The organism is Roseococcus sp. (assembly GCF_965227005.1).
Taxonomy (GTDB): Bacteria; Pseudomonadota; Alphaproteobacteria; order Acetobacterales; family Acetobacteraceae; genus Roseococcus.
Window position 1 is genome coordinate 1 of the sequence record NZ_CBDDFJ010000024.1, and the last position, 55,439, is coordinate 55,439.

General features: G+C 69.6%; 53 protein-coding genes (1 of these 53 running past the window's edge). 27 read left to right on the top strand and 26 right to left on the bottom strand.

Annotation, left to right across the window (positions count from 1 at the left end; all coding sequences use genetic code 11):
- Window positions 1–585 precede the first annotated feature (585 nt).
- Together ACO057_RS13370 and ACO057_RS13375 are read right to left on the bottom strand one after the other, a co-directional pair.
- Entirely contained in the window at window positions 586–1,428 is an 843-nt protein-coding gene (locus tag ACO057_RS13370) for an amidase (RefSeq protein WP_421992489.1), read from the bottom strand.
- A complete protein-coding gene (locus ACO057_RS13375; RefSeq protein WP_421992491.1) occupies window positions 1,310–2,047 on the bottom strand; it encodes an amidase in 738 nt (245 codons plus the stop codon). The genes ACO057_RS13370 and ACO057_RS13375 overlap by 119 nt, the downstream gene beginning before the upstream one ends.
- A gap of 101 nt (window positions 2,048–2,148) precedes the next feature.
- On the opposite strand from ACO057_RS13375, the gene ACO057_RS13380 reads away from it, so the two are divergent.
- From ACO057_RS13380 to ACO057_RS13395, 4 genes are read left to right on the top strand one after another with little or no spacing between them, the layout of a single operon-like run.
- Window positions 2,149–3,144 carry an NAD(P)-dependent oxidoreductase gene (locus ACO057_RS13380; RefSeq protein WP_421992493.1) on the top strand — a complete coding sequence of 332 codons (996 nt, stop codon included), beginning with the start codon at window positions 2,149–2,151 and terminating at the stop codon, window positions 3,142–3,144.
- 42 nt (window positions 3,145–3,186) lie between these two features.
- Entirely contained in the window at window positions 3,187–3,651 is a 465-nt protein-coding gene (locus ACO057_RS13385) for a MarR family winged helix-turn-helix transcriptional regulator (RefSeq protein WP_421992495.1), read from the top strand.
- A gap of 16 nt (window positions 3,652–3,667) precedes the next feature.
- A complete protein-coding gene (locus ACO057_RS13390; RefSeq protein WP_421992497.1) occupies window positions 3,668–4,783 on the top strand; it encodes an HlyD family secretion protein in 1,116 nt (371 codons plus the stop codon).
- A complete protein-coding gene (locus tag ACO057_RS13395; protein WP_421992499.1) occupies window positions 4,776–6,299 on the top strand; it encodes a DHA2 family efflux MFS transporter permease subunit in 1,524 nt (507 codons plus the stop codon). Before ACO057_RS13390 ends, ACO057_RS13395 begins: the two co-directional genes overlap by 8 nt.
- Before the next feature lie 30 nt (window positions 6,300–6,329).
- On the opposite strand, the gene wrbA is transcribed toward ACO057_RS13395, so the two are convergent.
- Window positions 6,330–6,929, bottom strand: a complete 600-nt coding sequence (wrbA, locus tag ACO057_RS13400; protein WP_421992501.1) for an NAD(P)H:quinone oxidoreductase — start codon at window positions 6,927–6,929, stop codon at window positions 6,330–6,332.
- Window positions 6,930–7,097: 168 nt separating this feature from the next.
- Here wrbA and ACO057_RS13405 point away from each other — a divergent pair, with 168 nt between their 5' ends.
- Window positions 7,098–7,994 carry a LysR family transcriptional regulator gene (locus ACO057_RS13405; protein ID WP_421992503.1) on the top strand — a complete coding sequence of 299 codons (897 nt, stop codon included), beginning with the start codon at window positions 7,098–7,100 and terminating at the stop codon, window positions 7,992–7,994.
- Window positions 7,995–8,057: 63 nt separating this feature from the next.
- Window positions 8,058–8,453, top strand: coding sequence for a carboxymuconolactone decarboxylase family protein (locus ACO057_RS13410; protein WP_421992505.1), 396 nt, complete (start codon window positions 8,058–8,060; stop codon window positions 8,451–8,453).
- A gap of 9 nt (window positions 8,454–8,462) precedes the next feature.
- On the opposite strand, the gene ACO057_RS13415 is transcribed toward ACO057_RS13410, so the two are convergent.
- A complete protein-coding gene (locus tag ACO057_RS13415) occupies window positions 8,463–8,879 on the bottom strand; it encodes a hypothetical protein (RefSeq protein WP_421992507.1) in 417 nt (138 codons plus the stop codon).
- Between the two features lie 327 nt (window positions 8,880–9,206).
- On the opposite strand from ACO057_RS13415, the gene ACO057_RS13420 reads away from it, so the two are divergent.
- Window positions 9,207–9,806, top strand: a complete 600-nt coding sequence (locus tag ACO057_RS13420; RefSeq protein ID WP_421992509.1) for a nitroreductase family protein — start codon at window positions 9,207–9,209, stop codon at window positions 9,804–9,806.
- A 105-nt stretch (window positions 9,807–9,911) separates the two neighbouring features.
- A complete protein-coding gene (locus ACO057_RS13425) occupies window positions 9,912–10,460 on the top strand; it encodes a Yip1 family protein (RefSeq protein WP_421992511.1) in 549 nt (182 codons plus the stop codon).
- 3 nt (window positions 10,461–10,463) lie between these two features.
- On the opposite strand, the gene modA is transcribed toward ACO057_RS13425, so the two are convergent.
- The 4 genes from modA to ACO057_RS13445 all read right to left on the bottom strand — a co-directional run bounded on the left by modA (window position 10,464) and on the right by ACO057_RS13445 (window position 12,959).
- Window positions 10,464–11,240 (bottom strand): molybdate ABC transporter substrate-binding protein, encoded by a 777-nt coding sequence (gene modA, locus ACO057_RS13430; protein WP_421992513.1) that lies wholly within the window; start codon window positions 11,238–11,240, stop codon window positions 10,464–10,466.
- A 136-nt stretch (window positions 11,241–11,376) separates the two neighbouring features.
- Window positions 11,377–12,084 (bottom strand): class I SAM-dependent methyltransferase, encoded by a 708-nt coding sequence (locus ACO057_RS13435; RefSeq protein ID WP_421992514.1) that lies wholly within the window; start codon window positions 12,082–12,084, stop codon window positions 11,377–11,379.
- Complete coding sequence (locus tag ACO057_RS13440) at window positions 12,074–12,535, bottom strand: Rrf2 family transcriptional regulator (protein ID WP_421992516.1); 462 nt, start codon at window positions 12,533–12,535, stop codon at window positions 12,074–12,076. Before ACO057_RS13440 ends, ACO057_RS13435 begins: the two co-directional genes overlap by 11 nt.
- A 118-nt stretch (window positions 12,536–12,653) precedes the next feature.
- Window positions 12,654–12,959, bottom strand: coding sequence for a winged helix-turn-helix domain-containing protein (locus ACO057_RS13445; protein WP_421992518.1), 306 nt, complete (start codon window positions 12,957–12,959; stop codon window positions 12,654–12,656).
- Window positions 12,960–13,094: 135 nt separating this feature from the next.
- Here ACO057_RS13445 and ACO057_RS13450 point away from each other — a divergent pair, with 135 nt between their 5' ends.
- The 4 genes from ACO057_RS13450 (at window position 13,095) to ACO057_RS13465 (ending at window position 17,681) form a co-directional block, all read left to right on the top strand.
- Window positions 13,095–14,585 carry an aldehyde dehydrogenase family protein gene (locus tag ACO057_RS13450; protein WP_421992520.1) on the top strand — a complete coding sequence of 497 codons (1,491 nt, stop codon included), beginning with the start codon at window positions 13,095–13,097 and terminating at the stop codon, window positions 14,583–14,585.
- A gap of 38 nt (window positions 14,586–14,623) precedes the next feature.
- Window positions 14,624–16,738, top strand: coding sequence for a molybdopterin-containing oxidoreductase family protein (locus tag ACO057_RS13455; RefSeq protein WP_421992522.1), 2,115 nt, complete (start codon window positions 14,624–14,626; stop codon window positions 16,736–16,738).
- Window positions 16,739–16,825: 87 nt separating this feature from the next.
- Window positions 16,826–17,059 (top strand): YHS domain-containing protein, encoded by a 234-nt coding sequence (locus tag ACO057_RS13460; protein ID WP_421992524.1) that lies wholly within the window; start codon window positions 16,826–16,828, stop codon window positions 17,057–17,059.
- Between the two features lie 133 nt (window positions 17,060–17,192).
- Window positions 17,193–17,681, top strand: a complete 489-nt coding sequence (locus tag ACO057_RS13465; protein WP_421992526.1) for a CinA family protein — start codon at window positions 17,193–17,195, stop codon at window positions 17,679–17,681.
- A gap of 54 nt (window positions 17,682–17,735) precedes the next feature.
- On the opposite strand, the gene ACO057_RS13470 is transcribed toward ACO057_RS13465, so the two are convergent.
- The 3 genes from ACO057_RS13470 to ACO057_RS13480 form a co-directional block, all read right to left on the bottom strand.
- A complete protein-coding gene (locus ACO057_RS13470; RefSeq protein ID WP_421992528.1) occupies window positions 17,736–19,871 on the bottom strand; it encodes a heavy metal translocating P-type ATPase in 2,136 nt (711 codons plus the stop codon).
- Window positions 19,872–19,907: 36 nt separating this feature from the next.
- Window positions 19,908–21,281, bottom strand: coding sequence for an Nramp family divalent metal transporter (locus ACO057_RS13475; protein WP_421992530.1), 1,374 nt, complete (start codon window positions 21,279–21,281; stop codon window positions 19,908–19,910).
- A gap of 176 nt (window positions 21,282–21,457) precedes the next feature.
- Entirely contained in the window at window positions 21,458–22,720 is a 1,263-nt protein-coding gene (locus ACO057_RS13480; protein WP_421992532.1) for a Zn-dependent hydrolase, read from the bottom strand.
- 200 nt (window positions 22,721–22,920) lie between these two features.
- Here ACO057_RS13480 and ACO057_RS13485 point away from each other — a divergent pair, with 200 nt between their 5' ends.
- Window positions 22,921–24,501 (top strand): ABC transporter substrate-binding protein, encoded by a 1,581-nt coding sequence (locus ACO057_RS13485; RefSeq protein WP_421992534.1) that lies wholly within the window; start codon window positions 22,921–22,923, stop codon window positions 24,499–24,501.
- A complete protein-coding gene (locus tag ACO057_RS13490; protein WP_421992536.1) occupies window positions 24,498–25,475 on the top strand; it encodes a Bug family tripartite tricarboxylate transporter substrate binding protein in 978 nt (325 codons plus the stop codon). Before ACO057_RS13485 ends, ACO057_RS13490 begins: the two co-directional genes overlap by 4 nt.
- Before the next feature lie 51 nt (window positions 25,476–25,526).
- Here ACO057_RS13490 and ACO057_RS13495 read toward each other — a convergent pair whose 3' ends face one another.
- From ACO057_RS13495 to ACO057_RS13505, 3 genes are all read right to left on the bottom strand, one after another.
- Complete coding sequence (locus ACO057_RS13495; protein ID WP_421992538.1) at window positions 25,527–27,128, bottom strand: M20/M25/M40 family metallo-hydrolase; 1,602 nt, start codon at window positions 27,126–27,128, stop codon at window positions 25,527–25,529.
- Between the two features lie 32 nt (window positions 27,129–27,160).
- On the bottom strand, window positions 27,161–28,744 hold the full coding sequence (locus ACO057_RS13500) for an ABC transporter substrate-binding protein (RefSeq protein ID WP_421992540.1): 1,584 nt from the start codon (window positions 28,742–28,744) through the stop codon (window positions 27,161–27,163).
- 169 nt (window positions 28,745–28,913) lie between these two features.
- On the bottom strand, window positions 28,914–29,345 hold the full coding sequence (locus tag ACO057_RS13505; protein WP_421992542.1) for a VOC family protein: 432 nt from the start codon (window positions 29,343–29,345) through the stop codon (window positions 28,914–28,916).
- A 233-nt stretch (window positions 29,346–29,578) separates the two neighbouring features.
- Between ACO057_RS13505 and ACO057_RS13510 the strand changes: the two genes are divergently transcribed.
- Complete coding sequence (locus tag ACO057_RS13510) at window positions 29,579–29,851, top strand: hypothetical protein (RefSeq protein ID WP_421992544.1); 273 nt, start codon at window positions 29,579–29,581, stop codon at window positions 29,849–29,851.
- Between the two features lie 4 nt (window positions 29,852–29,855).
- Here ACO057_RS13510 and ACO057_RS13515 read toward each other — a convergent pair whose 3' ends face one another.
- The 4 genes from ACO057_RS13515 to ACO057_RS13530 all read right to left on the bottom strand — a co-directional run bounded on the left by ACO057_RS13515 (window position 29,856) and on the right by ACO057_RS13530 (window position 32,879).
- A complete protein-coding gene (locus ACO057_RS13515) occupies window positions 29,856–31,274 on the bottom strand; it encodes an amidase (RefSeq protein WP_421992546.1) in 1,419 nt (472 codons plus the stop codon).
- Window positions 31,275–31,335: 61 nt separating this feature from the next.
- A complete protein-coding gene (locus tag ACO057_RS13520; RefSeq protein ID WP_421992548.1) occupies window positions 31,336–32,088 on the bottom strand; it encodes an alpha/beta fold hydrolase in 753 nt (250 codons plus the stop codon).
- A 42-nt stretch (window positions 32,089–32,130) separates the two neighbouring features.
- Complete coding sequence (locus ACO057_RS13525) at window positions 32,131–32,610, bottom strand: cupin (RefSeq protein ID WP_421992550.1); 480 nt, start codon at window positions 32,608–32,610, stop codon at window positions 32,131–32,133.
- The gene (locus tag ACO057_RS13530; protein ID WP_421992552.1) at window positions 32,607–32,879 is read right to left on the bottom strand and encodes a hypothetical protein; all 273 of its coding nucleotides are present in this window, start codon (window positions 32,877–32,879) and stop codon (window positions 32,607–32,609) included. The genes ACO057_RS13525 and ACO057_RS13530 overlap by 4 nt, the downstream gene beginning before the upstream one ends.
- Window positions 32,880–32,981: 102 nt before the next feature.
- On the opposite strand from ACO057_RS13530, the gene ACO057_RS13535 reads away from it, so the two are divergent.
- Complete coding sequence (locus tag ACO057_RS13535; RefSeq protein ID WP_421992554.1) at window positions 32,982–33,512, top strand: DUF5943 domain-containing protein; 531 nt, start codon at window positions 32,982–32,984, stop codon at window positions 33,510–33,512.
- A gap of 154 nt (window positions 33,513–33,666) precedes the next feature.
- Here ACO057_RS13535 and htpG read toward each other — a convergent pair whose 3' ends face one another.
- From htpG to ACO057_RS13555, 4 genes are all read right to left on the bottom strand, one after another.
- A complete protein-coding gene (htpG, locus tag ACO057_RS13540; protein ID WP_421992556.1) occupies window positions 33,667–35,499 on the bottom strand; it encodes a molecular chaperone HtpG in 1,833 nt (610 codons plus the stop codon).
- Window positions 35,500–35,560: 61 nt separating this feature from the next.
- Window positions 35,561–36,718 carry an alpha-hydroxy acid oxidase gene (locus ACO057_RS13545; protein ID WP_421992558.1) on the bottom strand — a complete coding sequence of 386 codons (1,158 nt, stop codon included), beginning with the start codon at window positions 36,716–36,718 and terminating at the stop codon, window positions 35,561–35,563.
- Window positions 36,719–36,805: 87 nt separating this feature from the next.
- Window positions 36,806–38,164 carry a GTPase HflX gene (gene hflX / locus ACO057_RS13550; protein ID WP_421992560.1) on the bottom strand — a complete coding sequence of 453 codons (1,359 nt, stop codon included), beginning with the start codon at window positions 38,162–38,164 and terminating at the stop codon, window positions 36,806–36,808.
- A 48-nt stretch (window positions 38,165–38,212) separates the two neighbouring features.
- Entirely contained in the window at window positions 38,213–39,199 is a 987-nt protein-coding gene (locus ACO057_RS13555; protein WP_421992562.1) for a Bug family tripartite tricarboxylate transporter substrate binding protein, read from the bottom strand.
- Window positions 39,200–39,792: 593 nt separating this feature from the next.
- Between ACO057_RS13555 and ACO057_RS13560 the strand changes: the two genes are divergently transcribed.
- From ACO057_RS13560 to ACO057_RS13580, 5 genes are read left to right on the top strand one after another with little or no spacing between them, the layout of a single operon-like run.
- Window positions 39,793–40,005, top strand: coding sequence for a hypothetical protein (locus tag ACO057_RS13560; protein ID WP_421992564.1), 213 nt, complete (start codon window positions 39,793–39,795; stop codon window positions 40,003–40,005).
- On the top strand, window positions 40,002–41,177 hold the full coding sequence (locus ACO057_RS13565) for an acyl-CoA dehydrogenase family protein (RefSeq protein ID WP_421992566.1): 1,176 nt from the start codon (window positions 40,002–40,004) through the stop codon (window positions 41,175–41,177). The genes ACO057_RS13560 and ACO057_RS13565 overlap by 4 nt, the downstream gene beginning before the upstream one ends.
- Window positions 41,174–42,133 (top strand): Bug family tripartite tricarboxylate transporter substrate binding protein, encoded by a 960-nt coding sequence (locus ACO057_RS13570; protein WP_421992568.1) that lies wholly within the window; start codon window positions 41,174–41,176, stop codon window positions 42,131–42,133. The genes ACO057_RS13565 and ACO057_RS13570 overlap by 4 nt, the downstream gene beginning before the upstream one ends.
- An 11-nt stretch (window positions 42,134–42,144) precedes the next feature.
- Window positions 42,145–43,263: an LLM class flavin-dependent oxidoreductase gene (locus tag ACO057_RS13575; RefSeq protein ID WP_421992570.1), complete on the top strand. Its 1,119-nt coding sequence runs from the start codon at window positions 42,145–42,147 to the stop codon at window positions 43,261–43,263.
- On the top strand, window positions 43,256–44,080 hold the full coding sequence (locus ACO057_RS13580) for a CmcJ/NvfI family oxidoreductase (protein WP_421992572.1): 825 nt from the start codon (window positions 43,256–43,258) through the stop codon (window positions 44,078–44,080). Before ACO057_RS13575 ends, ACO057_RS13580 begins: the two co-directional genes overlap by 8 nt.
- 71 nt (window positions 44,081–44,151) lie before the next feature.
- Here the strand turns inward: ACO057_RS13580 and ACO057_RS13585 are convergent, their stop codons facing one another.
- Together ACO057_RS13585 and ACO057_RS13590 are read right to left on the bottom strand one after the other, a co-directional pair.
- Window positions 44,152–45,279 (bottom strand): dicarboxylate/amino acid:cation symporter, encoded by a 1,128-nt coding sequence (locus ACO057_RS13585; RefSeq protein WP_421992574.1) that lies wholly within the window; start codon window positions 45,277–45,279, stop codon window positions 44,152–44,154.
- A 97-nt stretch (window positions 45,280–45,376) separates the two neighbouring features.
- Complete coding sequence (locus tag ACO057_RS13590; RefSeq protein WP_421992576.1) at window positions 45,377–46,627, bottom strand: aminopeptidase; 1,251 nt, start codon at window positions 46,625–46,627, stop codon at window positions 45,377–45,379.
- Between the two features lie 185 nt (window positions 46,628–46,812).
- On the opposite strand from ACO057_RS13590, the gene ACO057_RS13595 reads away from it, so the two are divergent.
- The gene (locus ACO057_RS13595) at window positions 46,813–48,882 is read left to right on the top strand and encodes an ATP-binding protein (protein ID WP_421992578.1); all 2,070 of its coding nucleotides are present in this window, start codon (window positions 46,813–46,815) and stop codon (window positions 48,880–48,882) included.
- A 7-nt stretch (window positions 48,883–48,889) separates the two neighbouring features.
- Here the strand turns inward: ACO057_RS13595 and ACO057_RS13600 are convergent, their stop codons facing one another.
- Complete coding sequence (locus ACO057_RS13600) at window positions 48,890–49,987, bottom strand: mandelate racemase/muconate lactonizing enzyme family protein (protein ID WP_421992580.1); 1,098 nt, start codon at window positions 49,985–49,987, stop codon at window positions 48,890–48,892.
- A gap of 100 nt (window positions 49,988–50,087) precedes the next feature.
- Window positions 50,088–51,338 (bottom strand): replication protein RepA, encoded by a 1,251-nt coding sequence (locus ACO057_RS13605; protein WP_421992582.1) that lies wholly within the window; start codon window positions 51,336–51,338, stop codon window positions 50,088–50,090.
- A 281-nt stretch (window positions 51,339–51,619) separates the two neighbouring features.
- Here ACO057_RS13605 and ACO057_RS13610 point away from each other — a divergent pair, with 281 nt between their 5' ends.
- From ACO057_RS13610 to ACO057_RS13630, 5 genes are all read left to right on the top strand, one after another.
- Entirely contained in the window at window positions 51,620–52,294 is a 675-nt protein-coding gene (locus ACO057_RS13610; RefSeq protein WP_421992584.1) for an invasion associated locus B family protein, read from the top strand.
- Window positions 52,295–52,301: 7 nt separating this feature from the next.
- Complete coding sequence (locus ACO057_RS13615) at window positions 52,302–53,777, top strand: glycoside hydrolase family 5 protein (protein WP_421992586.1); 1,476 nt, start codon at window positions 52,302–52,304, stop codon at window positions 53,775–53,777.
- Between the two features lie 78 nt (window positions 53,778–53,855).
- Window positions 53,856–54,827 (top strand): Bug family tripartite tricarboxylate transporter substrate binding protein, encoded by a 972-nt coding sequence (locus ACO057_RS13620; protein ID WP_421992588.1) that lies wholly within the window; start codon window positions 53,856–53,858, stop codon window positions 54,825–54,827.
- A gap of 144 nt (window positions 54,828–54,971) precedes the next feature.
- Window positions 54,972–55,307, top strand: a complete 336-nt coding sequence (locus ACO057_RS13625; protein ID WP_421992590.1) for a hypothetical protein — start codon at window positions 54,972–54,974, stop codon at window positions 55,305–55,307.
- 51 nt (window positions 55,308–55,358) lie between these two features.
- A protein-coding gene (locus ACO057_RS13630; RefSeq protein ID WP_421992592.1) for a hypothetical protein crosses the window boundary here: on the top strand, window positions 55,359–55,439 show its 5' end (the start). It continues 297 nt past the right edge of the window; only the first 81 of its 378 coding nucleotides appear in the window; it begins with the start codon at window positions 55,359–55,361; its stop codon lies beyond the right edge, outside the window.

A 55,439-nucleotide genomic window follows, 5' to 3' on the forward strand; every position in this document is an offset into this window, starting at 1 on the left:
TTCGCGTATCGACCTGCTGGTGAACCACGGCGGTGCGCCGGCCCTCTCGCGCCGGCGGATCACCAGGGACGGCTACGAGATGCAGCTGGCCGCCAATCATCTGGGGCCCTTCGCTTTGACCCTGCGGCTGCTGCCGCGGCTGCTGGCCGCCCTCGCGGCGCGGGTGGTGACGGTGAGCAGCCTCGCCCATCGCTGTGCCCGCATCGCCTTCGACGACCTGCAGACGGAACGCCATTACGGCGCCTGGACCGCCCATGGGCAGTCCGGCCTGGCGGCGCTGCTCTTCGCGCTGGAGCTGGACCGCTGGGCCCGCGCGCAGGGCTGGGCGCTGAGGAGCCATGCCGTGCATCCCGGCTTCGCGCCGGCAGGCGGCGAGGGGAGGGGCGAGCCCAACCTGGCCCATACGCTGGAGGAAGGTGCGCGCCCCGTGATCTTCGCCGCGACCTCGCCCGAGGCGCAGGGCGGCATGGTCTATGGGCCGGGAGGGATCGAGCCCCATGCGCTCGATCGCACCACGGCCGCGCGGCTCTGGGCGGTGTCGGAAGGGTTGACCGGCGTTTCGGTGAAACCCTTCCGGCCCGCTGACTACGCCGTCTCGCCGGGCGGCACGGAGCCGGGACGCGGATCGACCGGCACCATCTTGTCCAACCCGCTCGCCTGCTCGAAGAGCGCCGCCGCCTGGAGCGCGACGTCGTCCCGCCGCGGCGGCGCGACGACCTGGAGACCCACCGGCCGGCCATACTGATCGAAGCCGCAGGGCACCGCCACGGCCGGGCAGCCGGCCAGGGTGATCGCGGCGTTGATCATGGAGCCGGCCATGTAGTTCTCCAGCTTCACCCCCGCGATCGTCTCGGGATTGCGCAGCATCACGTCGAAGGCGGGTGTGGCGGCGCCGGGCGTGACGAAGACATCATAGGTCGCGAACATCGCGGCCACGCGGCGGAAGAAGGCGGCGCGCTCGCGGTCGGCCCAGGCGAGCTGGCTCGGCGTGGCGGCCAGGCCGCGCTCGGTGTTCCAGATGATGTCGGGCTTGAGCAACTCGCGATGGCTCTGGAGCTGGAGCTCGCGGTCCACCACGAAGGCCTGGCTGCGCAGGATGAGGAAGGCCTCGCCGAGCTGGCCGAGATCCGGCGCGAATTCCTCGACGATGCAGCCCGCCGCCTCGAAGGCGCGCACGGCCTTGGCGCAGATCTCGCGCGTCTCGCGGTCGATGGGCAGCTGGCCGTTGAAGTCGGCGGTGAAGGCGATGCGCTTCGGGCGCTCGGTCGGCGCGGCCGCGACGGCATCGGCATAGGAGCGCGCGGGCGCGTCATAGGTCAGCGGGTCGAGCGGGCACCAGCCGGCCATGGCGTCGAGGAAGAGTGCCAGGTCGGGCACGTTGCGCGCCATCGGACCCTGGACGGAAAGGGTGGAGAAGATGTTGTTCACCGTCCCCGCGCGTCACGCGCCCGGGCGAGGGCCGCAGGCCCACCACGCTGCAATAGGTCCCCGGCCGGCGCAGGCTGCCGCCATGGTCGGTGCCCTGGGCCAGCCAGACCTCGCCGGTCGCGACCGAGACCGCGCCGCCGCCCGTGCTGCCGCCGCAGGTGAGCGAGGTGTTCCAGGGATTGCGGGTACGCCCGAAGACCTCGTTGAAGGTGGAGCCGCCCGCGCCGAATTCCGGCGTGTTGGACTTGCCGATCACGATGCCGCCATGCGCCTCGCTGCGCTTCACGACGGGATGCGAATCCTTGGACACGTTGTCCTTGAAGATGGGCGAGCCGAAGGTGGTGCGCACGCCCGCGACGTCGGTCAGGTCCTTGATGGAGACGGGCAGCCCGCCGAGCCAGCCGGCCTGGCCTTCCAGCTCGCGCCCCTCGCCGGCCATCAGCCGCCTGGCGTGATCGCGCGCGCGATCGAAGCACAGGGTGGGCAAGGCGTTCACCTCCGGCTCGACGGCGGCGATGCGCGCCTCGGCGGCGTCGATGAGCTCCAGCGGCGAGATCTCTCGGCGCTGGAGGCGGGCCACGGCCTCGGTGGCGGTCAGGCGGATCAGTTCGTCATGCATATACGGACTGTGGCACCGCTTCGCGCGGCGCGACAGACAGGGTCAGCTTGAAGATTCATCGCGCGCATGCTGCTCTGCACAAGAGCATTGCCGAGGTCCCGATGAAGCCGCCCATCCTCTTCGCCATGCCGATCTCGCCCCGGCTGCGCGACCGTCTCAGCGACCGCTACGAGCTTTTCGGTCCGCTGGATCGCGCGAAGCCGCTGCCGCTTCCACCCGGCGCGGAGAAGGCCCGCGCGCTGATCACGCTCGGCAGCCTGAAGACCGATGTGGCGATGATGGACGCGCTGCCCGATCTCGGCCTCATCTCTTGCTACGGCACGGGCTTCGAGGGCGTGGACCGCGCGGAGGCGGCCCGGCGAGGCATCCGGATGACGCATGCGGGCGAGGCCAATGCCACGGCGGTCGCGGAATTCGCCATGGGCCTCGTCATTGCGGCCGGGCGCAACCTGGTGCGGGGCGACCGCGTCGTGCGCGCGGGGAAATGGGCGAGCCTGTCGCTCGATCGCGTGCCGCTGACGCCGGGCCTCGCGGGCCAGAAGCTGGGCATCTGGGGCCTGGGCTCGATCGGCCTGAAGATCGCCAGGCGCGCCGCCGCCTTCGAGATGGAGATCGGCTACCACAATCGCCGCAGGCGTGACGACGTGGACTACACGCATCTCGGCAGCCTGAAGGCGCTGGCGGAATGGAGCGACGTGCTGGTCGTCGGCGTCCGCGCCAATGCGGAGAACCGCCACGCCATCAATGCCGAGATCCTGGATGCGCTGGGGCCGCAGGGCGTGCTGGTGAACATCTCGCGCGGGGTGGTGGTGGACGAGACCGCGCTCTGCGAGGCGCTGGAGCAGAACCGCATCCTCGGCGCGGGCATCGACGTCTATGAGAACGAGCCGCATGTGTCCGAGCGGCTGCGCCCAGCAGGAGAATGCGGTGCTGACGCCCCATATGGCCGCCTTCTCGCGCGGCGCGCAGACGGCGCAGCAGAAGGTGGTGATCGAGAATCTCGACGCCTTCTTCGCGGGCCGGTCGCTGCACTCGCTCATGCCGCCCGCCTGATCCCTTGCATCGCCGACCGGCGACACCTATCTGACAGATCATAAGCTTGCTTATAACAAGCTTACATATAATTCATGAAATTCCGGATGCCCAATCCCCAACCCACCCTCGGCTTCGTCCTGAACGACGTCGCGCGTCTTCTCCGCAAGCGCTTCGAGCAGCGCGCGCGCTGCCTGGGGCTGACGCGGGCGCAGTGGCAGGTGCTGGCCTATCTCTCGGCCAATGAGGGGATCCACCAGGGCGGCCTCGCCGATCTGCTGGACATCGAGCCCATCACTTTGGTCCGCATCCTCGACAAGCTGGAGGTGGCCGGCATGGTCGAGCGCCGGCGCCACGCGACGGACCGGCGGCTGTGGCTGCTGTACCTCACGCCCGCGGCGCATCCCATGCTCGCCCGCATGCGCCTCCTCGGCGACGCGACCCGGCAGGAGGCGCTGGAGGGGCTGTCGGACGAGGAGCGCGCCCAGCTGCTGCACATGCTCACCACGATGAAACGGAACCTGCTCGACGCCTGCGACCGGCCCGTCGAGACGGCGGATGCCCAGGCCTGAGACGAGGACAGCTGCGATGACTGAGATGAAGCCCCGGCCCGAGATCGACGCCGCCTCCGCTTTGACCTCGGCGGCCGCGCCGCCCGATCGCCGCCGGCGCCTGCGTCTCGGACTGTTCCTGCTCCTGCCGCTGGCCCTGATCGCGGCCGGCTTTGCCTATGTGACGGGCGGGCGGATCATGTCCACCGAGAACGCCTATGTGCGCGCCGACATGGTCGGCGTCTCGACCGACGTCTCGGGCATCGTGAAGGACATCGCGGTCCGGGAGAACCAGCGGGTGGCGCTGGGCGACGTGCTCTTCCGGCTGGACGACCAGCCCTTCCGCCTCGCCTTGGACCGGGCGCAGGCGCAGATCGGCATCGTCACCAACGACATCGATGCGCTGAAGGCGAGCTACGGAGACATGCAGGCGCAGATCCGCCAGGCCCAGGTGGACGTCGCCTATTACACCCGCGACCAGGAGCGCCAGCGGCAGCTCACCTTGCGGCAGGCGACCTCCGAGGTCACCTACGAGCAGGCGCAGCGCAACCTGCAGTCGTCGCAGCAGAAGGTGGCCTCGCTGACGCAGCAGCTGGCCGGGATCGCGGCCAATCTCGCCGGCGATCCGCAGATCGCGGTGGAGCGGCACCCGCGCTACCTGGAGGCCGTGGCGCAGCGCGACGAGGCGGCGCGGCAGCTCTCGCACACCGTGGTCCGCGCGCCGAAGGCCGGCATCGTGACCAACGTGCCCTCGCTGCAGCCAGGCCAGTACCTCGCCGCCGCGACGCCGGCCTTCGCGGTCGTCGCGACCGACCATCTCTGGGTGGATGCAAACCCCAAGGAGACGGAGCTGACGCACGTCCTGCCGAACCAGGCCGTGACCGTGACGGTGGACACCTATCCGGGCGTGGAATGGCACGGCGTGGTGGACAGCGTGGGCCCGGCCTCGTCCGGCAGCTTCTCCCTGCTGCCGGCGCAGAACACGAGCGGCAACTGGGTGAAGGTGGTGCAGCGCATTCCCATGCGCGTGCGCCTCGAGACGCCCGAAGGCCTGCCGCAGCTGCGCGCGGGGATGAGCGTGGTCATCTCGGTGGATACCGGCCATGCGCGCGGCTGGCCGCTCTTCCTGCGGGGCCTGTTCGGCGATGGCTAAGATCGCCAACCGGGGCGCCATCACGGCCTGCGTCATCCTGGCCGTGATCATGCAGGCACTGGACACGACCATCGCCAATGTCGCCTTGCCCTATATCCAGGGCTCCGTCTCGGCGAGCGCCGACCAGATCAACTGGGTGCTCACCTCCTACATCGTGGCGGCGGCGATCATGACGCCGCCGTCCGGCTGGCTCTCCGGGCGCTTCGGGCGCAAGCGCGTGCTGCTCGTCTCGGTGGCGGGCTTCGTGGCGGCATCGATCCTCTGCGGGCTGGCGCAGTCGCTGCCGCAGATCGTGGCCTTCCGGTTGCTGCAGGGCTTCTTCGGCGCGGCGCTGGTACCGCTCTCCCAGGCCATCCTCCTCGACATCTACACGCCCGAGGAGCGCGGATCGGCCATGGCGCTCTTCGGCGTCTCGGTGATGGTGGGGCCGGTGCTGGGGCCGGTGATCGGCGGCTGGCTGACCGACAACATCTCCTGGCGCTGGGTGTTCTACATCAACCTGCCGCTCGGCCTGCTGGCCTTCGCCGGCATCTCCGCCTTCGTGCAGGAGACGCCGATCACGCGGGCGAGCAAGCTGGACTGGATGGGCTTCGGCTCGCTGAGCATCGCGATCGGCGCGCTGCAGGTCGCGCTCGACCGTGGCGAGCAGCTGAACTGGCTGGGTTCGGGCGAGATCATCCTCGAGCTGACCATCGCCGCCTCCGCCTTCTACATCTTCCTCGTGCATACCTTCACGGCGAAGAATTCCTTCGTGAACCCGCGGCTCTTCCTCGACCGGAACTTCACCGTCGGCATCCTCTTCATCTTCGTGGTCGGCATCACCTACCTCGCCTCGCTGGCGCTGATGACGCCCTATCTGCAATCGCTGATGGGCTATCCGGTGGTGACGGCCGGCCTCGTCATGGGGCCGCGCGGCATGGGCACCATGCTCTGCATGTTCCTGGTGGGCCGGATGATCGGCAAGGTGGACATCCGGATCCTGCTGGCCACCGGCCTGCTGCTGACTGCCTGGGCCATGTACGACATGACGGGATGGACGCCCGACGTCTCGCAATGGACCATCATCGTCACGGGCTTCATCCAGGGCGCGGGGCTCGGCTTCCTCTTCGTGCCGCTGACGACGGTGACCTTCTCGACCCTGCCGGCGCATCAGCGCGCCGAGGGGACGGGGCTGTACAACCTCTCGCGGAATATCGGCTCGGCGGTGGGGATCTCGATCGTCTCGGCGCTGCTGGTGTCCAACACCCAGGTCAATCACGAGGAGATCGGCAGTTACCTCACGCCCTATAACCGCGTGCTGCAGAACCCCGTGATCCACCAGATGATGGACCCGACGACCCTGGCCGGACGCGCGGCGCTGGACGGGATCGTGACGCAGCAGGCCACCGTCATCGCCTATATCGACGACTTCAAGCTGCTGATGGTGCTGAGCCTGGTGGTGCTGCCGCTGCTTCTGTTGCTGCGGAAATCCGCCGCGCCGGCGGGCAAGCCGGACCACGCCGTCGTGATGGAATAGGGGGCGCCGAGGCGCCCCCTTCCTTCCGGCTCAGCCGAAGAGCTTCGCGGCCGTCTCGGCGACCAGCTTGCCCTGGTGGCGCGCGCCCTCGAGCTCGATGGCGCTCGGCTGGCGCGAACCGTCGCCGCCGGCGATGGTCGTGGCGCCATAGGGCGCGCCGCCGACGATCTCGGCCAGGGTCATCTGGCCCTGGTGGCTATAGGGCAGGCCCACGATGACCATGCCGAAATGCAGCAGGTTCGTGATGATGGAGAAGAGCGTCGTCTCCTGCCCGCCATGCTGGCTGGCCGTCGAAGTGAAGGCCGCGCCGACCTTGCCGTTCAGCGCGCCGCGCGCCCAGAGCCCACCGGCCTGGTCGAGGAAGGCGGCCATCTGCGAGGACATGCGGCCGAAGCGCGTGCCGGTGCCGATGACGATGGCGTCGTAATCGGCGAGCTCGGCGACGGTGGCGACCGGCGCGGCCTGATCCAGCTTGAAATGGGCGCCCTTGGCGATGTCCGGGGACACCGTCTCCGGCACGCGCTTGATGTCGACCTGGGCGCCCGCCGCGCGCGCACCTTCGGCGATAGCGCCGGCCATCGTCTCGATGTGGCCGTAGGACGAGTAATAAAGAACGAGAACCTTCGCCATGGCGAACTCCTGGGTTGGACCGGCGCACGAGCCGGCTTGCGACTGAAGGGGCCGGCTTTGGCGAAACCTTCGTCGCGCCAGGACATGCGGGCCGTGGCCAAGAACTAGGCCCATCGGCATATCTATGGAACGCGGATAATATGGATCGGTTTATTCGAGAACATAGATATGTCCGATCCCGGCATCCCCACTCTGGACCAGCTGCACGTCTTCCTCGCCGTGGTCGAGGCCGGCAGCTTCGCGGGCGCCGCGCGGCGGCTCGGCCGCGCCACCTCCGTCATCAGCTACGCGATCGGCAATCTGGAGGCGCAGCTCGGCGTCTCGCTCTTCGATCGCGAGGGAACGCGCCGCCCCGTCCTGACCGAGGCCGGACGCGCCGTCCTGGCCGAGGCGCGCTCGGTGGCGAGCGGCATCGACGGGCTGCGCGCCAAGGTGAAGGGCCTGCGCCGCGGGCTGGAATCCGAGCTTCACCTCGCGCTCGACGTCATGCTGCCGGCCTGCCGCATGGTCGATGCGCTGAAGGCCTTCCGCGCCGAATTCCCGACCGTGACGCTGCGCCTTCACGTCGAGGCGCTCGGCGCCGTTGCGCAAATGGTGCTGGACCGCCGCGCCAGCCTGGGCGTCACGGGGCCGGTCACCACTGGATTGGCGGGGCTGGAACATGTGGCGATTGGCCATGTGGAGCTGGTGCCGGTCGCCGCGCCGGACCATCCGCTCGCCCAGGGGCCCAACCCGGCGGGCGCGGGGCGCGAGCACATCCAGCTCGTGCTGACGGACCGCTCCTCGCTGACGGAGGGGCAGGATTTCGCGGTGATCGGCATGCGGAGCTGGCGCCTGGCGGACCTCGGCTCCAAGCACCTGCTGCTCAAGGGGGGCATCGGCTGGGGCAATATGCCGTTGCCCATGGTGCGCGAGGATCTGGAGGCCGGGCGGCTCGTGCGGCTCGACATGCCGGAGTTTCGCGGCGCGCCCTATCTCCTCCAGGCCATCTACCGCACCGAGATCCCGCCTGGGCCGGCCGCCTCCTGGCTGATCGCGCGCTTCGCGGGCCAGTCGCCGGAATAGCCGGCGGCTTGCGGGCGACCATCCAGGCCCTAACCTCGTTCGGAACAACCGGAGGGAAGCCAGATGAACGAGACGCAAGCCCATGAGGTCCTGCGCGCGAAGGGCCGCGCCGAGATGCGCGAGATCCTCGGCAGCGCCTATACCGAGGCGCGCGACACCACCACCAATCCCTTCAACTCGGCCGTGCGCGCTCTCTCCGAGGAGATGGCCTATGCCACGCTCTGGACGCGCCCGGGGCTGGACCGCAAGCAGCGCAGCCTGATCACGCTGGGGATGATCTGCGCGCTGAACCATCCGCACGAGCTGCGCATCCACCTGGTGGCCGCGCTGAACAATGGCTGCACGGCCGAGGAGATCAGCGAGGTCTTCACCCATGCGGTGGCCTATTGCGGCTTCCCCGCCGCGATCGACGCGCTGCGGCTCGCCGAGCAGGTGCTCAAGGAGCAGGGCGCGCTCTGACCTTATGGGTCAGTGCAGCACGGCCCCGACGGGCCGCCGCATCGCCGCCACGGGCATCGTCTGCGCGGGCAGGCGATGGCCCGCCGCCGACATCATCGTCGCGAAGCGCTGCACCCCGCGCAGCGCCGGTTCCACCGAGCCCTGCGGAACCCAGTCCGCGATCACGTCCAGCGCGCTGAGCGTGTCGCCCTCCTGCATGGCCTTCACCAGCCGCAGCATCGCCGCCTCGTCGGCGCCGAGCGACGGGCAACGGCAGCAACGCACCTCGATGAGGCGCTGCGCCGCGCTGCCCACCACCGACATCAGCATGTCGAAACCCACGGCGCCGGGCGCGGCGACGCCGGCCAGCCGAAACATCTCGCGCCAGTCGGGATGCGGCGCGCCGGGCCGCATTCTCGGCGCGACCCAGGCGCGGAGGGAGGCCACGACGAAAAGCTCCTCCGGGCCAAGGTCGAGCAAGGCGCGCTCGCCGGGGAGGGGGCGATGATCCGGGTTGCAAGGCGCCATCTCCGACACGACCTCAGTTCCGGCCGGCGGGATCGGGCGCGCCCGGGCTTCCCGATTTTTCCGACGGCGGGCGCGGAACCACCGGGGGCGCGGCGAGGAGGAAGGGCGAAAGAGGGGCAGAGCGCATCGAGGTTCTCCGGGCTGGCTTGCGAAAGATATTGCGATTGAGAGTTATTCGCAATTAAAATCTCCACCATCCCCGCGACAGGCCTTTCGCCGCACCCCTCCATGTCGGAAACTCGATCCATGCCGGACAACGTCACCCCCCTTCCTCCCCAGCTCCGCAGCCTGCTCGCCCGGACCTCCGTGCCCGCGAAGCTGCTGCGCGCCCCCGCGCCCGACCGCGCGGCGCTGGACCTCGCCGTCTCCGCCGCGCTTTGCGCGCCGGACCATGGCGGGCTGCGGCCCTGGCGCTTCGTCTTCATCGCAGGCGAGGCCCGCGAGGCGCTGGGCGAGCTGCTCGTCGCCTCCACGCTGGCGCGGATGCCGGACACGCCGCCCGAGCGCCTCGCGATCGAGCGCGCGAAGCCGCTGCGCGCGCCGCTGGTGGTCGCCGCCGGCGCCGCGATCAACCACGACCGCCCCGGCGTGCCGCCCTGGGAACAGGAGGCCGCCGCCGCGGCGGGGATCATGAATTTCCTCAACGCGCTCGACGCGCAGGGCTTCGGCGCCTCCTGGCTTTCCTCCCCGGCGCTGAAGGATCCGGCGGTGAAGTCGGCCCTCGGCTTCGCGGAAGGGGACTCGCTGCTGGGCTGGATCTATGTCGGCACGCCCGACGCCGACCGCCCGCATCCGCTCCGCCCCGCGCCCGACGCCTTCCGGCGGGACTGGACCCCGGCGCGCTGAAGCCACGGCCTCTCCGCCGGAATCCCTTGCTCCGGTGCGGGCCCGCTGCGCAGTATCGCGCGGCGCCGCTCGACGGCGCAGGGGACATCGGGGGAGAGACCGCGCATGGATATCGTCTCGCGGGCCAAGGGTCTGCTCATGCAGCCCCAGGTCGAATGGAACGTCGTCGCCGCCGAGCCGGCGGATGTGGGCAGCCTCTTCACGAAATACGTGGTGCCGCTTTCCGCGATCCCGGCCGTCGCCGGCTTCGTGGGCGCCTTCCTGATTCTGCGTGGCGTGGTGGCGACGGGTCCGCTGCTGACCGGCGCGATCATCAGCTACATCCTCGGCCTGGTCGGCATCTTCGTGCTGGGCAAGATCATCGCATTCCTCGGCCCGAAATTCGGCGCGCCGGAGGACGGCGTGGCCTCGATGAAGCTCGCGGCCTATGCGCCCACGGCCTCCTGGGTCGCGGGCATCTTCCTGCTGCTGCCGGTACTGGGCGTGATCCTGACGCTGATCGGCGCGCTCTACAGCATCTATCTCTTCTACGTCGGCGCGCCGATCGTGGCGAAGGTGCCGAAGGAGAAAGTGCTCCCCTTCACCATCGCCGTCTTCGTGGTCGCCCTGGTGGTGAACCTGCTGATCGGCGCCATCGTTCAGATTTTGTACTGAGGGCTATCGCGCCAGGGTGAAGCCGAAGCGCTGCCAGACCGGCGCCGCTTCGGGGCTCGTGAGGAAGGCGAGCAGCGCGCGCGCCTGGGCATTGCCCTCGGCGCGGCGCATCAGCGCGAAGGGATAGGTGACCGGCGTGTGGCTCTCCGCCGGGAAGGTGCCGACCACGCGCACGCCCGTGCTCGCCGCCGCATCCGTCGCATAGACGATCCCGTAGGGCGCCTCGCCGCGCTCGACGAGCAGCAGCGCGGAGCGGACGTTGTCGGCCCGGGCGAGGCGCGGGGAGATCGCGTCCCACTGGCCCATCCAGGTGAGCGCGGCCTGGGCGTAGCGGCCGACCGGCACATGGGCCGGATCGCCCGTCGCGAGACGGCCATTCGCGCCAAGCAGCCCGAGCAGGTTCGTCGTGCGCGCCAGCGTGACCGGCTGCGCGGCATTGGCCGGCGCCACCAGCACCAGCGCATTGCCGATCGGGCTGACGCGCGTGGCGTTCACGATCAGGTTGCGCTCCTGGAGGTAGTCCATCCAGGGCTCGTCCGCGCTCATGAAGAGGTCGGCCGGCGCGCCCTGCTCGATCTGGCGCGCCAGGGCCGAGGAGGCGGCGAAGGACAGGCGCAGGGCAGGGTGGCCGCGGGTCTGCCACTCCTGCGCGACGACGCGCATGGCGTCCGTCAGGCTCGCCGCGGCGAAGATGGTGAGCGGGGCTTCCTGGGCGCGCGGCGCGACGGGCGCGATCAGCAGGCCGAGCGTGGCGACGAGAGCGAGAAGGCGGCGTTGCATGGGGATCCTCCGAGGGCGGGGCGTCCGCTCCGTTATAGTTGGCCGATCATAGCGGGCAACTGTTACTCGGCGCGATACCCGGGGGCGATACCCGACGGGACGCGACGGCCCTTCGACCCCGGCCTGGCCGCGCGCCTCACGCATGAGCGATCCAGCCGCGCCAGGTGAAGGCCGAATAGAAGGGCTGGACGTCGGGAAAGCCGCCGCTTCGCAGGATGGCCTCGTCCTGCTCGGGGCTGAGCATGGTCGCGGCGGCTTCCACGGCCGTGCGAGCGCCCGTCGCTTGGTCGGGATCGGCGCCCGAGGCGATCGCGAAGCCGGCGTAGCGGTCCAGCCAGCGCCCCCGCTCGGCCGCTCCTTGCGGAAAGCTGCCATGCGCGGCGACGAAGGGGGCGCCGGGCCGCAGCCGGCGATGGATCTCGCGGACCGCTCTCTCCCGTTCCGGCGGGGGGAGGAAGTGGAGCGTCAGCAGGCACGTCGCCGCATCGAAGGGGCCGGGCGGAGCATCGTCGACATAGCCCTCGATCAGCTCGACCCTCTCCATAAGCGGCCCGAGCGTCCGCTCCGCGAGGCGCAGCATCTCCGCGGCGGGGTCGACGCCGACGAAGCGCCATCCCTGGTGAGCATCGGCCAGCGCCTTCAACTCGAGCCCTCCGCCGGCGCCCAGCACGAGCACCCTGGCATCGGGCGGTGTTCCTTCCGCCAGAAGCACCCCGGTCATCCGGTGCAGCCCGTCCAGCCCCGGCACGAAGCGTCTCGGCCCCTCGGCGTATCGCGCGACCCGCTCCGGATCGGAAAAGACCTGCAGGAAATGCGTCGCGCCGTCGGCGGCATCAGGGGGCATGATCGGTTCCGATCGAATGGGGGGAGCGGTGCTTCAGCCGCCGATGGAAGTCGGCGCTCAGCGCGGCCAGCGTCACGCTGTGGAACGAGGCGAGCAGGAGCGCTTCCGCGTCGCGGAGGGCATGGTCCAGCGCCGCATTGACCGCCTGTTCGACCAGGCATTCCGGCGCCTCGCTCCGGTTGCCGATCGCGAACAGCGCGGGACGGCCCAGTGCTTCGTAGATCTGGCCCAGCGTGACGGCCGCCAGGTCGCAGGACAGGGTCCAGCCGCCGCCATGCCCCTTCTCGGAGCGGACGAACCCTTGCTCCTTCAGGCCCGCCATGACCCGCCGGATCACCACCGGGTTGGTCTGCATCGCCCGTGCCAACGCCTCGGAGGTGGCCGGCCCCTCCTGCTCCGCCATGTGCAGCAACACGTGGAGTACTCCGGACAAGCGGCTGTCTCGTTTCATGCAACATCAAATGTTGCATGATGGGCGCTGCGTCAAGCGGCACGGGCTTGGCCGGCCATGCCTGATCGGGGGCGGATGTAGGAGAAACCGCCCATTGCCGATGGGTTTAGTCCGGGTTTTAGGCGGGCGGCGGCCCTGCCTCGCGCTGCGCGGCCGCCTCCACCTCGCGGTAGCGTGCGATCAGGGCGCGGCCGATGGCGGTGAGCGCGGCCCCGCCGCCCTTCTGGCCGCCCGGCGCCCGCGTCACGACCGGCGCGCCGATGGCCGCGTCGAGCGCCTCCACCAGCCCCCAGGCGCGGGGATAGGACATGCCGAGCTTTCGCGATGCGGCGGCGATGGAGCCGGTCTCGGCGATGGCTTCCAGCAGCGCGATCTTGCCCGGCCCGACCTTTCCGCCGGAGGCGAAGTCGAGACGGATGCTCACGCGGAGCGGCAGGGTGGAGGGATCTGACACGGCTGCATTGAAGCCCGCCTGGGCGCCGCTGTCAGCCTCGCCGTGGATGGACGGGCTGCCACTCGCTCGCTATAAATGGATAAATATAACGATGGAGGATCAAGCATGACCGTCGATGTCCGTGTCACCCGCCACCCGTTCCTGGACGGCAAGCTCAAGCGCATGCTGATCGACGGGAAGTGGCTGGAAGCCGCCTCCGGAAAAACCTTCGAGACCTTCAACCCCGCCACCGGCGAGCTCCTGGCCACCGTGGCCGAGGGCGATGCCGAGGATATCGACCGCGCCGTTGCGGCCGCGCGCCGCGCCTTCGAAGGCCCCTGGTCGCGCGTGAAGCCCTTCGAGCGCCAGAACCTGCTGCTCAAGCTCGCCGACCTCGTGGACAAGCATTTCGACGAGCTGGCCGATCTCGACACGCTCGACATGGGCGCGCCGATGAGCCGCACGCGCGGCAGCCGCCTGCGCGCCGTCGGCATGCTGCGCTACTATGCGGGACAGACCACCGCGATTCACGGCGAGACCATCGAGAACTCGCTGCCCGGCGACATCCACTCCTTCACGCTGAAGGAGCCGGTGGGCGTCGTCGGCGCCATCATCCCCTGGAACGGCCCGCTGACGGCGACGATCTGGAAGATCGGCCCCGCCATCGCCACCGGCTGCACCGTGGTGCTGAAGCCGGCCGAGGAAGCGCCACTCACCCCGCTGCGCCTGGCCGAGCTCTGCATGGAGGCGGGCATTCCGCCGGGCGTCGTGAACGTCGTCCCCGGCTACGGCGAGACGGCGGGCGCGGCGCTCTCCGCCCATCGGGACGTGGACAAGGTGGCCTTCACCGGTTCGCACGTCACGGGGCAGAAGATCATCCAGGCCTCGGCCGGGAACCTGAAGCGCGTCTCGCTGGAGCTCGGCGGCAAGTCGCCGGACGTGGTCTTCGCCGATGCGGACCTCGATGCGGCGGTCCCCGGCGCGGCCATGGCGGTCTTCGCCAATTCCGGCCAGATCTGCAGCGCGGGCACGCGGCTCTTCGTCGAACGCAAGATCTACGAGGAGTTCTCCCAGCGCGTGGCCGATTTCGGCAAGACGCTGAAGGTGGGCGATGGGCGCGATCCGGAGGTGCAGGTCGGCCCGCTGGTCTCCGTCGAGCAGCTGGAGCGTGTGACGGGGTATCTCTCCATCGGCCGGCAGGAGGGCGCGCGCCCGCTCTCGGGCGGCGAGCGGCTCACGGAGGGCGCCCTGTCCAAGGGCTTCTTCGTGCCGCCGACCGTCTTCGCCGACGTGAAGGACGACATGCGCATCGCCCAGGAGGAGATCTTCGGGCCGGTGATCTCGGCCATCCCCTTCGACGACATCGAGGAGGTCATCGGCCGCGCCAACCGCACGGGCTTCGGGCTGGGTTCGGGCCTCTGGACGCGCGATGTGACCAAGGCCCACAAGCTGGCCAAGGCGATCCGCGCGGGCTCGGTCTGGATCAACTGCTACCAGGCGATGGACCCGGCCGTGCCCTTCGGGGGCTACAAGATGAGCGGCTACGGGCGCGAAAGCGGCAAGCAGCACGTCGAGGAGTACCTGAACGTGAAGTCGGTCTGGATCAAGACGGGCTGAGGGTGCAGATATGACGGGCACATGAACCGGGTGCCCGCATGAGTCTCGAAGCCAAGGTACGGGGCGTCTTCCAGAGCTCCGTCTGCCCGCATGACTGCCCCTCGACCTGCGCGCTGGAGGTCGAGGTCATGCCCGGCGCGCAGCGCATTGGAACGGTGCGCGGGGCGGCAGCGAACAACTACACGGCGGGCGTCATCTGCGCGAAGGTCGCGCGCTATTCGGAGCGCGTGCATCATCCGGAGCGGCTGACGCAGGCGCTGCTGCGCACGGGCCCCAAGGGCTCCGGCCAGTTCCGCGAGATCGGCATGGACGAGGCGCTGGACCGCGTGGCCGAACGCTTCGCGGATGTCACGGCCAGGCACGGCGCCGAGGCCGTCTGGCCCTACTACTTCGCCGGCACCATGGGCCTCGTGCAGCGCGACGGCATCAACCGGCTGCGGCACGTCATGGGCTATTCGCGCCAGCGCAGCACCATTTGCTCCACCATCTGCGAATCCGGCTGGATGGCGGGCGTGGGAAAATTCACCGGTCCCGATCCGCGCGAGATGGCGAAGTCCGACCTGATCGTGATGTGGGGCGGCAATCCCGTCGCGACGCAGGTGAACGTCATGACGCACATCACCCGTGCGAGGAAGGAACGCGGCGCGCGGCTGATCGTCATCGACCCCTATCGCACCGGCACGGCCCAGGCGGCCGACCTGCATCTGCCGGTGCGTCCCGGCACCGATGGCGCGTTGGCCTGCGCGGTGATGCACGTCGCCTTCCGCGACGGCTTCGCCGATCGCGACTACATGGCCACGCATTCCGACGCCGATCCGGAGCTGGAAGCGCATCTCGCCGAGCGCGGGCCGCAATGGGCCTCGGCCATCACCGGCCTTTCCGTCGAGCTCATCGAGGCTTTCGCGCGCGAATATTGCGTCACCGAGCGCGCCTATATCCGCTGCGGCTATGGCTTCTCCCGCTCGCGCAACGGCGCGGCCTGCCTGCATGCCGTGACCTGCCTGCCCACCGTCACCGGCAAGTGGAAGCACGAGGGCGCCGGCGCGCTATGGAACAATCGCGGCATCTACCATTGGAACAAGACCCTCATCGAGGGCACGGACCGGCGCGACACCAGCATCCGCGAGATGGACATGTCGCGCATCGGCGCCGTGCTGACCGGCGACCGCAAGGAGCTCGGCGACGGGCCGCAGGTGCATGCGCTGCTCATCCAGAACGTGAACCCGGTGACCGTCGCGCCCGACAGCAACCGCGTGCGCCGCGGTTTTCTCCGCGAGGACCTCTTCGTCTGCGTGCACGAGCAGTTCATGACCGAGACGGCCCGCATGGCCGACATCGTGCTGCCTGCCACGATGTTCATGGAACACGACGACCTCTATCAGGCCGGCGGGCACAGCCACATCCAGATCGGCCCGAAGCTGATCGAGGCGCCGGGCGAGGCGCGCTCCAACCACGACGTCATCCTGGGCCTCGCCAAGCGCCTCGGCGCCGAGCATCCCGGCTTTGAGATGACGGCCATGGAGGTGGCGGATGCCACGCTGCGCGCCTCCGGCTGGCCCGGCGCGGCCGAGGTGATGGACCAGCGCTGGGTGGACGCCCAGCCCGATTTCGACGCGAGCCACTTTATTCATGGCTTCGGCCACAAGGACGGCCGCTTCCACTTCCGCCCCGACTGGGCCGCCATCGGCCCCGATCACGCGCGCATGCCCAAGTTGCCGGACCACATGGCGGCGACGGACGAGGCCAATGCGGCGCATCCCTTCCGCATGGTGACGGCGCCCGCGCGGCAATTCCTCAACACCACCTTCACCGAGACCATGACCTCGCGGAAGCGCGAGGGCCGCCCCACCGCCCTCATCCATCCGGAGGATGCCGGAAAGCTCGGCGTCGAGGATGGCGGCCGCGTGCTTCTGGGCAATGGCCGGGGCGAGGTGATCGTGCATGCGAAGCACTTCGACGGGCTTCAGCCGGGCGTCATCGTGGTCGAGAGCGTCTGGCCCAACGCGGATTTCGAGAATGGCATCGGCATCAACGCCCTGACCAGCGACGATCCCGCCCCGCCCGCCGGTGGCGCGGTGTTCCACGACACGGCGGTCTGGATGCGGGCCATCGCCGCGCGGCTGGAGCAAGCGCCTCCGCTCGCGGCGGAATAGCGCTCGCCCATGAGGGGAGCCGGGCTTGACCATCCCCTGATGACAAGTCCCATCTCCCACCTCTGACGAACAACGGGGAGCGGCGAGTTGACAGAATGCGCCTGCGGAAACGATCACGGGGCCGCGCCCAGGACCGCGATCGACCCAGTCTGCGGCACGGTCGTGGACACGGCGATGACCGCGCATCACGCCGGGCATGCCGGCCAGAGCTATCACTTCTGCCGCGCCGCCTGCCGCGAGAGGTTCGAGGCCGATCCCGGCCGCTACGCGAGGAAGGCCGGGCCGAGCGCCTTCTGCTGCGAGGCTGAGCCCGCTCCCTAGACGGCAACTGCCTCATCTGCGGTATGGCGCTGGAGCCCGAGATGCCCTCCGCCGAGGCCGGGGCAATGCGGATCGGCTGATTGCCCCGCCTTGCGCCCCGCCGCACAATCGCGCGAAAGAGGAGCGAAATCGCATGGATAAGCTGTTGATGAGGGCCGCGCCGCTTGGCGCGCGGCTGCGCGAGCGCAGGCAGACGGTGGCCGTCTCGGAATCCTCGGCGGGCGGGCTGATCTCGGCCGCGCTGCTCGCGCAATCCGGCGCCTCGGCCTATTTCCTGGGCGGCGCGGTCACCTATACCGGGCCCGCGCGCCTGGGCCTCGTCGGCATCACGGACGAGGACATGGCGGGCCTGCGCTCCTCCAGCGAGCCCTATGCGATGCTGCTGGCGCGCCGCATGCGCGAGCGGCTGGGCGCCACCTGGGGCCTGGCCGAGACCGGCGCGGCCGGCCCCACCGGTAACCGCTACGGCGATGCGGCAGGCCATAGCTGCGTGGCGATCTCGGGCCCGGTGGAGATGGTGCGTACGCTGGAGACCGGCGCGTCCGGCCGCTGGGAGAACATGCTCGACTTCGCCGCCGCCGCCATGGCCCTGCTGGACGAGGGCCTGGACGCCGCCGGCTAGTTTCGGCGGAATCGCCCTCTCAGCAAGAACTGAGGCGAGATCCAGCGCAGCGGATCACGCCTCAGGCTTCCAGCGCAGCAACCGCAGCGCATTCACCGTCACCAGCACGGTCGCGCCCGTATCGGCCAGGATGGCCGGCCACAACCCGGTGATGCCGAGGAGGGTGGTAACGAGGAACACCCCCTTCAGCCCGACCGCCACGGCCACGTTCTGCTTCACATTGGCCATGGTGGCGCGCGAGAGCGCGACCAGCTCGGCCACGCCCGTCACGCGGTCCTTGAGCACGGCGGCATCGGCCGTCTCCAGCGCCACATCGGTGCCGCCACCCATGGCGATGCCGACCGAGGCCGTGGCCAGGGCCGGCGCGTCGTTGATGCCGTCGCCGACCATGGCGACGGGGCCCAGCGCCTTGAGGGCCGCGATCTCGCGCAGCTTGTCCTCGGGCAGCAGCTCGGCCTTCACCTCCAGCCCGAGGCCGGCGGCGATGGCGGCGCCGGTGCGGGCGTTGTCGCCCGTCAGCATCACCGAGCGGATGCCGAGTGCGGTGAGGGCGGCGATACCCGGCGCCGCATCGGCGCGCGGTTCGTCGCGCAGGGCGATCAGGCCGAGCAGCGCGCCGTCGATGAGCGCGACGGAGACGGTCTTGCCCTCGCTCTCCAGCCGTTCCAGCACCGCGGCGAGCGGGCCGAGCGCGATGCCGGATTCCGCCGCATGGCGCGGGCTCCCCACCTCGACGCGGCGCCCGGCGACGTCGGCCTGCACGGATTTGCCGGGGGTGGCGGAGGGCTCGCGCGCCGGCGGCACGGTAAGGCCGCGCGCGCTGGCCTCGGCCAGGATCGCACGGGCCAGAGGATGCGCGCTGCCCTGCTCCACCGCGGCGGCGAGACCCAGCAGTTCGCCCTCGGAGCGGCCCTCGGCGGGGATCAGGTCCGTCACGCGCGGGCGGCCCTCGGTGAGCGTGCCGGTCTTGTCGAAGGCGATGCTGCGCGCCGCGCCGATCACCTCCAGCGCCGCGCCGCCCTTCACCAGCAGTCCGCGCCGCGCCCCGGCCGAGAGCCCCGAGGCCATGGCCGCCGGCACCGAGATCACCAGGGCGCAGGGGCAGGCGATCAGCAGCACGGCCAGGCCGCGATACAGGCTGGTGGACCAGTCCCAGCCGGCCACAAAAGGCGCCCCCAGGATCACCAGCAGCGAGACGATCATCGCGCCGGGGGTCCACCAGAGCGAGAAGCGCTCGATAAAGCGTTGCGTCGGCGCGCGCGAGGCCGTGGCCTCCTCCACCATGCGGATGATGCGCGCGATGGTGTTGTCGCTGGCCGCGTGGGTCACGCGCACGCGCAGCGCGCCGTCGGCATTGATGCTGCCGGCCCGCACCGTCTCGCCGGGGCCGCGCGCGACCGGTACGCTCTCGCCCGTGACGGGGCTTTCGTCGAGGGCGGAGCGGCCCTCCTCGATGGTGCCGTCGCAGGGCACGCGGTCGCCGGGGCGGACCAGCACGAGGTCATTCACCGCGAGGCGCGCGGCGGGGACTTCCTCCGTGCCGCCGGCGGTCACGCGCAGGGCCGTGCGGGGCATCAGCGCGCCGAGGGCGCGGATGCCGGCGCGCGCACGGCCGGCCGCGACATTCTCCAGCATCTCGCCGAGCGCGAAGAGCAGCACGACGACCGCGGCCTCCTCCGCCGCGCCGATGACGGCCGCGCCGATGGCGGCCGTGCACATCAGCGTCTCGATGGAGAAGGGGTTGCCGGAGCGGGCCAGAGCGATGGCGCGGCGGCCGAAGGGCACCAGCGCCACGGCCGTCGCCAGCAGGAAGAGCGGATAGGTCGCCGAGGGCGGCAGGACCAGCGAGAGCAGATAGGCCGCGCCGACCAGCCCGCCGAGCAGCCAGGTGAGCCTGGCCTTGCCGGTGGCCCACCAGGGCTTCTCGGCGTCGGCCGGGTCGTCATGCGAATGGCTGTGCGCTTCGGCGGGGGCGGCGGCGTGCAGCGCCGTCGCGGTGAAGCCCAGCGCGGCGACCTGGCGCTCGACCTCCTCGGGCCGGGCGGTGGAGAGCGAGGCGGTAAGACGTTCCGCCATCAGATTGACCTCGATCTCCGCGATGCCGGGGATTTTCTCCAGCGCGCGGGTGAGGCTGCCCACGCAGCTCGCGCAATCCATGCCTTCCACGCGCCAGACAAGCTTTTCCGACATCAACGATACTCCGGGAGACCAAAGGGCGTCCTCCACTTAGTGACCCGTCACCGCATCCGCCAGGAGCTTCAGGTTCAGCGCCACGATCAGCGCCGCGCAGCCCCAGCCCAGCGCGATCTGCCAGAGCGGCGCCACCAGCGTGCCGAGGCGGGCCTTGTCCTGGGCGAAGAGCATCAGCGGAATCACCGCGAAGGGCAGTTGGAGTGATAATATAACCTGCGACAGGATCAGCAGATCCGCCGTCCCGCTCGCGCCGTAATGCCAGGTGACGATCACCGCCGGCACGATGGCGACGAGCCGCGTGAGCAGCCGCCGCGCCACCGGCGGCAGGCGGAAGCGCAGGAAGCCCTCCATCACCACTTGGCCGGCCATGGTCGCGGTCACCGTCGCATTCAGCCCGCAGAAGAGCAGGGCGACCGCGAAGAGCGTCGCCGCCAGCGAGCTGCCCAGCAGCGGAGACATGAGGTGATAGGCGTCGCCGATCTCCGCGACCTCGGTATTGCCCGAGGTGTGGAAGACCGAGGCCGCCGTGATCAGGATGGCAGAGTTGATGAAGAGGGCCAAAGTCAGCGCGATGGTGCTGTCGATGGTGCCGAACCTGATCGCCTCGCGCTTGCTTTCGAGATCGGGCTTCCAGGCGCGCGACTGGATGACGGCGGTGTGCAGATAGAGGTTATGCGGCATCACCGTCGCGCCGATGATGCCCATGGCGATGTAGAGCTGCGTCTGGTTCGTCATGATCGAGACGGCGGGGATGTAGCCGTTCAGCACATCGGCCCAGACAGGGTTGGACAGCGCGATCTGCACGGCGAAGCAGCCGAAGATCAGCGCGATCAGGCCGAAGACCAGCGCTTCCAGCCAGCGCATGCCCTTGTTCTGCAACCAGAGCATCAGGAAGGCGTCGAGCGCGGTGAGCATCACGCCGTAGAGCAGGGGAATGCCGAAGAGCAGCTCCAGGGCGATCGCCGTGCCGATGAGCTCGGCCAGGTCCGTCGCGCAGATGGCGATCTCGGCCAGGAACCAGAGGGGGTAGGCGACGACCTTGGGAAAGCGTTCGCGGCAGAGCTGGGCGAGGTCCTGGCCCGTGGCCACGCCGATCCGCACGCAGAGCGCCTGGAGCAGGATCGCCATCAGCGAGGAGGCGAGGGCGACCGAGAGCAGCGTGTAGCCGAAGGCCGAGCCGCCCGCGAGCGAGGTCGCCCAATTGCCGGGATCCATATAGCCGACGGCGACCAGATAGCCCGGTCCCATGAAGGCGAAGAGCTTGCGCAGGAAGCCCCCCGCATTGGGGACGGCGACGGAGCGATGCACCTCCGGCAGGCTCCGGGGCGACGGACCCGCGGAATCGATGCCCGGGGGAGGGGGAGTCGTGCTCGGAAGGGGAAGGCTTTGGGCGATGGGGTCGGCCATGCCGGACTCCGAAATTTAGCCAAGGCTAATATCTGAAACCACGACTATCAATCCCGGTTATTCCATTTCCGCCGCTCGTCGAGATCGCGCGACGGGCTGGTCGCGACCATGCCCTATCGCGGGATCTTCCTGACCGAGGCGACGCTCGCGGCCTTCGGACGCTTCCTCGAAAAGCCCTAGCTGGAGGCCTTCATCGCCCAGTCGGCGATGACGGTGCTGGCTTCGGCGAAATCCTCGATCCGCATCTCTTCCAGAGGCGTGTGGCTACCGTTCTGGTTGCGCACGAAGACCATCATCGAGGGAATGCCCGCCTGGGCGAAGGCGGCGGCGTCGTGCCCGCCGCCAGAGGGCATCACCTTGTAGCCGATGCCCAGCGCCTCGGCCGAGGACGCCAGTGCCGCGCGGATGCCGGCATCCATCGGCGTGGGCTTGGATTCCTGGCCGGAACTCAGCTCGAACTTCACGCCGCGCGAAGCCTCGATCTCCGCGACGAGGCGGAAGATCTCGGCATAGATGCGGTCGAGCGTCGCGGGCTCGGGCGCGCGGACGTCAAGGCTGAAGTCGATCTCGCCCGGCACCTTGCCGAAGCCCGCCTGATCCGAGGTCGCGATGGTGCAGAAGGTGATGACGGAGGGCACGCCCTCGCCCTCCAGCTCGCCCCAGAAGAGGTCGAGCCGGTGCGCGAACTCGGCGAGCGCCAGGGCCGCGTCGTGACGATAGGCGCGGGGCGTGGCGCCGGAATGATTCCACTCGCCGATGACCTTGCCCTTACGGATGCGGCGGTTGCCGGGCAGGGCGGTGACGAGGCCGACGGGGATTTCCTCCGCATCCAGCACCGGGCCCTGCTCGATATGTAGCTCCAGATAGGCGTGGACGTTCTCCGGGCCGAGCAGCTTCCTGCCCGACCGCAGCGCTTCCGGGTCGAAGCCCAGCTCGCGCATGTGGTGTTCCAGCGACAGGCCGGTATCGGGGCGCAGGATGGCGAGGTTCTCGGGCGGGAAGCTGCCGAGCGCGCCGCGGCTGCCGGGGAAGCCGTTGAACCAGGCGCCGCCCTCCTCCGCGCGGATCGCCATGACGGTCACGTCGCGCTTCGGGGTGAAGCTGGCCTGCTTCATGCCGGCCACCACGGCCATGCCGCAGATCACGCCTGCCGCGCCGTCGTAATTGCCGCCCTGCGGCACGGAATCCAGATGGCTGCCCAGGATGATCTTCGGCAGCGTGCGGTCGCTGCCCGGCAGCGTCATGTACATGTTGCCGGCGTAGTCGACCTCGATCTCGAGGCCGAGCTTTCCGGCTTCGGCGCGGACCAGCGCATGGGCGATCTCCTCGCCGCGGCCATAGGCCTCGCGGGTGACGCCGACGCCATCGAAGGTCTTTTCCCTGAGGCTGTCGAAGAGTTGGGAGGCGAGGGCGATGTCGGGGCGGATGTTCGTGCTCATGCCGCAAGGCTAGTGCATCCTCGGGAGCGGGGAAATCACCGGACGGGGTTCGGAGGCGTGCCGGAACGGGAGGACGAGCCTTTTCCTTGGGCATATGCGAAGGGAACATGCGGCGCGTGCGCGGCTTGCCGACGCGCTGGCATCCTTATAAACATCCGGCAACGCCGGAACGCGGTCCAGTACAGTCAAGGACCGTCCATATGAATCGTCGTCAGATCCTGGGTAGCGCCGCCGCGCTGCTCGCTGCCCCCTCGCTCGCCCAGGCCCAGGCCTCACGAACCCTGCGCTTCGTGCCGCAGGCCGACCTCTCGGGCATGGACCCCATCATCACCACGCGCCAGGTCGTGCGGAATGGCGCCTTCCTGGTCTGGGACACGCTCTATGGCGTCGGCGCGGATTTCGAGCCCAGGCCGCAGATGTGCGAGGGCCATCTCGTCGAGGACGACGGCAAGAGCTGGACCTTCACCCTCCGGCAGGGCCTGAAGTTCCACGACAATGAGCCCGTGCGCGCGATCGACTGCGTGGCCAGCATCAACCGCTGGATGGGCGCGGATGTGATGGGCCGCCGCCTGGCCGCCGTGCTCGCCGCGATCGAGGTGCTGGACGACCGGCGCTTCCGGCTCCGGCTGAACCGGCCTTTCCCCAAGCTGCTGCTGGCCTTCGGCAAGGTGACGACGAACACGCTCTTCATCATGCCCGAGCGCATCGCCAGGACCGACCGCTCGCGCAACATCACGGAATACGTCGGCTCCGGCCCGATGGTCTTCCGGCGCGACGAGTGGGTGCCCGGCGCCAGCGCGGCCTTCGAGCGCTTCCAGGGCTATGTCCCGCGTGACGAGCCCGCGGACTGGATGGCCGGCGGCAAGCGCATGCTGCTGGACCGAGTCGAATGGGTGACGATGCCCGATGCCAGCACCGCCGCGGCCGCGCTGCGCCGTGGCGAGATCGACTGGTGGGAGCAGCCCATCCCCGACCTCGCGGCCTCGCTGCGCGCGGCGCGCGACGTGCTCATCGACATCGCCGATCCGCTCGGCAACGTCGCGGTGCTGCGCTTCAACCAGACCTTCGCGCCCTTCACCGATGTCCGCCTGCGCCGCGCCTTCCAGGCGGCGGTGAAGCAGGAGGACTATATGGGCGCCGTCGTCGGCGGCGATCCGGCGCTGTGGAAGCCGATGCCGAGCTTCTTCACGCCCGGCGCGCCGCTCTACACCGAGGCCGGGAGCGAGCCGCTGCTGCGGCCGCGCGACATGAACCTCGCCAAGCGCCTGATCGCCGAATCCGGCTATAACGGCGAGGCGCTGGTGCTGCCCTCGGCGAATGACATGCCGGTCGTGAAGGCCCAGGCCGAGATCACGGCCGATCTGATGCAGCAGATGGGCCTGAAGGTCGATCTGCTCGCCATGGACTGGGGCGCCCATTCGACGCGCACGGCCAGCAAGCAGCCGGCCCATAGCGGCGGCTGGCATGTCAGCCACACTTGGGTCGCGGGCGCCGAATGCGCGAGCCCGGCGGGTCACAAGTCGCTTGACGGATCGGGAGAGACCCTCACCAATGGATGGGCCCGATCGGCCGCGGTGCAGACCCAGATCGACGCCTGGTTCGACGCGACGACGGCGCCGGCCGAGCGCGTCGCGGTCGATGCGGCCAACCGCGCGGCCATGGAGAGCGTCATGTTCATTCCGGCGGGCTTCTTCCTCAACTACACGGCATGGAGGCGCAACGTGACCGGCATCGCGAAGTCGCCTTTCCCCTGCTTCTGGGGCGTGGGGAAGGCTAGGTGAGGGCAGCGTTCACACGTCGCCTTCTGACGCTGGGCGCGGCGGCGGTTCCCCTTGCCGCCCGGGCGCAACCCACCTGGCCCACGCGCCCGGTTCGGCTCGTCGCGGCCTTCGCGGCGGGAGGCGGGGTGGACCTGCTGGCCCGCATCGTCGGCGCGCAATTCGAGCGCAGCTTCGGCCAGCCCTTTCCGGTGGACAACCGGACGGGAGCGGGCGGGCAGATCGGCACGGACCTCGTCGCCAAAGCCGCGCCCGACGGCCAGACGCTGCTTCTCACCTCCTCGGCCGCGCATGGCGTGGCGCCGGCGCTCTATCCCAACCAGCCCTATGATCCGCTGCGGGACTTCACGCATATCGGGCTCGTCGCGAGCGGCCCGATCGCCTTCATGGTGAATGCGCAGTCGCCCTACCGCACGCTCGCGGAGTTCATCGCCGCGGCCAAGGCGAGGGGCGCGCCCATGACCTTCGGCTCCGGCGGGACCGGCAGCCTCGCCCATCTCACCGGCGAGGTGATCTATCGTCGCCTGGGCATCGAGATGACGCATGTGTCCTATCGCGGCAGCGCGCCGGCCCAGGCGGATCTCGTCGCGCGCAACATCGACGCGATGCTGGACAACCTCTCCACCCACGCCGCGCTGATCCGCGCGGGGACGCTGCGCCTGCTGGCCGTGGCCTCGCGGGAGCGCAGCCCGGGCATGCCCGACGTGCCGACCTTCGCGGAGCTCGGCTATCCCGATCTCGTGGCGGCGGGCTGGTTCGGGTTGTGTGGTCCGGCCGGAATGGCACCGCCGCTCGTGGCGCGGCTGAACGCGGCCTTGCGGGAGGCGACGGCCAGGCCGGAGGTCCAGGCGCAGATCGAGCAGCTCGGCCTGCGGCCCGAGGGCGGCATGTCGCCGGAGGAATACGGCGCCTTCGTCACCAGCGAGGTCACGCGGTGGCGCGAGGTGGTGCGGATCGCCGGGGTGAAGATCGAGTAGCGCCAGGGCGTCGAGCCCTGGCGCGGTTCGCGGGGGCGTCGCCCCCGCGTGTCAGAGCTCCTCGCCGGCGCCCGTGCCGCTGATCGGCGTGGGAATGCACCATTCCTCGCCGCGCGCCGTGGACACATATTCCGGCCACCACAGATCGACCGGCGGGACGAAGTCCTTCGGCAGGAGCGGACCGACCCACTTGCTGCCGCCGACGCCGCCGCCCGTGCGATCCTTGAACTCGGCCTGCGCCGCGCCCAGCGCCTCCGGCAGCGTCGCGAGGTCGACCAGGGTCAGCGCCATGGTCTTGCCGGCCACGAACATGCCCGGATCGATTGCGGCGGGCAGGCCGCCCAGCGCGTTATAGGCCCAGTTGGGATAGGCGAAGCCCTTGCTCGGCGGCCGCATGCGCGGGCGCGCGGCGAGCAGCCGAACCGTCGGCGCATGCCAGGAGTATTCGACGTAATCGTCCGCGCTGAGGTGCTTCTGCCAGGCGGGCAGGCCGCCGCGCAGCCGCGCCTCGTTCTCCTCGGGCGGCATCAGGCGCGTGACCGTGTCGATGAAGGGATCCTCCATCGGCTCGAGGCCCAGGTTCTTCTGGATCTCGCGGCCGAACTGAAGGGCCTCCTCCGAATAGGTCGGCGCGCCCACGGCCTGGAGGTTCTTCCAGGTGAGATCCGTCATCGCCTGGTTGGGCAGGCCCACGCGGGTCTTGGTCACCCAGCGCACATGGGCCTTGCAGCCCGTCATCGCGGCCACATGCCTGGCGTTGTTCGCCAGCACGCGCCAGATCTGCTCCTGGATTCCAAGCGCGGAGGAGCGCCAGGAATACTGGATCTGCGAGAAGCGCGGCGCGAGATTGTCCGAGGTCGCGCCCCCATCGCCGAGCACGAATTCGTTCAGCGTCCAGGAGCCGGCGTGGGGGAACATCGCCTCCTTGGTGTATTTCGTGGTCGTGTACATGAGGCACAGCGCGTCGAGCGCGCCGGGGCAGCGCGCCTGGGCATGCGCGCCCTCGATCGGCACCAGGGTCGGGTCGATCCAGGTCTCGGGCGAGCTCGCCTCGAAGGTGATGACCGCGCTCCAATAGGCACCGAAATGCGTCTCGCCCGTGACCGTGTTGTAGGGCCAGGGATGCCAGACGACGGCGGCGTCCATGTCGTCGAAATAGCCCTTCGCCGCGTGGATGGGCTTGGATCCGCAGACCTTCTCGGCCGGCTCGCCGAAGAGCTTCAGCGTGCCGGCCACGCCATGCTGCTGCATGGCCGCCTTGGCGCCGAGGATCGCCGTCAGCGCGGCCGTCCCCAGCATCGAATGCGGGTCGGTGTGGCCTGCGGCATAGGGGTGAACCCCCTCGCGCGGGGCCTGGTAGGGCACCACCTGCTGGGAGTTGCCCGGCACCGCGTCGTATTCGGAGAAGCTGGCGAGCACCGGCCCGCCACTGCCCTGCGTCCACTTCGCGGCGAAGGCGGTCGGCATGTCGCCGGAGCCTTCCTCCACCTCGAAGCCCTCGGCGCGCAGCAGGTCCACATAATCGCGGGCCGAGCGATATTCGCGCCAGGCCGGCTCCGCATAGGACCAGATCTTCTCATTGAAGGCGGAAAGCCGCGCTTCGTTCGCCGTGATGTAGTCGAGTGCGCTCTGGCGCACCGCGTCGTTGCTCATGTCTTGTTTCCCATGGACTGGCGCTTCTGGTCTCAGGCGCCGCGGCGGACGTTCCAGAACGTCGCGAAACCCTCGTTCACGTCGCGGATGTCCGACCGATAGGCGGTGGGCATCAGATACTGGCCGAGGGGGTAATAGGGCACCTCGCGCATCGCCTCGACCTGGATGTCGCGGCAGATGGCCTGCTGCGCGGCGAGGTCGGGCGCCTGGAACCAGGCGTCGCGCATCTCCTCGATCTTGGGCATGGTGGCCCAGCCGCCATAGCCCGCATCGCCATTGCCGCGCAGCGCGATATGGCCGGCCGGGTTCAGCCAGTCGGTGCCGACCCAGTTGGACACGAAGGCGCTCCAGCCGCCCTCGTCCACGGGGCCACGGCGGTTGCGCCGCTGCAGCATCGCGTTGAACTCGACGAGATAGACCTCCACGTTCATGCCCAGCTGCTTGAACATGTCCGCGACGACCGCGCCCATGAGCGAGGTCGGCTCGGAGGTGGAGGCGACCATCAGCAGAACCTTCTCGCCGTTATAGCCGGCGGCGGCGAGCTCGGCGCGCGCCTTGGCGAAGTCGCGCGGGCCGCGCAACGGATCGAGGCCGGCCTCGGACGCCATGGGCGTGCCGGGGCCGAAGAAGCCGCAGGGCGTGTGGTAGAGGCTGGTCTCGGCGGGGCCCACCAGCGCCTGCATGCAGCCGACCTGGTCGATCGCGCTCCACAGCGCCCGGCGGATGCCGGGATTGTTGAAGGGCGGCTGGATGTGGTTGACGCGCAGCATGCCCACGAAGCCCGACTTGTCGAGCACGCTCACCCGCACGCGGCGGTTGCGGCGCATCAGCGGCAGCAGGCTGTGATAGGCGTATTCCTGCCAATCGGACTCGCCGGCGAGCAGGGCGTTGGTGGCGGTGCCGCTATCGGGCATCACCGTCCATTCGACACGGTCGAAATGCACGGTCTTGGGGCCGGAGGTCCATTCGCGCTTGCCGTCCCGCCGCGGCACATAGCCTTCGAACTTCGTATAGACGAGGCGCGAGCCGGGCACGCGCTCATCCGCCTTGAAGCGGAAGGGACCGCTGCCGATCATCTCGGTCACCTGGCGGAAGGGGTCGGTATTGGCCAGGTGCTCGGGCATCATGGCGCAGACCGGCACCGAAGCCTTGCCGAGCGCGATGGGCAGCATCGGGAAGGGGCGCTTCAGGCGAAAGCGGATGGTCTTGTCGTCGGGCGCGGAGAGCTCGTCGGTCGCGGCCATCAGCGATTCGCCGAAGGGGTCGCGCCGGGCCCATCGCCTGATGCTGGCCACGCAGTCGCGCGCCGTCACCTTCTCGCCACTGTGCCACATGAGGCCGTCGCGCAGCGTGAGGTTCCACAGCTTGCCGTCGTTCTCGATGGTGTGGCCGTCGACCATCTGCGGCACGGCCTCGAAATTGCCGTCCATGCCGTAGAGCGTGTCGAAGACCATATAACCATGGTTGCGGCTGATATAGGCCGTGGTCGTGACGGGATCGAGCGTGATCAGGTCCTGCTGCGGCGTGAACTTCAGCGTGGTGGCGGATTGCGCGCGAAGGGTGGAGGGGGCCGCGATGGCCGCGCCTGTGGCCGCAAGCAGGTTGCGTCGTTGCATGGGGGAGATTCCTCGTCCGTAGCGTGATTCCTGCGGGAGAATGCGCGTATCCTCACGCCAGACAAGCCGATGGGGCGCGATCATTGGGCCGCGCGCGATCAATCTGCTCAATCGACTGGCCGGAGATGATCATCGCCTGGGCGGCGCTGCTCCGGCGAGGGCCGCGCGTTCAGCCCGCCTGCTGCGCCGAGGCCTCCTGGAAGGCGGCCATGTCCATCCACATGATCTCCCAGATATGGCCATCGGGATCCTCATAGCTGCGGCCGTACATGAAGCCATGATCCTGAGTCGGATTGGGATCGGCCCGGCCGGCGCCGGCGACGGCCGCCGTCACGGCGCGGTCCACGGCCTCCCGGCTCTCGGCGGAGAGGCAGAGCAGCACCTGGCTCACGCTCTTCGCGTCGGCAATGGGCCTGGGCGTGAACTGCCGGAACTTCTCGTGCGTCAGCAGCATGACGTGGATGGTCTCGGACAGGACCATGCAATTGGCGGTCGTGTCATCGCTGAACATCGCGTTCCTGGTGAAGCCGACCGCTTCGTAGAAGCGGGTTGCGCGTGCGAGGTCGGTGACGGGGAGATTGACGAAGATCATCTGAGCCATGGTCTGTTTCCTCTCGTGGGGACGTCATTGGGCGAGATCGGGCTTGGTTCCAAACTGCGATGAAAAGAATGAATGTCGCTCCCGGGTTTCATATAAACGATTGATCGGACATACGAAACTGTCGGCCTTCTTACGGTCCGTTACATTTTGCCCCAGGAAAAAGGCAGACCGGCCGCGACCTTGCCCCATCCAGGCGGTTTGTTGAGGCTATGGATCACCTGAAGGAGGAAATCATGCGTCACCTTCTCATCGCCGCCGCGCTCGGCGTCGGGCTTCTCTCGACCGGCGCGGCCACGCAACAGGCCTCGGCCGCGCCCTTCAATGCAAGCGGCATCGAAGGCCCGGGCGTCACCACCGTGCAATACTACGGCGGCCATTACCGCCGCCCGTATTACCCGCCGCCGCCGCCGCGCTACTACGCGCCGCGCCCGCGCCACTATGGCTATTACGCGCCCCCGCCGCCGCGCCATTACGGCCACCCGCGGCCCTATTACCGCCGCTGGTAGGCGATCAGGCGATCACCGGCTCGATGGTCCCGACCATCCACCGCGCGATCGCCGTCATGGCCGCGTCGGTGTGCGGCTGACCGACGAGCTGGATGCCCATGGGCATGCCGCCCACGGCCGTCATCGGTGATGTCACCACCGGCGCGCCGAGCGCCGAGCTCGGGGTGTTGTAGACGGCATCCCCGGTCGGGCGCGGGGCCAGCGGCTCGCCCGGCACGTCCGGCGACCAGGGCGGTGCCACGCCCGGCGAGGCCGGCGCGATCAGCGCCTCCACCACCGGCGCGAGCGCCGCGTGATGCGCGCGCAGCTCCTCGCGCCGCAGCAGGGCCGCGCGATAATCCTCGGGCGTCCACTTCTCCGCATTCGTCACGACACTCTGGCCGCGCCGGCTCACGCCATCGGGCCCGCCTGTCGCGATCAGGTTTCGGATGGCCCAGTGATTCTCCCAGGCCGTGATGGCGCCGGTCAGCGCCTGCACGCCCTGCAAGGCGCGCTCGAAGGTCTCGATCATCGGGTGGTCGCCGCGCCGCAGGACGGTGACGCCGGCCGCTCGGATACGCTCGATTAGCGTCTCGAAGGCGGCTTGGCTCGCCGCGTCCATCAGTGCCCAGCCCTCGGCCTCCATCACCGCCAGGGTCATCGGCTTGCGCGCCTGCGGCGTCGTGGAGGGACCGAACAATCCGAGGCGCCCCGGATCGCCGCCGGCGCGCCTGGCGATCTCGATCGCCACCTGCCACATGTCCTCGAGGCTGCCGGCATGCGGCCCGTGCGTGCTCATGCTGGTCGCCTGGCGCTCGCCGCGATTGATGGCGCCCTGCGTCGGCTTCAGCGCGAAATTCCCGCAATAGCTCGCCGGCCGGATGATCGAGCCGGCGACCTGCGTGCCGATCGTCGCCGGAACCATCCGCGCGCCCACCGCCGCCGCCGAGCCCGAGGAGGAGCCGCCGGGCGTGCGCGTGCTGTCAAAGGGATTGGTCGTCGGTCCCGGATGCACGCCGCCGAGCTCCGTCGTCACGGTCTTGCCCAGCACCACCGCGCCCGCGCCGCGCAGCGCCCAGATGGCGGCGTTGTCGCGCCTGGGGAAGTTCCCCTCATAGGCCTTGCAGCCCATCTGCGTCGGCATGTCCCTGGTCTCGAGCAGGTCCTTGACGCCGAGGGGCATGCCGTCGATCGGCGAGAGCGGCTGGCCGGCCTTCCAGCGCGCCGTGCTGGCATCGGCGGCCTCGCGCGCGCCGGCCTCGTTCCTCACGACCCAGGCCTGCACGACGGGCTCGCGCGCGGCGATGGTCTCCAGGCAGCGCTCCAGATAGGCGCGCGGGGAGTCCGTGCCCGTGGCGAAGGCTGGCGTGGCGTCATGCCAGGTCAGCGCGCGGAATTCCTTCGGCGAATAATTCGGCATGATGCGGGCGCCCTCCATCGACATCCTGATAAGGAGTGATCCTGTCCCGGCCTCGCCGTCCGAGGAAGGGCCCTTGTTGCGCGATTCAGCCGGTCGGCGTGTGCTTGCGCAGGAACTGCACGACGCCCCGCTCCTGCGCGGCGAGATGATCGGGGCCGCGCCAGTTGCCCAGCACCTCCACGCCGGGCAGGAGCCCGGCGAGCTCCGAGCTGGTCGCGGCGGGGTGGGGGATGTCGGTCCCGGGCAGCAGCAAGGTGGGCACCGGGCAGTTGCGCGCGAATTCCCGGTCCACGCAGAAGACGAAGTCGCGCGACCACATGTTGCGCCCGAAGCCGGCCAGTGCCTCCTCGGTGATTTCAGGCCGCGCGGCGCGCTGCTCGGCGCCCCATTCGGCATGGCTCTCGGGGAAATATTCCGGATGCTCCGGATTGAGCCCGATGGGGTTCTGCAGCACGGCGGAGACGACGCGCCCCGGCGCCGTCTCGATCGCCTTCAGGCAGAAGCTCCCGCCGATGCAGCCGCCCAGCACATGGAAGGCCTCGAAGCCGAGATGGTCCATCAGCGCGAGGTGGTCGGCGGCATAGTTGTGCCAGCCGTGATCGGCCTCGATCGCCGCCACGGACCGGCCGGCATTGCGCTGGTCCATGGCGATGGCGGTGAAGCCGGCGGCGGGCAAGGCGCGCGTCCAGTCGACCCAGGGGCGCGGCGGCCCTGCCGCGGCGGCGGACCACATCTCCATGCGCGAGCGCAGCCCGCCGGGGGCGAAGAGCAGCACGGGGAAGCCCGCGCCATGGACCTCATAGTGGATCGCGCCGTCCGGCCGCTTGAGTATGGGCATGCTGTCCTCCCTGTCGTCGATGTCGGGCAGAGTGCGGGGGGATCAGCCGGTGCGCCAGAGGCCCGGCGGCCCCAGCACGGGATCGCTGTCGGGAAAGGGCAGGGCGGCGATCCGCTCCAGCATCCGGGGCGTCGGCGCCTGTCGCTGGATGTCGCCCTCCTGGCCCGGCGGATAGGCGCCGACCACCAGGAAATCCGGGCTGGAGCGCAGGTTGCGATGGCCGGTGCCGGCGGGCAGCAGCACGACGTCTCCCGCGCGCACCTCCACCTTCACGCCATCCGGTCCGCCGAGCTGCAGCAGCGCCTCGCCAGCCGCGAAGCCGAGCACCTCATGCCCCTTGGCGTGATAGTGGTGGTAGTCGAAGACGCCGTCGCGCCATTGCGGCGGCCAGCCGTTGCGCGCGAAGAGCGCCTCCATCGCCGGGGCCGAGGCCTCCACCGCGGCGCGATAGATCAGCGCCGGCAAATGCGGGTTGTTCGGCACCCATCCGCTGGGCGCGAAATGCAGGGGCTGCGGCGTCATGCGAGGGCCGCCGCGATCTCCGCCCATTCGGCGTCGAGCGAGACCGAAGGCCGTTGCCGGCCGGCGCGGCGATACCAGTAATCCGCATTGGCCAGGTCGCCCTCCTTGCGGTGCAGATAGGCGTGCACCCAGGCGTTCTCCGTCGTGTCGAGGGATTGCGCCGCCTCATGCGCGCGCTCCCAGTCGCCGCGCGCATCCCACCACAGCGCGGCGAGCGGCGGGGCGAGCCCGTCGGGGCCTTCGAGATTCCTCAGGGATTGGGGTTCCATCCTCGGTCCTCCATCGGTCCATTCTAACCCGGATCGGCCCCTTGCGGGACCACGGGCGCCCGGCCCAGCATCGGCGCCGAACATCTTTGCCGGAGAGCGTGCATGGCCCAGCCTGAGGTTCCCATCGAGGTCGATCCCCAAAGCGGCATCTGGACCACCGATGGCCTGCCCATGCTCTATCTGCCGCGCCACTTCCTGGTGAACATGCAGAAGGGCATCGAGAACGCCATTGGCGCCGAAGCCTATCGCCAGATCCTCTATGGATCGAGCGATCTCTCCGCGCTGCAATGGTGCCGTGCCGAGGCGACGACACATGGCCTCTCCCCGGTCGAGACCTTCCGGCACTATCTCAAGCGCCTCTCGCAGCGCGGCTACGGCCAACTGGAGATCACCGCGCTGGACGAGGCGGCCGGGACCGGCGCGGTGACGGTGCGGCACTCGGCCTTCGCGCTGGGCTATGGGCCCAAGACGGGCCGGCCGGTCTGCTACGTCTTCGAGGGCAGCTTCGCGGGCGGGATGCGCTACGTGCTGGAGAAGGCCGGCAGGCCGGGCGAGCCGGTCTGCCGGGAGGTGGCCTGCGCGGCGGATGGACATCCGGAATGCCGCTTCGAACTGCGCTGCGAGGCCGTCTAGAGCCTTCTTCGTTCGCAAAGGCTCACTTCGAAGTCTCTAGCACTTTGTTTTTTCGATCATCTTCACCCGATCAGACGATTCCGTCTGATCGGGTGATGCTCTAGCCACGCTTTCGGAAGGGCGGAAACACGAGGTTCCCGCCCCGCCGCTTTCTTCAGGAATTGCCGGCCAGGGCCGCGGCCACCTGGCGCGCGAAGCCGGCCGGATCGCGCGGCACATCGCCGTCCTGCACCCGCGCCAGATCCAGCAGCAGCCCCGCCTTCTCGAAGAGCGCGGTGTCGCTGGACGCGCTCTCCGCGAGCTTGCGGATCAGCGGATGGCGCGGATTGATCTCCAGCACCGGCAGACCGCCTTCCGTGCCACGTCCGGCGCGGCGCAGCATGCGCTGCATCTGGAGGTCCGGCCCATGCTCGGGCGCGGTCAGCACGACGGCGCTGTCCACGAGACGATCCGTGGCGCGCACCTCGGAGACCTCCTCCTTCAGCGCATCCTTCAGCAGCGGCAGCAGCAGCGCGACATCCGCCGCCTCGGCCTGCGCCTCGCCGCCGGCCACCTTCGAGAGATCCACCGTGCCCTGGGTGATGCTGCGGATCGGCTTGTCCTCGAAGCTGCCGAGCCGCTCGGGCCAGAAGGAGTCGATACCGTCGGAGAGCAGCAGCACCTCCACGCCCTTGGCGCGGAAGCCCTCCAGCTGCGGAGACTTCGCCAGCGCGCCAGCCTCGTCGCCAAGCAGGATGTAGATCGCCTCCTGTCCTTCCTTCATGCGCGCCACATATTCGGACAGCGAGGTCCAGCCCTCGACGGCCGAGGAGCGGAAGCGCAGCAGGGCGGCGACGTCCTTGCGGTGCTCGGCATCCTCCCAGACGCCCTCCTTCAGCACGGCGCCGAAATTGTCCCAGAAGGCCTCATATTTCGCGGCGTCCTTGGCCTGGGCCTTCAGCTCGGACAGCACGCGGTTGGTCACGGCCTTGCGGATGCGTGCCAGCACGGGCGTGGATTGCAGCATCTCGCGCGAGACGTTCAGTGGCAGGTCCTCGGTGTCCACCACGCCCTGGACGAAGCGCAGCCAGGGCGGCAGCAGCCCGGCCTGGTCGGTGATGAACATGCGGCGGACATGCAGGCGCACGCGGCTCTCGCGGTCGCCCTCCACGGCCTGGAAGGGCTTCATCCCCGGCACGAAGAGCAGCGCGGAGAACTCCATCGAGCCCTCGGCGCGCCAGTGCAGCGTGGACCAGGGCGTGTCGAAGGCATGGGCGACGTGGCGGTAGAAGTCCGCGTACTGCTCCTCCGTCACCTCGGATTTCGGCTTGCGCCAGAGCGCCGTGCCCTCGTTCGCCGGCTCGTCATTGCCGTCGCGTGCCACCGTGATGGGGATGGCGATGTGGTCCGCCCATTTGCGGATGATGGTCTGCAGCCGGTAGGGCTCCAGGAACTCTTCCGCGTCGGACTTCATGTGCAGGACGATGTCCGTCCCGGCCTCCTCGCGCGTGGCGGGCGAGAGCGTGTAGTCGCCCTTGCCCTCGGAGGCCCAGCACCAGGCCTCGTCCGTGCCGGCGCGGCGCGAGGTGACCTCGACGCGGTCGGCGACCATGAAGGCGGAATAGAAGCCCACGCCGAACTGGCCGATGAGGCTGGGCTTGTCGCCGGCGGGGGTGTCGGCCAGGGACTTGGCGAAGGCGGCCGTGCCGGAGCGCGCGATGGTGCCCAGGTGCTGCGACAGCTCGGCCTTGGTCATGCCCGAGCCGGGATCGGTGATGGTGAGCGTGCGCGCCTCCTTGTCCGGCACGATGCGGAGCTTGGCCTCCTCGGGCAGGCTCAGCGCATGGTCGGTCAGGGATTCGAAGCGGCGGCGGTCCACGGCGTCCGCGGCATTGGCGACCAGCTCGCGCAGGAAGATCTCGCGCTCGGAGTAGAGCGCATGCACGACCAGATCCAGCAGGCGCCCGACTTCAGCGCCGAATTCATGCCGTTCCACGGTTTCGCTCATCAAATTCTCCCTTTGGGATAGATCACAACCGCGGGCGATATGCGGGGGTGAGGCGAATGTTTCAACCGCCCGCCGCCGGTCGGAGCCGGTGGGAGCCAAGCTCTGCCAGGGACGTGCAGCCGATCTGGGCCAGGGTCGCGTCGATCTCGCCGCGCATCAGGCGCAGCAGCTTCGCCGCACCCGCCTGGCCGGCGGCGGCAACGGCGTACATGGCGGGCCGGCCGAAGGTGCACATCCGCGCGCCCAGGCAGAGCGACACGACCACATCGCTGCCCCGGCGAATGCCGCCATCCACGATCAGCTCCATCCCGTCGCCGACGCTGGCCCTGATCTCGCCGAGGACATCGAGCGGCGCCGGCGCCGTGTCGAGCTGGCGGCCGCCATGGTTCGAGATGATGATGCCATCCGCCCCGGCGCGCGCGCAGATCAGCGCGTCCTCGGGGTGCAGCACGCCCTTCACCAGCAGCGGGCCCTTCCACAACCGGCGCACTAGATGCAGCACCTCCCAGGTCTGGCCGGGCGCGGGCGTCTGCGAGCCATAGAGGTCGGCGACGGAGTTCGCGTCCTTCCCCTCGCTATAGGGGAGCCAGTTCTGCATCGTCGGCACGCCGCCGCCACGGAGGTAGCCCAGCGTCCAGCGCGGCCGCATCAATCCCTGCAGGACGATGCCGGGCGTCAGCTTCATCGGCCGGGTGAAGCCGTTGCGGATATTGCGCTCGCGCCCGGCGATAACCGGCGTGTCGATGGTCAGTGCCAGGACCTTCACCTTCAGCGCAGTGGCGCGCCGCACGAGGTCCTCCACGATGGCGGGATCCTTGGTGCCGTAGATCTGGAACCAGGTCGTGTCCGGCGCCACGGCCATGGCGCTCTCGATGGAATCGCAGCTGGCGCTGGACATGATATAGGGCGTCCCGGCCTCGGCCGCCGCCTTGGCGAGCATCAGGTCGGCGCCGGGCCGGAAGAAGCCGGCGATGCCCATGGGCGAGATCCCGATGGGGCTGGCATAGCGCTGGCCGAAGATCTCCAGGGTCTGGTCCCGCCGGCTCACATCCACGAGATAGCGCGGCACCAGCCGGTGGCGCCGGAAGGCGGCGCGGTTCTCGGCCAGGCCTTCCTCATCCGCCACGCCGCCATCGATGAAGTCGAAGGCGATCCGGGGCAAAGCGGCCCTGGCGAGGACGCGCATGTCCTCCGCGTTCACGGCGGTGTTCAGATTCATGGTGTCCTCCGGGCGGCCCGCAAGTTCTAGGGCGCGGTGCCCGGACATGAAACGTCATCGGTCCACCGGCGGCAATCCAGGCCCGGATCAGCCGGCCGCGAGGCTGCGCTGCAAGCGCGCGATCGCGCCGGGCAGGCCGCGCACCTTCAGCACGCGGCCGGTCTCGTCGTAATCCTCCGACAGCACCCGCGCGCTCTCATAGACCTCGCCGATCAGGCCCTGCTTGGCATAGGGCAGCACCAGCGTGTCCTCGACCATGGCTTCCTCGAAGAAGGCGATGAGGATGTCGCGCAGCGCGCTCACATCGGCGGGCGCATGGGCCGAGAGCAGGATCGCGTCCGGGTGCTTTTCCAGCAGCGCGGCGCGCCCCGCCGCATCCACGCGGTCGAGCTTGTTCAGCACGAGGCGCGAGGGCACCGCATCCGCGCCGATCTCGCGCAGGGCGGTGCGGCTGACCTCCAGCTGCGCCTCATAGGTCGGGTCCGAGGCATCGACCACGAAGAGCAGCAGCGAGGCCTCCAGCGCCTCCGCGAGGGTGGAGCGGAAGGAGGCCACCAGGTCGTGCGGCAATTGCTTGATGAAGCCGACCGTGTCGGAGATGAGCACGCGCGGCCGCGTCTCCGGCTGCAGGATGCGCACCGTGGTGTCGAGCGTGGCGAAGAGCTTGTCCTCCACCAGCACCTGGCTGCCGGTCAGTGCGCGCATCAGCGAGGACTTGCCGGCATTGGTGTAGCCGACCAGCGCCACGCGCAGCTGGTCGCGCCGGGCGGAACGGCGATTGTCGCCGTCGCGCTGCACCGCCTCCAGCTGCTCCTTGAGCTCGGAGATCCGGTCGCGGACCTTGCGGCGGTCGAGCGCGAGGCTGCTCTCGCCCGCGCCCGGGCCCTGCTGGCGCCCGCCGCCGGTCGTGGATTCGCGCATGCGCGGGGCCACGTATTTCAGCCGCGCCATCTCCACCTGGAGCTTGGCTTCGCGCGTATTGGCGTGGCGGTGGAAGATCTCGACGATGACGCCGGTGCGGTCCAGCACCTCGGCGCCCGTCGAGCGCTCCAGATTGCGGAGCTGGCTGGGCGAGAGCTCGTGGTCGACGATCACGAAATCCGGCTTGCGGGCCGCGTCGGGCTCGGGCTCGTCCGCTTCGGGCTTCTCGACCGCCGCCTCGGCCTCAAAGCGCTGGCGGGCCTTGGACTTGGCGGTGGGCGCCATGGAGGTGACGACGCCTGTGCCGCCGGTGAGCGCCGCGAGCTCGGCCAGCTTGCCGCTGCCCAGCAGCGAGGCCGCGCCGATGCCCTCGCGCTTCTGCGACACGGTGCCGACCACCTCGTAGCCCAGGGTCTTCACCAGCCGCCCCAGTTCCTCGAGGCTGGCTTCATGGGCGACATCGGAGACGTCGGGCGTCTGGATGCCGACGAGGACGGCGCGTGGGATCGGCGATTTGGTATCCATGGCCATCATCTAGCATGGACGCCGCCAGGCTTCGAATGCGCGCCCGTCTCACCCCTCCACCGGCCCGATCTCCCGCGCGAAGGCGCGCCGCGATTCCAGCTCGCGCTCCAGCCGCGCCGTGACTTCCGCGCCGGTCTGCAGCACCGCGCGATTGCCGTTGCCATCCGTGATGGCCCGGAAGGCCTCGCTGCGCGCCGCCAGAGCAAGCCCGGCCGTCAGGCGCTCCACGATCGGTGCGGGCGTGCCAACCGGGGCGAAGAAGCCGTTCCAGACGGTGAAGTCCGGCTCCGTCAGGCCGAGCTCGGCCGTAGACGGCACGTCCGGCAGCTCGGGCAGGCGGGCGCGGCCGATGACCAGCAGCGGGCGCAGCTTGCCGTCGCGATAATGCACGCCGGCGGTGGGATAGTCGGCGCTGCCGATCTGTACATGGCCGGCAATGAGGTCCGTCACCTGCGGCGCCGTGCCGCGATAGGGCACCTTCACCAGATCGAGCCTGTAATGCCGCGCGAGCTGCTCCACCGACTGCTCGGAGACCGAGCCGCTGCCGGTGGTGCCGAAGGCCAGGCGCGGCTTGGACGAATTCCGCGCGCGGGCAAGCAGCGCCTCGAAGCTGCTCACGCCCAGGCCCGGATGCGCCCAGAGGATGCTCGAGGATTCCACGAAGATGCCGATGGGCGTGAAGTCGCGCAGCGGATCGAACTGCACCGCGTCGCCCAGCGCCACCACGCTGCCGATGAAGGCGGTGAGGTTGGGCACCAGCAGCGTGTAGCCGTCGGGCGCGCTGCGGGCGACGTGCTGGATGCCGATCGTGCCCGTGGCGCCGGTGCGGTTGTCCACCACGAAGGGCTGGCCGAACTGCGCGGAGAGCTCGCGCGCCAGGGCACGGCCATAGGTGTCGGTCGGGCCGCCGGCAGGCCACGGCACGACGAGCTTCACTGGCCGGTCGGGCCAGCTCCCGCCCTGGGCCGCGGCTGCGATGGGGAGGAAAGGCAGAAGTGCGGTGAGGCGAAGGGCGTCGCGACGCGAGGTGGTCATGGCGAAAGGCTCCGGAAAGGCGAGGGACGGGGCTTTTGGGCGAGGCGCGGTTCAGTGGCGGCTTCGACAGCATCCGGCGCGCGGGGGGAGGAGGATTGGCACGGGACCTCGGTTCAAGGGCGCCCGGCGGGTGGGCATGGCGCGAACCTATAAAACCTAATAATTTAGTTCAATAGGAAATTCACAATAACTATTGAATGATTGGATGTTCAGGCTGCAGTTCCGTGGTTTCCGTCCGGATGGGCGGCCGCTCGCTTCCGGGATTGCCTCATAAGACACTACTTAATCGACTGTTATAAAACACAAAATAAGCAATACGACGTGGATTAAGGATTTTCGCAAAATATGCCGTTGAAATGCACGGGATCGAACGTATAATCTGCAAACTACGATTTTACGAGAAGGAATCGGCCGTCGCCCTCCCTGCGGCGCGCCAGGACCAGATCACCGAGGACCCTCGAATGGCTCGCATCCCACGGCCGTCCATCACCCTCCGTCCCCGCTCCGGGGCGCCCTCGTGCTGTCGAATGCCCTGTCGCGGCTGAGAGCCGCGCCACCTGCCGACATCCCAAGCCCGAGCCCGGAGAATTCCCATGCGCCTGTCCAATCCCATCATCGAGGATGGAGCCCTCATCGCCGTCGCCGCCCAGGGCGATGCCGGCTGGTTCCTGATCGCCATCGACATGCGGCTCGAAGAGCTCGAACGCGCCAATTTCGAGAGCTCGTCCGAGGTGGAACGCGCCGCGCGCGGCTATCTCCGCCGCAACCACCCGCCCGCCAGCAGCTGGGGCGGAGCGTGGAAATGAGCCGCGCTTTTGCTCTCCTGCCGCCGTTGCCGCAGCGCTTCCCTGATGATCCCGCGCTGATCGAGGCCCTCGCCGAGCACGGCGCGCGCGACGATCTCGCCGCCAGCTTCCCCTTCGAAAGCCTGGAACTGCTGCGCCAGGCTGGCGTGCTCGCCCTTACCGTGCCGGCTGCGCTCGGCGGGGGCGGGGCAGGGATCACCCTTGCCGCCGAGGCGGTGCGCCAGGTCGGCAAGGCCTGCCCGGCCACGGCGCTCATCCTCGCCATGCAATTCGCCAAGCAGGCGGCGCTCGCCCGCAGCACCATCTGGCCAGCGGCCTTGCGCGAAAGGGTCGGCCGCCTCGCCGTGACCGAGGGCGCGCTGCTCAACGCCGCGCGCGTCGAGCCGGAGCTCGGCTCGCCCACGCGCGGCGGCCTGCCCGCCACGGTCGCGCGCCGCACCGACACCGGTTGGGCCATCACCGGCCACAAGCGCTATGTCACGGGCCTGGCGGGGCTGCGCTTCATCGAGGTTCTGGCCCGTACCGACGAGGCCGAGCCGCGCATCGGCAGCTTCCTCGTCACCGCCGGCACGCCGGGGCTGGAGACGCGCGAGACCTGGAACCATCTCGGCCTGCGCGCCTCGGGCAGCCACGACCTGCTGCTGACGGATGTCGCCGTGCCGGAATCCCACGCGATCGGCCTTGTTCCGGCCGGCAGCTGGGTGGGCAATGACGCGACCTATGCCACCTGGAACGCGCTGCTGATCGGCGCCGTCTATGCCGGCGTCGCCCAGGCCGCGCGGGACTGGGTGGTGAACTTCCTGCGCCACCGCCGCCCCTCGGGCATGGCCCAGCCGCTCGCCTCGCTGGCGACGGTGCAGCAGGCGGTGGGCGCGATCGAGGCGCAGCTCATCGCCGCCCGGCGCATCTCCGCCTCGCTCGCCGCCGATGTGGAGGCGGGACGCATCCCCCCGGCGTCGGAGACCGGCGCGGTGAAGGCGCTGCTCGCCGGCCACGCCATCAAGGCGGTCGAGCTCTCGGTCGCGCTGGCCGGCAACCATGCGCTCGATCGCGCCAATCCGCTGGAGCGCCATTGGCGCGACGTCCAATGCGCCCGCGTCCACGTCCCCACCGAGGAATCCGCCCATCTGTCCGCGGGGCGCGCCGCGCTGACCGCCGGAGACGTCCCATGAACCGCCGGCTCATTCTCTCGGGGATGCTCGCCGCCCCGGCCATCATCGCCCATGGGGCCCGCGCCGAGACGGCCTTCAGCCGGCCCATCCGCTACATCTCGCCCTTCCCGCCAGGTGCGACGAACGACAATGTCTCGCGCGTCATGTCGCGCGCGCTCGGCCAGCGACTGGGCGTGAGCGTGGTGGTGGAGAACCGCGCGGGTGCGGGCGGCGCCGTGGGCGCGCGGCTCGTGGCCGAGAGCCGGCCGGACGGGCTGACGCTGCTCAACGCCTCCGCCGGCAACCTGACCATCGCGCCGCACCTCAACAATGTCGGCTACGACCCGCTGCGCGACTTCGCCCCGATCGGCATGGCCGGCGAGGCCTTCAGCGTCATCGCGGTGAACCCGGCCCTGCCGGTCCGCAATTTAGCCGAGCTGATCGACTACGGGCGGCGCAACCGTGGCGTGCTGAACTACGGCTCGGCGGGCATCGGGTCGGCGGGGCATCTGCGCGGCGCGCTGCTCGCCGATGCGGGCGGCTTCGAGGCGGTGCATGTGCCCTTCCCGGGCTCCGCGCCGGCGGCCAATGCGCTCGCGGCCGGGGATGTGCATATCATGATCGATCCCATCGTCGCGCCGCATGTGCAGGCCGGGCGCGCCCGCGCGGTCGCGTCCCTGGGCAATGGCCGCTGGGATGCCTTCCCGGAGGTACCGAACATCACCGAGCTCGGCCTCGGGCGGGACTGGCCCTCGGGCGGCTGGTTCGGCCTCTTCGCCCCGGCACGCACGCCGGTGGAGATCGTCGCCCGGCTCAACCAGGAGTTCAACGCCGGCCTCGACGAGCCCGAGGTGCAGGCCGCGCTCCGCCGCTTCGGCCTCATCCCCGAGAAGCTCTCGCCCGAGGAATTCGGCGCGCGACTGCATCGGGACCACGCCTCCACCGGCCAGGCGCTGCGCCGCCTCAACATCGCGTGAAGGAGACCGCCATGACCCATCCCCTCCAGTTCATCGGCATGATCTCGCACCGGGCCTCCTCGGAGATCCATCCGCCGAGCGGGCCGATCCTCGATCCCGGCTATGTCGCGCGCTTCGCCCAGGCGCATGAGCAGGCCGGCTTCGACCGCATCCTCGTGGCCTGGCATTCCACCAGCCCGGACGCGCTGCTCGTGGCCGGTCATGCGGCGGCGAACACGACGCGCATCGGCTTCATGGTGGCGCACCGGCCGGGCTTCATCGCGCCCACGCTGGCCGCGCGGCAATTCGCGACCTTCGATCATCTGAGCCAGGGCCGCGCCGCCATCCACATCATCACCGGCGGCAATCCCGCCGAGCAGAAGCAGGACGGCGACTTCCTCGACCACGCGCAGCGCTATGCGCGCTCGGACGAGTATGTCGGCCTGCTGCGCCGTGTCTGGACCAGCGAGCAGCCCTTCGACCATGAGGGCGTCTATTACCGCTTCGAGCGCGCCTTCTCGGAGATCAAGCCGCTGCAGAAGCCGCATATCCCGGTCTTCTTCGGCGGTTCCTCGGACGTCGCGATCGAGACCGCCGGCCGCCACGCCGACACCTATGCCTTCTGGGGCGAGACGCTGGACCAGGCGCGCGACACCATCTTCCGCGTCCGCGCCAGCGCGGCGAAGGCCGGGCGCGATCCGGCCTCGATCCGCTTCAGCCTCTCGGTGCGGCCGGTCCTCGCCGGGACGGAGGACGCCGCCTGGGCCCGCGCGGGACGAATCCTCGAGCGCATCCGCGAGCTGCGCGGCAACAGGTTCGGCAAGGGCAGCCCCAAGCCGGAGAGCATCGGCAGCGCGCGCCTGCTGGAGGCCGCTGCCGCCGGCCCCGTGCGCGACAAGCGCCTCTGGACCGAGGTGGCCGCCGCTGTCGGCGCGGGCGCCAACACCACCGCCCTCGTCGGCACGCCCGAGCAGGTGGCGGAATCGCTGGCCGACTACGCCGCGCTCGGCGTCTCGACCTTCCTCATCCGCGGCTTCGATCCGCTGGAGGACGCCTTGGATTACGGCCGCACCCTGCTGCCCGCCACACGCCGCGCGGTCGCGGCCCTCGATCGCGTGGCCGATCGCACGAAGGAGCCCGAACATGCCTGACGGTTACATCAGCCCGGCTTTGCTGCAGACGGCGCCGCTCAATTATCTGCGCGCGGGTATCGACCATCCCACGCGCTACATCACCGCCCCGCCCGAGGGCGTGCCGGCCAATACCATCGAGGTGGAGGCGCATGACGTCCTGGTCGAGAACGGACGCCTGCGCCAGCACGAGTTCACGCTCGACCGGCACGGCTTCGCGCTGATCGACGCGCCGAGCCGGGTCGCGGATCTCTATGACGAGGCGGCGCTGCGGCGCGACTACTTCCCCGAGGTGGAGGCGATCCTGCGCGCGCATCTGGGCGCGTCGCGCGTGGTGGTCTTCGACCACAACATCCGCAACGCCGCCCGCGCCGCCGGCGATGCCAGCCTGCGGGAGCCCGCCAAGCGCGTGCACAACGACTACAGCTACGCCGCCGCGCCGCAGCGCGTGCGCGACGTGCTGCCCGAAGAGGCAGATCGGCTGCTCGCCGGACGCTTCGCGATCGTGAACCTCTGGCGGCCCATCAAGCCCGTGCAGGAGAGCCCGCTGGCCCTGGCCGAATGGCCCAGCATCGCCGAGGAGGACCTGGTGCCGACCTCGCTCGTCTATGCGGATCGCATCGGCGAGACCTTCAGCGTGCGCCACAATCCGCGCCACGCCTGGGTCTATTTCCCGCATCAGCTTCCGCATGAGGCGCTGCTGATCAAGGGTTATGATTCCGCGACCGACGGGCGCGCGCGGCTGTCCTTCCACGCGGCCTTCGACGATCCGTCCTCGCCGCCCGATGCGCCGCCGCGCGAGAGCATCGAGGTGCGGACGCTGGTCTTCTGGGACTGAGAGAAGCCGCCTTCAGTCGGGCGCGCCGAGCATCCGGAAGATCTCGGTGAGCTGCGGGCTCATCGGGATGTTCAACCGCTCGCCCGTCGGCAGGCGGCGGTTGAACCAGCGGTCGTAGATGTCGCCGAGATCACCACCAGCGAGGCGCGCGGCACGCCGGCCATCCCCTTGCTGGTCAGCATCAGCAGCAGAAGCATGGTGATCTGCGTGCCGAACGAGAGGTCGATGTTATAGGCCTGGGCGATGAAGACGGTCGCGAAGGTGCAGTACATCATCGAGCCGTCGAGGTTGAAGGAGTAGCCCAGCGGCAGCACGAAGGAGATGACCTTGGGGCTGACGCCGAAGCGCGCGAGCTGCTCCATGAGGCGCGGATAGGCGGCCTCGCTGCTGGCCGTGCTGAAGGCCAGGAGGAAGGGCTGGCGCACCAGCGACACCAGCTCGAAGACGCGCTTGCCGAAGAAGAGAAAGCCCACGGCGGTGAGCATGCACCACAGCAGCACCAGGCCGAGGTAGAACTGGGCCACGAACTTGCCGTAGGTGACGAGGATGCCCAGGCCCTGGGTCGTGATGATCGCGGCCATCGAGGCGAAGACCGCGAGCGGCGCCAGCCCCATGATATAGCCGGTGATCTTGAGGATGACGTGCGAGAGCTCCTCGATCCCCCGCACCAGCGTATGCGCCCTCTCGCCGAGCGAGGCGACGCCGACGCCAAAGAGCAGCGAGAAGACCACGATCTGCAGGATCTCGTTCCGCGCCATCGCGTCGAAGATCGAGCTGGGCACGAGATGCGTGACGAAGTCCTTCAGGGAGAGCGAGGAAGCGCGGATATTCGTGGCCGTCCCGATCTCGGGGATCGGCAGGTTCAGGTTCGCGCCGGGCTGCAGCAGGTTCACCAGGACCAGGCCGAGAACCAGCGACACGAGCGAGGCGCTGACGAACCAGAGCATGGCCTTGCCGCCGATCCGCCCCACTGCCTTCACATCGCCCATATGCGCCACGCCCACCACCAGGGTCGAGAAGACCAGCGGCGCGATGATCATCTTGATCAGCCGAAGGAAGATGTCGGTGAAGAGAGAGATGTAATCGGCGATGGAGCGCGCGATCTGCGGGTCGGGCCACAATTCGTGGCACATATGGCCGACCGCGATTCCCAGCACCATGGCGATGATGATGTAGGTGGTCAGGGACCGATGGCGCATCGATGGCCTCTGTATGACAGGAATACATATCCTGTCATACAGATCGCTGCGAAAGCGATATAATTCTACAACCCGAGCGATCGCCCGCCGGGCAGGTTTACTCGGCCCATTCGCCCTTGCGCATGACCGGTTCGGCCGCCCCCCCCGCGTCGATCCCGTCCACGTCGATCTCGGCCGAGCCGATCATCCAGTCCACGTGGATCAGGCTGCTGTTGCCGCCGCGCGTGGTGAAGTCGGCGGGCGTGATGGTGTCGCCGTCCACGAAGCACTTCGAATAGGCCTGGCCGAGAGCGATATGGCTCGCGGCGTTCTCGTCGAAGAGCGTGTTGAGGAAGAGCAGCCCGCTCTGCGAGATCGGCGAGGAGGCCGGCACCAGCGCCACCTCGCCCAGCCGCCGCGCGCCCTCGTCGCTGCCGATCATGCGCTCCAGAACCTCCTGCCCGGTGCTGGCCGAGGCCTCGACGATCACGCCATCCTCGAAGCGCACGCGGATGTCGCGGATGAGCGTGCCCTGATAGGCCAGCGGCTTGGTCGCCACGACATGGCCCTGGGTGCGCAGGGCGTGCGGCGTGGTGAAGACCTCCTCGGTGGGGATGTTCGGATTGCCCGTCACGCCGTTCAGCGCGGTGGATTGCCCGCCCATCCAGGCATGACCGTCCGCCAGGCCCACCGTGAGGTCCGTCTCCGGGCCGCGGAAGCGCAGGGCCGCGTAGTTGCGCGCGGTGAGCCGGTTACGGCGCTTCATGAGCACGGCGTTGTGCTCGGCCCAGGCGGCGACGGGATCGGGCCGGTCCACGCGCGTGGCGGCGAAGATCGCGGCCCAGAGCTTCGCCACGGCCTCGGCCTCGGGCAGCTCGGGGAACATCGCGCGCGCCCAGGCCGGGGAGGCATAGGGCACCAGGCTCCAATTGATGGCGGAGGTGGTGATGAGCTCCAGCGCGGGGCGATAGGCCTGGGCGCGGGCGCGGTTGGCGCGGGCCACCAGCGCGGGATCCTGGCCGGCGAGCAGGCTGGGATCGTCGCCCACGATGGCGAGGCGCGCGGCGCCGCGGCGGAAGGCCTCGGCCATGCCGTCGAACATCCAGCCCGGGGCGGTGTCGAAGCTCTCGGGCGCGGCATGGCGGAAGCGCGACAGGGCCTGCTGGTCGTCGGAGAAGAAGGTGGTGACGAGGCTGGCGCCGGCCTTATAGGCCGCATCGGTGATGAGGCGCACGAGCGGCAGCGCCTCGATGGAGGCGGTCATCAGCACCTCCTGGCCGGCCTTCAGATTGAGCCCCACCCGGATGGCGACATCGGCCAGGCGGGCAAGGGAATCCTGCGTGTGCGAGGTGGGGGCGATCTGGTTCATGGGCGGCGTTCTCCGCGATGCAGCTGTCGCCGGAGGTTAGACCCTCGCCCTTCCGGCAGCCAGCCGCCGCGGCGCCGTTCGGGGCCGCGCAAGAAGGTTTCACCGCATGGCGCTTTCGGGCAAAGATCGAGGTGGCAACATCGTTGCCCCTATCGCGCTTCGCCCTCCACGAAGAGTTTTGGCATGTGATCCACGAACGCCCGGTATCCAGCCCCGATGCCCTGGCCCGCAGCGAGGCGCGCTACCATGCCTTGTTCGAAGCGATCGATGACGGCTTCTGCGTGATCGAATTCGTGGACGGTCCGTACGGCCCCCTGGGCGACTACATCCATGTGGAGGCCAATACGGGCTACGAGCGCCACACCGGCATCGCGGGCATCGTCGGCAAGTCCGTCTACGACATCGCGCCGGCCACGGCGCGGGACTGGGTCGAGCTCTATGGCGCGGTTCTGCACACCGGCGAGGCGATCCGCTTCGAGCGCGAATTCGTCGAAACGGGGCGCCACATCGAGGTCTCCGCCTCCCGGGTCGAGCCGCCAGGATTGCGCCAGGTGTCGGTGCTGTTCCGCGACATCACGGCCCGCAAGGCGGCGGAGGCCGCGTTGCGCGCCAGCGAGGCCGTCGCGCGCGAGAACATCCAGCGCGTCCAGCTCGCGCTCGCGGCCGGCGCCATCATCGGCACCTGGTTCTGGGACTTGCCCAGTGACCGCTTGACGGTCGACGAGGCCTTCGCCCGCGCCTTCGGCCTGGACCCCGCCCTGGGCCGCGAGGGCCTGAGCCTGGCGCAGGTGGTCGAGACGGTTCACCCCGAGGATCGCGCGGGGCTTTCGGCCGCGATCCAGGAGGCCATCGCCCGGGGTGGAGACTACGCGCACCAATACCGGACAAGGCGCGCGGACGGGAAGTTCCACTGGCTCGAAGCCAATGGCCAGGTGAACCACGCGCCCGACGGCACACCGCTCAGCTTCCCCGGCGTGCTGATCGACATCGAGGAGCGCCGCGCGCTGGAGGCGGAACGCGCGCACGTCACCGAGATGCTGCGCCGGCTCAACGAGACGCTGGAGCAGCGCGTGGCGGACAAGACGGCGGAGCTCATGGCCGCCGAGGAATCCCTGCGCCAGTCGCAGAAGATGGAGGCGGTCGGCCAGCTGACCGGCGGCCTGGCCCATGACTTCAACAACCTCCTGGCGGGCATCTCCGGATCGCTCGACATGATGGAGCAGCGCATCAGGGAAGGGCGCTTTGGCGAGGTCGATCGCTACATGACCGGTGCGCGGGCCGCGGCCCGCCGCGCGGCGGCGCTGACGCACCGCCTGCTGGCCTTCTCCCGCCGCCAGACGCTCGACCCCAGGCCCACGGACGTGAACCGTCTCGTGGCCGGCATGGAGGATCTGGTCCAGCGGACCGTGGGGGCGCAGGTCACTGTCGAGGCGGTGACGATGGATGCGCCCTGGCCGACGCTGGTCGATCCGAACCAGCTCGAGAACGCGCTGCTGAACCTGTGCCTGAATGCGCGCGACGCCATGCCCGAAGGCGGGCGGATCACGATCGCGACGGGCAACCGCGTCTTCGACGACCGCGGCGCGCGGGAGCGCGACCTGCCGCCCGGGGAATATGTCTCGTTGTGCGTCTCGGACAGCGGCACGGGCATGACGCGCGAGGTGATGGCCAAGGCCTTCGATCCCTTCTTCACGACCAAGCCCGTCGGCGTGGGCACGGGCCTCGGCCTGTCGATGATCTATGGCTTCGCGCGCCAGTCCGGCGGGCAGGTGCGGATCCATTCGGAGGTCGGGAAGGGCTCGACCGTCTGCATCTACCTGCCGCGGCACTTAGCGGAGGCGCAAGGCGAGCCCACCGACGTTCCGGAGCCGGCTCGGCCGAGGGCGGCGAAGAAAACCGTCCTCGTCGTCGATGACGAGCCGCTCGTGCGCATGCTGATGGTCGAGGTGGTCGGGGATCTGGGCTTCACGGCCATCGAGGCGGGCGATGGGCCGCAGGCGATGAAGGCGCTCCGGACGGAGACGCCGATCGACCTGCTCATGACCGATGTGGGGCTGCCCAAGGGCATGAGCGGGCGCCAGCTCGCGGATGCGGCACGCGAGCTGCGGCCCGGCCTGAAGATCCTCTTCGTGACGGGCTATGCCGAGAAGGCCTTTCTCAGCCAGGGCCCTCTCGAAGCGGGCATGCAGGTCGTCACCAAGCCCTTCGACATGAACCTCCTGGCCAACCGCATCCGGGGCATGGTCGCGGACTGAGCCGCGGCTACCGCAACACGAAGTCCTTCAGCACCTCGGGCCTGAAGGCCAGCCCGTGGCCCGGCGTCTCGGGGGCGGTGATGAAGCCATCCGCGATCTGCGGGCGGGTGACCCACACATCGTCGAGCAGGCCCATCTGCTCGGCCCAGATCCCGTTGGGGATGCTCGCGAGCAGATGGACGTTGAGCTCCGGGAAGAGATGCGGGGCCATCGTCATGCCCCAGGTTTCCGCGACGGTCGCGATCTTGCGGAGCTCCGTGAAACCGCCGCGCATCGGGTCGGGCTGCAGGATGGGCAGGCGGGGGTCTTCCAGGAAGGGCTTCAGATCCGCGCGGCCGAAATGCGACTCCCCGCCGACGACGCGCATGTCGAGCATCTCCGCGCAGCGCAGATAGCCGGCGTAGTCATCCGGCAGCACCGGCTCTTCGAGCCAGTAGATGTCGTATTCCTCGAACTTTCGGCCCATCTGGATCGCGACATCCGCGCTCCATCCCATGTTTACGTCGATCATGATGTCGATGTCTGGGCCGACCGCCTCGCGCATGCGGCGCACGTTGTCAGCGTCGGTGCGAAGGTCTCCGACATGGGCCACCTGCATCTTGATGGCCTTGTAGCCCTCGGCGACGAAATGCTTCGCCTTGGCGATCATCCCATCGCCGTAGGAGCCGCGGAAGCAGCCGCTGCCATAGATGGGAATCTTCGAGCGATAATGGCCCCAGAGCCGGTGCAGCGGCAGGCCGGCGGCCTTGCCGACCACGTCCCACAGCGCGATGTCGATCGCCGATTGCGCCATCATGGCCACGCCGCCGCGCCCACCGGTGAGCGTGGTGCGCCAGAGGTCGCGCCAGATGGCCTCGACGGCGGTCGCGTCCTTGCCGATGAGGCGGGGGGTCATCGCCTCGGCGATGCAGGCGCCGATGGTGCGCTGAAGCGGCAGGTTCAGCAGGTGCAGATAGCCCATGCCGGTCAGCCCGCTGGCCGTGACGATCTCGACCACCACGAGGTCGCGCATCTCGCCGAGGGCATGGCCGGCGAGCCAGGGATCATCGGCCCAGGGCATCCGCAGCAGGGTGGTACGGACCTCGCGAATGGTCAGATCGGCCATGTGTCGAAACTCTCCCGGACGTTTCGCGCGAGCCTGCGCGCGTCCGGGAAGGCGGACAAGTCTCAGGCGTCAGCGCCAGGGGGTGTTATCGCAGAGGTTGTTATCGCCAGCCGGGCGCGGGCGCCTTGCGGACGCGATCGCGGATCTCGGCATGGGAGGTGATCTCGTCATCCCAGAAATCGTCGATCAGGTCGCGATTGGCCGTGATCCAGGACGACACCCGGTCGAAGTCGCCCTGATAGAGTCCGCCGCTGACCTGCAGGACCATCGGTTCCACGGCGAGCACGGTCAGCTTGTCGGGATCGAAGCGCATGCCGGGCGTGACGCCGATCTGCACCTGGTCGGAGCCATGGCCGCGCCGGAGCCAGATGCATTGCGACAGGCCGGTGGCCTCGCGCGGTAGGCAGATGCGGTCCTCGGTGATGAGGTCGGTCTCGCGCTCCTGGCGCGGGGCGGTGGCGGGGGGCGGCGTGGGCCGGGGCTGCTCGCGAGGAGCCGGAGCCGCGGGCGCGGCTGGCGCGGCCGGTGCCGCCACGACGGGAGCTGCGATGACGGGCGCGGGCGCGACAGGCGCGGCCACGGGGGGCGCGGTAACGACGGGCGCGGCCACAACGGGTGCGGCCGGTTCGGCCGGGGCCTCTTCCGCGAGGGCATGGCGGACGCTGACGCCCTCGTCATCCACGGCGATCTCGATGGACTGGTCGGCGTCGAAGACCGCGCGCAGCGCCGTCTCGAAGACGCCTCGGAAAGCCGGCACCGTCTGCGTCGGCGCGCCGAAGCGCTTCGACAGATCGGCCCAGGACATGGTCGGCGTGGGATCGGCGCCCTCGCCGGAAAGGGAGTGTCGGATCCAGGCATAGGCATCGAGGGCGAGCGGCGAATCGCCCAGCTCCTGGAGGATGCGCGGATCGAGCGGCACGGCCTGGCTGACGAGGCTGGAGAGGAACTTGGCGCCCAGGCGCAGGTTCGGGCGCCATTCGGCCAGCTCGCCGCGCGGCCGGCTGCGCGCGTCGAAGACCGGGAGCTCCGCGCCGCCCATCCAGGAGACCGAGATCTTGGCCGTGAGGATGCGGTGCATCTGGTCGATCAGCTCGGCTTCCTTGCCGGCGATGCCCATCTTCGCCGCCAGCTCGGCCGCGCTCTCGCCGAGATCGACCGACACGCTATTGGTCCGCCGCGCGGCGTCACAGACATGGAGCAGGCAGAGGCGAAGGATGCGGCCATGCGGCAGGGCCTGCTCGGCCGAGCTCGCATCGATGCGCAGCGTGGCCAGCTCGATCTCGCGCTGCCACTGCCCGCGCGCCGCCCGGATGGGCAGGCCCAGCTCGCAGAGCACGGGGTGGATCCACAACGCCCCCGCGCCTGGCAGGGCTGAGTCAGGATCGGACGAGGGGAAGGGGGTGGCCTGATTCAAGCGATTGACTACCGATATTCAGGTTGTGCCGAGGACGGACGACGGTCCGGACTTGCGCGGTCGCGTCACGGATGACGGAGCTGCTCGCGCGGAGTACCCGTGAAACAAGGTGGAGGGAAGGGCGGGCGGGCTTCAAGCGCTCGATTTGCCGCGTGCCGTGACGTGCCTGCCGCGAAGGTCTTCAATTCCGGACAGATTGGCATCAATGTCGTTCTTGCATGCCGCGCACTCCAATCGCCGCCATGACGCCGGATTTCCTCTTCGGCAACATGCCGGTCCGTCACGGGACAGCCCTGCCGATGTTTCGATTCCCTATCGCTTCGACCCTGGCCGGGGGCGCCCTGCTCGCCGCGCTGCTGATGCCCGGCCCCGTCCTCGCCCAGCCGCGCCCGGCGAACCGGCCGGCTCCCGCCCCGGCCACGGCACCCTCTGCGCCCGCCGCCGCGACCCCCGCCGAGCCGCAGAGCACCACGGCCAGCTTCGCCGACTGGACCCTGCGCTGCCAGCGGCCCGAGGGCCGCCCGCCGGCCTGCGAGATCAGCCAGTCGGTGATGTCCGAGGGGCGGACCGTCGCCCAGCTCGCCATCGGCCGCCCCGCCGCCGGCGCCCCGCTGCGCATGACCTTCGTGGTGGTGCCCAATGCGACGGTCGACACGCCGCTGCGAATCCTGGGGCCCACGGGTACGGCCTCGCTGGTCGAGCTGGCCTGGCGGCGCTGCGCGCCCGGCGGTTGCGTTGCCGACAACGCGGCGCCGGAAGCGCTGCTGAATCAGCTCACCGCACTCCCGGAGAATGGCCGCCTGCTCTTCCTGGATGCGAGCGGGCGCGAGGCCACGATCCCCTTCTCGCCGCGCGGCCTGGAACAGGCGCTGGCCGCGCTCGAACGCAGCTAGCCGCGCGATGGAGGAGTCCGGCCGTGCGGCGCTCGCCGGCCTCGTCCGCGAGATCATCGGCGCCTCGGGCGTCGCTCCGCCGCCGGAGCTGACCTGGCTGCGCGCCGTGGGCAGCCGGCTTTTTGACGAGAACGGGGATCGGGTGATCCTGCGCTCGGTGGCCTGGTACAGCCTCGAGCAGGATTATTACCTGCGCGGCACGACCCGGCGCTCCTACCGCACGCGCCCGGTGTTGCAGGATGATGAATACGCGGCGGGTGGCACGGCGCGCGGGCAGGAGGGGATTCTCGAGGAGCTCCGCCGCCTCGGCTTCAATTCCATCCGCCTGCCGATCAGCCAGCATATCACGCGCAACGACCGGGCGAATGGCGGCAACTTCCATCATTCACCCTTCGTGAATCCCGACATGTTCCGCGGCGCGGATACGAGCACCCACCCGCCCAGCTGGCCCGACAAGTCGGGCTGGGGCAGCTACCGGCAGGATCCGCCCTTCGACGCGCCGCAGCCGGTGATCGGCGGGCTCGAGATGCTGGATCTCCTCATCGACCATTGCGAGGCGATCGGCCTGCGGGTGATCCTGGACATGCACGTCCTCGCCCGCCACCCGGACAACGAGGCGGGGACCGGCGGCCGATGGTACACCACCCCCACGCCATCCGCGCCCGGCCGCGACACGGGCGCGATCGGCGAGCCGCGCAACGAGCGGCAGATGATCGAGGCCTGGGTCTTCCTCGCGCGGCGCTACAAATACCGGCCGGTGGTGTCGTGCTTCGACATCTTGAACGAGCCCTTCAACTGCACCTGGGATCCCGGCGAGGCGCATCCGCGCACCAATATCCGCGCCTTCTACGAACGCTGCGCCACGGCCGTCATGGACGTGAATCCCAGGATCTTCCTGTGGTTCCAGGGCATCCACGGCAGCGCTCATGTGGACGGCGCGCTGCGCGCCTACGATCCCAGGCCCTTCCCCGAGCTGCCGAACCGGGCCCATATCGGCTACTTCTACGGCTCGAACCTGGAAGGCGCGCGCACCGCGCCCGTGGTGGTCCGCAATTCCGCCGGCGCGGTCATCACCGGCCAGCACGGCTACTCCCCGCATGAATACGCGCCCAGCGTGGGCGAGCTGAACCTCTATAACGGGACCATCGGCGCCACCCCGCCCGAGGTCGCCATGGTCATCCGCTGGCGCCAGCTCTGGGGCTGGATGCTGGAGGAGGATCTCGCCCCGGTCTGGATCGGCGAATGGTCGGGCAGGTTCTTCGCCGACCTTCCGGGCATGGACGCCGTGAAGGCCGCACGGGACGACGCCTGGCTCGCGACCTTCGCCGAATATGTGAACCGGCTGGGGGCAAGCCATTCCTACTGGTGCCTCAATGCCGACGGGACCCGGACCACCGGCCTCATGCTGGGCGACGACTTCGACGGCTATACCGGCGCCGAGCCCCGCCGCATGGCGAAGATCGCGCCCATGCTGCGGGGCTGAGGGCGGAAATGGTTGCCTCCCCGGCTTGATCAGCCTCGCACGGCTGGCGATGATGCCGTCCATATAAGGATACGCACCATGATTGATCGCCGTTCGCTGCTGCCAGCCGCATCCCTTCTCTTTGCCCCCGTGGCCGCCCGCGCCCAGCAGGACTACCCGAACCGCCCGATCCGCCTGGTCATCGGCTTCTCGCCCAGCGGCTCCACGGACATCATGGCCCGGGCGATGTCGGCGCGGCTGCAATCCCTCCTCGGCCAGCCCATCGTGGTGGAGAACCGGCCCGGCGCGGGCGGCAATATCGCCACCGAACAGGTCACGCGCGCCGCGCCCGATGGCTATACGCTGCTGATGGGCACGATCGGCCCCCTGGCGATCAACCCCACCCTCTATCGCGACCTGTCCTTCGATCCGCTGCGCGACCTCACGCCCATCTCGCGCATCGGCGTGGTGCTGAACGTGCTGGCGGTGCCGGCCGATCGCCCGTGGCGGAGCGTGGCCGAGCTGATCGCGGCCGCCAAGGCCCGGCCGGACACGCTGACCTGCGCCACCTCCGGCGTGGGCGGGGCAGGGCATCTCGCCAATGAGCAGCTGAACACGCTGGCAGGCATCCGCACCATTCACGTCCCCTATCGCGGCGGCGGCGCCCTGCAGGCCGACCTGGTCTCGGGCAAGGTGGACTATGCCTTCACCACCGCGGTGAACGCCGCGCCCCAGGCCGAGGCCGGCCGGTTGCGGCTGCTCGCCGTGCCGACCGCCGCGCGCAGCGCCCTTCTGCCGGGGGTGCCCACCGTCGCCGAGAACGGCCTGCCGGGCTTCGAGATGGTGGATTGGAACGCCCTGCTGGGGCCGCGCAACCTGCCGGCGCCGATCGTGGCGAAGCTCGCCGAGGCCGTCCGCGCGACCCTGACCACGCCGGAGCTGGTCGCGATGCTCGCGGAACGCAAGCTGGAGGCCGGGCCTTCCTCGCCGCAGGAGCTGGCGCAGTTCCTGCGCGACGAGACGGCGAAATGGGCCCCGATCGTGCGGGCCGCGGGCGTGACGCCGGATTGAGGGGCCGCGCGCCGGGACATGGCGCGACACATGCGACATGTCCTGCCCTCCGGCGACATGGGAATATGACAGGAAATAGATAGAACTGGGCTCATCGAATGGGCCGGTCGTATCGACGGGCTTCACCTTCGAGAGGAGATCGCCATGCACCGTTCGTTCCGCGCCCTGTCCGTCCTTGCCGCCGCGAGCCTCGCTGCCTGCACCGTCGCCCCCGGCCCGGTCGAGCAGCAGGCCATGCAGGCGAACATCGCCTGCCAGCAGGGCTATCAGCAGGCCTGCCAGCAGGCCGCCTACCTCCAGCCCGCCGCCTCGGCCGAGCGCGCCCAGAACCAGCAGGCCGCCAATGTCGGCACGGCCGTGGCCGCGGGCATCGTGGGCGTGGCAGCCGGCGCCGCCATCGCCAATAGCGGACCGCGCTATTACGGCGGGGGCTATTACGGCCGGGGTTATTACGGGCGCGGCTATTACCGCGGCTGGTGATCCCGGAGCGGCCGCGCGGGCCGCCCGCGCAAGCGAACCAGGAGACACGCCATGCCCAGCCCAGCTTTTCCGCCCCGCCGCGCCGTGCTGTCGGCCCTGGTGGGCGCTGCCCTGCTGCATTCCGTCCAGGTT

What these genes read in the sequence shown, in the direction of transcription:
- ACO057_RS13375 (WP_421992491.1), bottom strand. Translation starts at nt 2,047, where the DNA reads ATGCATGACGAACTGATCCGCCTGACCGCCACCGAGGCCGTGGCCCGC.
- ACO057_RS13380 (WP_421992493.1), top strand. Translation starts at nt 2,149, where the DNA reads ATGAAGCCGCCCATCCTCTTCGCCATGCCGATCTCGCCCCGGCTGCGC.
- ACO057_RS13385 (WP_421992495.1), top strand. Translation starts at nt 3,187, where the DNA reads ATGCCCAATCCCCAACCCACCCTCGGCTTCGTCCTGAACGACGTCGCG.
- ACO057_RS13390 (WP_421992497.1), top strand. Translation starts at nt 3,668, where the DNA reads ATGACTGAGATGAAGCCCCGGCCCGAGATCGACGCCGCCTCCGCTTTG.
- ACO057_RS13395 (WP_421992499.1), top strand. Translation starts at nt 4,776, where the DNA reads ATGGCTAAGATCGCCAACCGGGGCGCCATCACGGCCTGCGTCATCCTG.
- wrbA (WP_421992501.1), bottom strand. Translation starts at nt 6,929, where the DNA reads ATGGCGAAGGTTCTCGTTCTTTATTACTCGTCCTACGGCCACATCGAG.
- ACO057_RS13405 (WP_421992503.1), top strand. Translation starts at nt 7,098, where the DNA reads ATGTCCGATCCCGGCATCCCCACTCTGGACCAGCTGCACGTCTTCCTC.
- ACO057_RS13410 (WP_421992505.1), top strand. Translation starts at nt 8,058, where the DNA reads ATGAACGAGACGCAAGCCCATGAGGTCCTGCGCGCGAAGGGCCGCGCC.
- ACO057_RS13420 (WP_421992509.1), top strand. Translation starts at nt 9,207, where the DNA reads ATGCCGGACAACGTCACCCCCCTTCCTCCCCAGCTCCGCAGCCTGCTC.
- ACO057_RS13425 (WP_421992511.1), top strand. Translation starts at nt 9,912, where the DNA reads ATGGATATCGTCTCGCGGGCCAAGGGTCTGCTCATGCAGCCCCAGGTC.
- modA (WP_421992513.1), bottom strand. Translation starts at nt 11,240, where the DNA reads ATGCAACGCCGCCTTCTCGCTCTCGTCGCCACGCTCGGCCTGCTGATC.
- ACO057_RS13435 (WP_421992514.1), bottom strand. Translation starts at nt 12,084, where the DNA reads ATGCCCCCTGATGCCGCCGACGGCGCGACGCATTTCCTGCAGGTCTTT.
- ACO057_RS13440 (WP_421992516.1), bottom strand. Translation starts at nt 12,535, where the DNA reads ATGAAACGAGACAGCCGCTTGTCCGGAGTACTCCACGTGTTGCTGCAC.
- ACO057_RS13450 (WP_421992520.1), top strand. Translation starts at nt 13,095, where the DNA reads ATGACCGTCGATGTCCGTGTCACCCGCCACCCGTTCCTGGACGGCAAG.
- ACO057_RS13455 (WP_421992522.1), top strand. Translation starts at nt 14,624, where the DNA reads ATGAGTCTCGAAGCCAAGGTACGGGGCGTCTTCCAGAGCTCCGTCTGC.
- ACO057_RS13465 (WP_421992526.1), top strand. Translation starts at nt 17,193, where the DNA reads ATGGATAAGCTGTTGATGAGGGCCGCGCCGCTTGGCGCGCGGCTGCGC.
- ACO057_RS13470 (WP_421992528.1), bottom strand. Translation starts at nt 19,871, where the DNA reads ATGTCGGAAAAGCTTGTCTGGCGCGTGGAAGGCATGGATTGCGCGAGC.
- ACO057_RS13475 (WP_421992530.1), bottom strand. Translation starts at nt 21,281, where the DNA reads ATGGCCGACCCCATCGCCCAAAGCCTTCCCCTTCCGAGCACGACTCCC.
- ACO057_RS13480 (WP_421992532.1), bottom strand. Translation starts at nt 22,720, where the DNA reads ATGAGCACGAACATCCGCCCCGACATCGCCCTCGCCTCCCAACTCTTC.
- ACO057_RS13485 (WP_421992534.1), top strand. Translation starts at nt 22,921, where the DNA reads ATGAATCGTCGTCAGATCCTGGGTAGCGCCGCCGCGCTGCTCGCTGCC.
- ACO057_RS13495 (WP_421992538.1), bottom strand. Translation starts at nt 27,128, where the DNA reads ATGAGCAACGACGCGGTGCGCCAGAGCGCACTCGACTACATCACGGCG.
- ACO057_RS13500 (WP_421992540.1), bottom strand. Translation starts at nt 28,744, where the DNA reads ATGCAACGACGCAACCTGCTTGCGGCCACAGGCGCGGCCATCGCGGCC.
- ACO057_RS13505 (WP_421992542.1), bottom strand. Translation starts at nt 29,345, where the DNA reads ATGGCTCAGATGATCTTCGTCAATCTCCCCGTCACCGACCTCGCACGC.
- ACO057_RS13510 (WP_421992544.1), top strand. Translation starts at nt 29,579, where the DNA reads ATGCGTCACCTTCTCATCGCCGCCGCGCTCGGCGTCGGGCTTCTCTCG.
- ACO057_RS13515 (WP_421992546.1), bottom strand. Translation starts at nt 31,274, where the DNA reads ATGTCGATGGAGGGCGCCCGCATCATGCCGAATTATTCGCCGAAGGAA.
- ACO057_RS13520 (WP_421992548.1), bottom strand. Translation starts at nt 32,088, where the DNA reads ATGCCCATACTCAAGCGGCCGGACGGCGCGATCCACTATGAGGTCCAT.
- ACO057_RS13525 (WP_421992550.1), bottom strand. Translation starts at nt 32,610, where the DNA reads ATGACGCCGCAGCCCCTGCATTTCGCGCCCAGCGGATGGGTGCCGAAC.
- ACO057_RS13530 (WP_421992552.1), bottom strand. Translation starts at nt 32,879, where the DNA reads ATGGAACCCCAATCCCTGAGGAATCTCGAAGGCCCCGACGGGCTCGCC.
- ACO057_RS13535 (WP_421992554.1), top strand. Translation starts at nt 32,982, where the DNA reads ATGGCCCAGCCTGAGGTTCCCATCGAGGTCGATCCCCAAAGCGGCATC.
- htpG (WP_421992556.1), bottom strand. Translation starts at nt 35,499, where the DNA reads ATGAGCGAAACCGTGGAACGGCATGAATTCGGCGCTGAAGTCGGGCGC.
- ACO057_RS13545 (WP_421992558.1), bottom strand. Translation starts at nt 36,718, where the DNA reads ATGAATCTGAACACCGCCGTGAACGCGGAGGACATGCGCGTCCTCGCC.
- hflX (WP_421992560.1), bottom strand. Translation starts at nt 38,164, where the DNA reads ATGGATACCAAATCGCCGATCCCACGCGCCGTCCTCGTCGGCATCCAG.
- ACO057_RS13555 (WP_421992562.1), bottom strand. Translation starts at nt 39,199, where the DNA reads ATGACCACCTCGCGTCGCGACGCCCTTCGCCTCACCGCACTTCTGCCT.
- ACO057_RS13560 (WP_421992564.1), top strand. Translation starts at nt 39,793, where the DNA reads ATGCGCCTGTCCAATCCCATCATCGAGGATGGAGCCCTCATCGCCGTC.
- ACO057_RS13565 (WP_421992566.1), top strand. Translation starts at nt 40,002, where the DNA reads ATGAGCCGCGCTTTTGCTCTCCTGCCGCCGTTGCCGCAGCGCTTCCCT.
- ACO057_RS13570 (WP_421992568.1), top strand. Translation starts at nt 41,174, where the DNA reads ATGAACCGCCGGCTCATTCTCTCGGGGATGCTCGCCGCCCCGGCCATC.
- ACO057_RS13575 (WP_421992570.1), top strand. Translation starts at nt 42,145, where the DNA reads ATGACCCATCCCCTCCAGTTCATCGGCATGATCTCGCACCGGGCCTCC.
- ACO057_RS13580 (WP_421992572.1), top strand. Translation starts at nt 43,256, where the DNA reads ATGCCTGACGGTTACATCAGCCCGGCTTTGCTGCAGACGGCGCCGCTC.
- ACO057_RS13585 (WP_421992574.1), bottom strand. Translation starts at nt 45,279, where the DNA reads ATGCGCCATCGGTCCCTGACCACCTACATCATCATCGCCATGGTGCTG.
- ACO057_RS13590 (WP_421992576.1), bottom strand. Translation starts at nt 46,627, where the DNA reads ATGAACCAGATCGCCCCCACCTCGCACACGCAGGATTCCCTTGCCCGC.
- ACO057_RS13600 (WP_421992580.1), bottom strand. Translation starts at nt 49,987, where the DNA reads ATGGCCGATCTGACCATTCGCGAGGTCCGTACCACCCTGCTGCGGATG.
- ACO057_RS13610 (WP_421992584.1), top strand. Translation starts at nt 51,620, where the DNA reads ATGCCGCGCACTCCAATCGCCGCCATGACGCCGGATTTCCTCTTCGGC.
- ACO057_RS13615 (WP_421992586.1), top strand. Translation starts at nt 52,302, where the DNA reads ATGGAGGAGTCCGGCCGTGCGGCGCTCGCCGGCCTCGTCCGCGAGATC.
- ACO057_RS13620 (WP_421992588.1), top strand. Translation starts at nt 53,856, where the DNA reads ATGATTGATCGCCGTTCGCTGCTGCCAGCCGCATCCCTTCTCTTTGCC.
- ACO057_RS13625 (WP_421992590.1), top strand. Translation starts at nt 54,972, where the DNA reads ATGCACCGTTCGTTCCGCGCCCTGTCCGTCCTTGCCGCCGCGAGCCTC.